Annotated in this window: 58 protein-coding genes and 2 tRNA genes (2 of these 60 cut by a window edge); 29 read left to right on the top strand and 31 right to left on the bottom strand. The window is 47.8% G+C overall.

All coding sequences use genetic code 11. The annotated features are described in order from the left end of the window. Together minD and minE are read left to right on the top strand one after the other, a co-directional pair. On the top strand, positions 1-13 hold the 3' end of the coding sequence (gene minD / locus H8792_RS02325) for a septum site-determining protein MinD (RefSeq protein ID WP_194947533.1). Its footprint begins 800 nt before the window's first position; the window shows 13 of its 813 coding nt (coding positions 801-813); its start codon lies beyond the left edge, outside the window; the stop codon is at positions 11-13. 1 nt (position 14) lies between these two features. Further along, positions 15-269, top strand: coding sequence for a cell division topological specificity factor MinE (gene minE, locus H8792_RS02320; RefSeq protein WP_194947532.1), 255 nt, complete (start codon positions 15-17; stop codon positions 267-269). A 77-nt stretch (positions 270-346) separates the two neighbouring features. Here the strand turns inward: minE and H8792_RS02315 are convergent, their stop codons facing one another. Then, positions 347-1,201, bottom strand: coding sequence for a bile acid:sodium symporter family protein (locus H8792_RS02315; protein ID WP_194947531.1), 855 nt, complete (start codon positions 1,199-1,201; stop codon positions 347-349). A gap of 231 nt (positions 1,202-1,432) precedes the next feature. Between H8792_RS02315 and yaaA the strand changes: the two genes are divergently transcribed. Beyond that, entirely contained in the window at positions 1,433-2,209 is a 777-nt protein-coding gene (yaaA, locus tag H8792_RS02310) for a peroxide stress protein YaaA (protein ID WP_194947530.1), read from the top strand. A gap of 71 nt (positions 2,210-2,280) precedes the next feature. Here the strand turns inward: yaaA and hslO are convergent, their stop codons facing one another. Beyond that, complete coding sequence (hslO, locus tag H8792_RS02305) at positions 2,281-3,138, bottom strand: Hsp33 family molecular chaperone HslO (RefSeq protein ID WP_194947529.1); 858 nt, start codon at positions 3,136-3,138, stop codon at positions 2,281-2,283. A 707-nt stretch (positions 3,139-3,845) separates the two neighbouring features. Here hslO and H8792_RS02300 point away from each other — a divergent pair. Then, positions 3,846-4,517 carry a Spy/CpxP family protein refolding chaperone gene (locus H8792_RS02300; RefSeq protein ID WP_194947528.1) on the top strand — a complete coding sequence of 224 codons (672 nt, stop codon included), beginning with the start codon at positions 3,846-3,848 and terminating at the stop codon, positions 4,515-4,517. 62 nt (positions 4,518-4,579) lie between these two features. Here H8792_RS02300 and lipA read toward each other — a convergent pair whose 3' ends face one another. The 10 genes from lipA to H8792_RS02250 form a co-directional block, all read right to left on the bottom strand. Next, positions 4,580-5,599, bottom strand: coding sequence for a lipoyl synthase (gene lipA / locus H8792_RS02295; RefSeq protein WP_194947527.1), 1,020 nt, complete (start codon positions 5,597-5,599; stop codon positions 4,580-4,582). Between the two features lie 60 nt (positions 5,600-5,659). Beyond that, positions 5,660-6,340 carry a lipoyl(octanoyl) transferase LipB gene (lipB, locus tag H8792_RS02290; RefSeq protein WP_194947526.1) on the bottom strand — a complete coding sequence of 227 codons (681 nt, stop codon included), beginning with the start codon at positions 6,338-6,340 and terminating at the stop codon, positions 5,660-5,662. 26 nt (positions 6,341-6,366) lie between these two features. Next, positions 6,367-6,651: a YbeD family protein gene (locus H8792_RS02285; protein WP_194947525.1), complete on the bottom strand. Its 285-nt coding sequence runs from the start codon at positions 6,649-6,651 to the stop codon at positions 6,367-6,369. 30 nt (positions 6,652-6,681) lie between these two features. Then, positions 6,682-7,569, bottom strand: coding sequence for a D-amino acid aminotransferase (locus H8792_RS02280; protein ID WP_194947524.1), 888 nt, complete (start codon positions 7,567-7,569; stop codon positions 6,682-6,684). A gap of 43 nt (positions 7,570-7,612) precedes the next feature. Then, positions 7,613-8,812, bottom strand: a complete 1,200-nt coding sequence (locus H8792_RS02275; protein ID WP_194947523.1) for a D-alanyl-D-alanine carboxypeptidase family protein — start codon at positions 8,810-8,812, stop codon at positions 7,613-7,615. A 388-nt stretch (positions 8,813-9,200) separates the two neighbouring features. After that, positions 9,201-10,343, bottom strand: a complete 1,143-nt coding sequence (rodA, locus tag H8792_RS02270) for a rod shape-determining protein RodA (protein ID WP_194947522.1) — start codon at positions 10,341-10,343, stop codon at positions 9,201-9,203. Further along, entirely contained in the window at positions 10,340-12,190 is a 1,851-nt protein-coding gene (gene mrdA / locus H8792_RS02265; RefSeq protein ID WP_194947521.1) for a penicillin-binding protein 2, read from the bottom strand. The genes rodA and mrdA overlap by 4 nt, the downstream gene beginning before the upstream one ends. A gap of 1 nt (position 12,191) precedes the next feature. Then, positions 12,192-12,701, bottom strand: coding sequence for a rod shape-determining protein MreD (gene mreD / locus H8792_RS02260; protein ID WP_194947520.1), 510 nt, complete (start codon positions 12,699-12,701; stop codon positions 12,192-12,194). Further along, on the bottom strand, positions 12,694-13,587 hold the full coding sequence (mreC, locus tag H8792_RS02255) for a rod shape-determining protein MreC (protein WP_319557962.1): 894 nt from the start codon (positions 13,585-13,587) through the stop codon (positions 12,694-12,696). The genes mreD and mreC overlap by 8 nt, the downstream gene beginning before the upstream one ends. Before the next feature lie 69 nt (positions 13,588-13,656). Further along, positions 13,657-14,703, bottom strand: a complete 1,047-nt coding sequence (locus tag H8792_RS02250) for a rod shape-determining protein (protein WP_194947519.1) — start codon at positions 14,701-14,703, stop codon at positions 13,657-13,659. 340 nt (positions 14,704-15,043) lie between these two features. Between H8792_RS02250 and gatC the strand changes: the two genes are divergently transcribed. The 5 genes from gatC (at position 15,044) to H8792_RS02225 (ending at position 19,606) form a co-directional block, all read left to right on the top strand. After that, positions 15,044-15,331 (top strand): Asp-tRNA(Asn)/Glu-tRNA(Gln) amidotransferase subunit GatC, encoded by a 288-nt coding sequence (gene gatC, locus H8792_RS02245; protein ID WP_194947518.1) that lies wholly within the window; start codon positions 15,044-15,046, stop codon positions 15,329-15,331. 13 nt (positions 15,332-15,344) lie between these two features. Beyond that, a complete protein-coding gene (gene gatA / locus H8792_RS02240; protein WP_194947517.1) occupies positions 15,345-16,802 on the top strand; it encodes an Asp-tRNA(Asn)/Glu-tRNA(Gln) amidotransferase subunit GatA in 1,458 nt (485 codons plus the stop codon). Positions 16,803-16,820: 18 nt separating this feature from the next. Next, on the top strand, positions 16,821-18,254 hold the full coding sequence (gene gatB, locus H8792_RS02235) for an Asp-tRNA(Asn)/Glu-tRNA(Gln) amidotransferase subunit GatB (protein ID WP_194947516.1): 1,434 nt from the start codon (positions 16,821-16,823) through the stop codon (positions 18,252-18,254). Positions 18,255-18,470: 216 nt separating this feature from the next. After that, positions 18,471-19,370, top strand: coding sequence for a protease HtpX (gene htpX, locus H8792_RS02230; protein ID WP_194947515.1), 900 nt, complete (start codon positions 18,471-18,473; stop codon positions 19,368-19,370). A gap of 86 nt (positions 19,371-19,456) precedes the next feature. Beyond that, positions 19,457-19,606 carry a hypothetical protein gene (locus tag H8792_RS02225; RefSeq protein ID WP_194947514.1) on the top strand — a complete coding sequence of 50 codons (150 nt, stop codon included), beginning with the start codon at positions 19,457-19,459 and terminating at the stop codon, positions 19,604-19,606. Between the two features lie 762 nt (positions 19,607-20,368). On the opposite strand, the gene trpB is transcribed toward H8792_RS02225, so the two are convergent. From trpB to exbB, 5 genes are all read right to left on the bottom strand, one after another. Continuing rightward, complete coding sequence (gene trpB, locus H8792_RS02220) at positions 20,369-21,565, bottom strand: tryptophan synthase subunit beta (RefSeq protein WP_194947513.1); 1,197 nt, start codon at positions 21,563-21,565, stop codon at positions 20,369-20,371. Positions 21,566-21,747: 182 nt separating this feature from the next. Next, complete coding sequence (locus H8792_RS02215) at positions 21,748-22,185, bottom strand: SufE family protein (protein WP_194947512.1); 438 nt, start codon at positions 22,183-22,185, stop codon at positions 21,748-21,750. Between the two features lie 96 nt (positions 22,186-22,281). Continuing rightward, positions 22,282-23,112 carry an energy transducer TonB gene (locus tag H8792_RS02210; protein WP_194947511.1) on the bottom strand — a complete coding sequence of 277 codons (831 nt, stop codon included), beginning with the start codon at positions 23,110-23,112 and terminating at the stop codon, positions 22,282-22,284. A gap of 12 nt (positions 23,113-23,124) precedes the next feature. Next, the gene (locus tag H8792_RS02205; RefSeq protein ID WP_194947510.1) at positions 23,125-23,505 is read right to left on the bottom strand and encodes an ExbD/TolR family protein; all 381 of its coding nucleotides are present in this window, start codon (positions 23,503-23,505) and stop codon (positions 23,125-23,127) included. Positions 23,506-23,514: 9 nt separating this feature from the next. After that, positions 23,515-23,949 (bottom strand): TonB-system energizer ExbB, encoded by a 435-nt coding sequence (gene exbB, locus H8792_RS02200; RefSeq protein ID WP_194947635.1) that lies wholly within the window; start codon positions 23,947-23,949, stop codon positions 23,515-23,517. A gap of 233 nt (positions 23,950-24,182) precedes the next feature. Here exbB and H8792_RS02195 point away from each other — a divergent pair, with 233 nt between their 5' ends. Next, entirely contained in the window at positions 24,183-25,181 is a 999-nt protein-coding gene (locus H8792_RS02195; protein WP_194947509.1) for an MBL fold metallo-hydrolase, read from the top strand. Between the two features lie 88 nt (positions 25,182-25,269). On the opposite strand, the gene serB is transcribed toward H8792_RS02195, so the two are convergent. Together serB and H8792_RS02185 are read right to left on the bottom strand one after the other, a co-directional pair. Beyond that, positions 25,270-26,100, bottom strand: a complete 831-nt coding sequence (gene serB, locus H8792_RS02190; protein ID WP_194947508.1) for a phosphoserine phosphatase SerB — start codon at positions 26,098-26,100, stop codon at positions 25,270-25,272. Further along, positions 26,097-26,507 carry an RDD family protein gene (locus H8792_RS02185; protein ID WP_194947507.1) on the bottom strand — a complete coding sequence of 137 codons (411 nt, stop codon included), beginning with the start codon at positions 26,505-26,507 and terminating at the stop codon, positions 26,097-26,099. Before H8792_RS02185 ends, serB begins: the two co-directional genes overlap by 4 nt. Before the next feature lie 148 nt (positions 26,508-26,655). Between H8792_RS02185 and H8792_RS02180 the strand changes: the two genes are divergently transcribed. Beyond that, positions 26,656-27,303: an energy-coupling factor ABC transporter permease gene (locus tag H8792_RS02180; protein ID WP_194947506.1), complete on the top strand. Its 648-nt coding sequence runs from the start codon at positions 26,656-26,658 to the stop codon at positions 27,301-27,303. 66 nt (positions 27,304-27,369) lie between these two features. On the opposite strand, the gene H8792_RS02175 is transcribed toward H8792_RS02180, so the two are convergent. Further along, complete coding sequence (locus H8792_RS02175; RefSeq protein WP_194947505.1) at positions 27,370-27,693, bottom strand: hypothetical protein; 324 nt, start codon at positions 27,691-27,693, stop codon at positions 27,370-27,372. 309 nt (positions 27,694-28,002) lie between these two features. Here H8792_RS02175 and guaB point away from each other — a divergent pair, with 309 nt between their 5' ends. The 9 genes from guaB (at position 28,003) to H8792_RS02130 (ending at position 40,060) form a co-directional block, all read left to right on the top strand. Continuing rightward, a complete protein-coding gene (gene guaB / locus H8792_RS02170) occupies positions 28,003-29,463 on the top strand; it encodes an IMP dehydrogenase (protein WP_194947504.1) in 1,461 nt (486 codons plus the stop codon). Positions 29,464-29,558: 95 nt separating this feature from the next. Then, a complete protein-coding gene (gene guaA, locus H8792_RS02165; RefSeq protein ID WP_194947503.1) occupies positions 29,559-31,139 on the top strand; it encodes a glutamine-hydrolyzing GMP synthase in 1,581 nt (526 codons plus the stop codon). Between the two features lie 158 nt (positions 31,140-31,297). Then, positions 31,298-31,831, top strand: a complete 534-nt coding sequence (tadA, locus tag H8792_RS02160) for a tRNA adenosine(34) deaminase TadA (RefSeq protein ID WP_324187585.1) — start codon at positions 31,298-31,300, stop codon at positions 31,829-31,831. A gap of 5 nt (positions 31,832-31,836) precedes the next feature. Next, a complete protein-coding gene (cheD, locus tag H8792_RS02155; RefSeq protein WP_194947502.1) occupies positions 31,837-32,415 on the top strand; it encodes a chemoreceptor glutamine deamidase CheD in 579 nt (192 codons plus the stop codon). Positions 32,416-32,427: 12 nt separating this feature from the next. Beyond that, positions 32,428-34,491, top strand: coding sequence for a chemotaxis protein CheA (locus H8792_RS02150; protein WP_194947501.1), 2,064 nt, complete (start codon positions 32,428-32,430; stop codon positions 34,489-34,491). Between the two features lie 39 nt (positions 34,492-34,530). Continuing rightward, complete coding sequence (locus H8792_RS02145; protein WP_194947500.1) at positions 34,531-35,109, top strand: hypothetical protein; 579 nt, start codon at positions 34,531-34,533, stop codon at positions 35,107-35,109. Positions 35,110-35,263: 154 nt separating this feature from the next. Beyond that, complete coding sequence (locus tag H8792_RS02140; protein WP_194947499.1) at positions 35,264-36,190, top strand: hypothetical protein; 927 nt, start codon at positions 35,264-35,266, stop codon at positions 36,188-36,190. A gap of 201 nt (positions 36,191-36,391) precedes the next feature. Further along, entirely contained in the window at positions 36,392-38,284 is a 1,893-nt protein-coding gene (gene htpG, locus H8792_RS02135) for a molecular chaperone HtpG (protein WP_194947498.1), read from the top strand. A 171-nt stretch (positions 38,285-38,455) separates the two neighbouring features. Further along, entirely contained in the window at positions 38,456-40,060 is a 1,605-nt protein-coding gene (locus H8792_RS02130) for an ABC-F family ATPase (RefSeq protein ID WP_194947497.1), read from the top strand. A gap of 98 nt (positions 40,061-40,158) precedes the next feature. On the opposite strand, the gene H8792_RS12675 is transcribed toward H8792_RS02130, so the two are convergent. From H8792_RS12675 to mutS, 9 genes are all read right to left on the bottom strand, one after another. After that, entirely contained in the window at positions 40,159-40,293 is a 135-nt protein-coding gene (locus H8792_RS12675; protein ID WP_267463294.1) for a hypothetical protein, read from the bottom strand. A gap of 52 nt (positions 40,294-40,345) precedes the next feature. Further along, entirely contained in the window at positions 40,346-40,480 is a 135-nt protein-coding gene (locus H8792_RS12670) for a hypothetical protein (protein ID WP_267463293.1), read from the bottom strand. A 46-nt stretch (positions 40,481-40,526) separates the two neighbouring features. After that, positions 40,527-40,661: a hypothetical protein gene (locus tag H8792_RS12665; RefSeq protein ID WP_267463292.1), complete on the bottom strand. Its 135-nt coding sequence runs from the start codon at positions 40,659-40,661 to the stop codon at positions 40,527-40,529. A gap of 287 nt (positions 40,662-40,948) precedes the next feature. Then, positions 40,949-41,428, bottom strand: a complete 480-nt coding sequence (locus H8792_RS02125; protein WP_194947496.1) for a hypothetical protein — start codon at positions 41,426-41,428, stop codon at positions 40,949-40,951. A gap of 46 nt (positions 41,429-41,474) precedes the next feature. Then, positions 41,475-42,068: a DUF1415 domain-containing protein gene (locus H8792_RS02120; protein ID WP_194947495.1), complete on the bottom strand. Its 594-nt coding sequence runs from the start codon at positions 42,066-42,068 to the stop codon at positions 41,475-41,477. A gap of 13 nt (positions 42,069-42,081) precedes the next feature. Beyond that, positions 42,082-42,921 carry a DUF5718 family protein gene (locus H8792_RS02115; RefSeq protein ID WP_194947494.1) on the bottom strand — a complete coding sequence of 280 codons (840 nt, stop codon included), beginning with the start codon at positions 42,919-42,921 and terminating at the stop codon, positions 42,082-42,084. 79 nt (positions 42,922-43,000) lie between these two features. After that, a complete protein-coding gene (locus H8792_RS02110; protein WP_194947493.1) occupies positions 43,001-43,540 on the bottom strand; it encodes a cytochrome b in 540 nt (179 codons plus the stop codon). Positions 43,541-43,651: 111 nt separating this feature from the next. Beyond that, positions 43,652-44,518, bottom strand: coding sequence for a tetratricopeptide repeat protein (locus H8792_RS02105; RefSeq protein ID WP_194947492.1), 867 nt, complete (start codon positions 44,516-44,518; stop codon positions 43,652-43,654). A 30-nt stretch (positions 44,519-44,548) separates the two neighbouring features. Continuing rightward, complete coding sequence (gene mutS, locus H8792_RS02100) at positions 44,549-47,143, bottom strand: DNA mismatch repair protein MutS (RefSeq protein ID WP_194947491.1); 2,595 nt, start codon at positions 47,141-47,143, stop codon at positions 44,549-44,551. Between the two features lie 147 nt (positions 47,144-47,290). On the opposite strand from mutS, the gene H8792_RS02095 reads away from it, so the two are divergent. The 8 genes from H8792_RS02095 (at position 47,291) to H8792_RS02060 (ending at position 54,343) form a co-directional block, all read left to right on the top strand. Next, positions 47,291-47,776: a CinA family protein gene (locus H8792_RS02095; protein ID WP_194947490.1), complete on the top strand. Its 486-nt coding sequence runs from the start codon at positions 47,291-47,293 to the stop codon at positions 47,774-47,776. Positions 47,777-48,070: 294 nt separating this feature from the next. Continuing rightward, a complete protein-coding gene (gene recA, locus H8792_RS02090; protein WP_194947489.1) occupies positions 48,071-49,126 on the top strand; it encodes a recombinase RecA in 1,056 nt (351 codons plus the stop codon). Between the two features lie 5 nt (positions 49,127-49,131). Beyond that, positions 49,132-49,695, top strand: coding sequence for a regulatory protein RecX (locus tag H8792_RS02085; protein WP_228766891.1), 564 nt, complete (start codon positions 49,132-49,134; stop codon positions 49,693-49,695). Between the two features lie 46 nt (positions 49,696-49,741). Further along, positions 49,742-52,330 carry an alanine--tRNA ligase gene (gene alaS / locus H8792_RS02080; RefSeq protein ID WP_194947488.1) on the top strand — a complete coding sequence of 863 codons (2,589 nt, stop codon included), beginning with the start codon at positions 49,742-49,744 and terminating at the stop codon, positions 52,328-52,330. Between the two features lie 24 nt (positions 52,331-52,354). After that, positions 52,355-53,581 (top strand): aspartate kinase, encoded by a 1,227-nt coding sequence (locus tag H8792_RS02075; protein ID WP_194947487.1) that lies wholly within the window; start codon positions 52,355-52,357, stop codon positions 53,579-53,581. A gap of 206 nt (positions 53,582-53,787) precedes the next feature. Beyond that, positions 53,788-54,000: a carbon storage regulator CsrA gene (csrA, locus tag H8792_RS02070; protein ID WP_194947486.1), complete on the top strand. Its 213-nt coding sequence runs from the start codon at positions 53,788-53,790 to the stop codon at positions 53,998-54,000. 97 nt (positions 54,001-54,097) lie between these two features. Next, positions 54,098-54,190 (top strand) — tRNA-Ser (locus tag H8792_RS02065). Positions 54,191-54,266: 76 nt separating this feature from the next. Further along, positions 54,267-54,343: transfer RNA gene (locus tag H8792_RS02060), tRNA-Arg, on the top strand. Between the two features lie 126 nt (positions 54,344-54,469). Here H8792_RS02060 and H8792_RS02055 read toward each other — a convergent pair. Beyond that, the gene (locus H8792_RS02055; RefSeq protein ID WP_194947485.1) at positions 54,470-56,056 is read right to left on the bottom strand and encodes a hypothetical protein; all 1,587 of its coding nucleotides are present in this window, start codon (positions 56,054-56,056) and stop codon (positions 54,470-54,472) included. Positions 56,057-56,068: 12 nt separating this feature from the next. After that, positions 56,069-57,031, bottom strand: coding sequence for a hypothetical protein (locus tag H8792_RS02050; protein WP_194947484.1), 963 nt, complete (start codon positions 57,029-57,031; stop codon positions 56,069-56,071). Between the two features lie 486 nt (positions 57,032-57,517). On the opposite strand from H8792_RS02050, the gene H8792_RS02045 reads away from it, so the two are divergent. After that, a protein-coding gene (locus H8792_RS02045; protein ID WP_194947483.1) for a tautomerase family protein crosses the window boundary here: on the top strand, positions 57,518-57,671 show its beginning. 278 nt of this gene lie beyond the right edge of the window; only the first 154 of its 432 coding nucleotides appear in the window; the start codon lies at positions 57,518-57,520; the stop codon falls past the right edge of the window.

Genomic DNA, 57,671 nt, shown 5'->3' with positions numbered 1-57,671 from the left:
ATTTGGAAAGTAATATGGCATTATTAGATTACTTACTAGGACAGCGCAAAAAGAAATCTGCAAACCAGGCAAAAGACCGTTTGCAGATCTTGTTGGCGCACGAGCGCTCCGAACGTAAGGCTCCGGATTATCTACCGAAGATGCGTGAAGAGATTCTTCAAGTGATTGCCAAATACGTCGAAATCGATCAGAATCAACTGCAGATTTCCATCGATGAAGAGAACGGTTTCGAAGTATTGGAACTGAATCTGGTGCTTCCGGAAAAATAGGTTTTTTCCGAGTGCATAAAAAACGCCCGCATTTGCGGGCGTTTTGCTTTCCGGTTTTGTGTTTTATTTAATCGTTACTAGCGACGACTGATCCAGCGTGCGAACAGCGCCCCGGTAATAAACATCAGAATCGAATAGGTCACGGCAGGAATCATCATCTGTGTGTTGCCGATCAAAGTGCCTGCAACCACCAGAGCCAGGGTTCCGTTCTGTAATCCGACTTCAAAACCGATGGTTGTGGACTGCGCTTTATCCAGTTTGCTCCAGCGGGCGATTTGATAGCCCAGCAGTAAAGCGATGACATTCAGTAATAAAGTGGCTAGGCCGGCCTGAGCAAAGAAGCTGCCCATATTGGCGGCATTTTTCAGAATGATTAACAGAATAATCAGTGCCAAGAAGGCAACCGAGAACCATTTGAAGAATCCTTGCATGGCTTGCGCCCATTTCGGTTTATAGGCGTGAATCAACATCCCCAAAGCGACTGGAATAACGGTAATCACCAGCAGTTGCAGAATGGTTTTACCGATCGGCAGAGTGAATTCGCTTTGCGTGCCCATAAAGTACTGCATCGCCAAAGCGACCACGAACGGAATGGTAAAAGGGGTGATAATGCTGATGACGGCTGTCAGGCTGATGGAAAGAGAAACATCTCCTTTGCTAAGAAAAGTGAACAGGTTTGAAGTTGCTCCGCTCGGTGCTAAAGCAATAATCATCAGACCTACGGCGATTTCCGGTGACAGTTGCAAAAGGTTGGCGAGAATAAAGGCCAGTATCGGGAGCAGTAATAGCTGCGCAGCAAGTCCGATGCCGACTGCTTTAGGTGCGGCAGCGACTTGATAAAAGTTTTGCGGGCGCAGGCTGAGCCCCATTCCGAACATGATTAAAAATAGTGCGCCCGGTAAAATCACTTGTGTCAGTAAATCAGCAGACATGGGATCCTCTTAAATTTATCTTGTTTATATTGGTTTCGAATCAAAGCGATTGTAGAGGTTTCTGCATGCTAAGCAAGCTTATCAGTGAACGGTAATATGTTATAGGTTCACGTGGTTTGATAGGGAAAAGCTAAGTAGGCGATTAAGATGCTTTGACCTGAAACAGGGGCAAATCCTTTATAATGAAACACTGGTTACAAGATTGTGCAGACTATTGCAAAGGATAAAAATATGTTGATGTTGGTTTCCCCGGCGAAATCTTTGGACGAAACAAGTCAGGTGCAAACTTCCTGTGCTACCGAGGCGCAGTTTTTATCGCAAGCCCGGCAGTTGATCGATGAACTGCAGGCATTGGGCCCGGTAGAAATCGGTCAACTGATGAGCATCAGCGACAAGCTTTCGGAATTGAACTACCAGCGTTTTCAGGATTGGTCTCTGCCGTTTGATCCGCAAATTGCCAAACAGGCGGCATGGCTGTTCAAAGGTGATGTTTATCAAGGGTTGGATGCTTATACTTTATCGGATGAAGGTGTCGATTACGTTCAAACCCATTTGCGCATTCTTTCCGGTTTGTATGGTCTGTTAAAGCCTTGTGATCTGATGCTGCCTTATCGATTGGAAATGGGAACCAAATTTGCCAACTCCAAAGGTAAGGATCTATATGCCTTCTGGGGTGATTTGATTGTCGAGGCATTGAATGCCGAACTGCAAGCACAGGGTGGCTCGACCATTGTCAATTTGGCGTCTAATGAATATTTTAAAGCGGTCAATAAAAAGAAATTAAGCGGCCGTTTGGTGACGCCGATCTTCAAGGATTGGAAAAACGGTCAGTACAAAATTATCAGCTTCTATGCCAAAAAAGCCCGTGGCCTGATGGCTCGTTATGCTGCCGATCACAAGGTGGAGAATGCCGAAGAGTTGAAGTATTTCGATTATGAAGGCTATCGTTTTGCACCGGAGCTGTCCAAGGAAAACGACTGGGTCTTTACTCGTAAAGTGGAAGACTGATTTTTAATCAAAGATTGCGGAAAGGCGGGCTTTCATGCTTATTTGAAAGCCCGTTTTTTATTGCCGGACGATTACTGAACAGAGTGAGATTCTGTAAATAACTCGTCGACCGCCTTAGCGTCGTAACGGAAATGCACATTGCAGATTTCGTTATGGATGACGATTTCACCCTGCTCTTCAAGGAGTTTACGAATCTCTTCTTCTCCCAGGCTGCGCAGCATATCATCAACGCGCTGACGATCCTGAGGGCATTCGTAGACAACCGTTTGTTCTTCAAATAATTCCACCAATTCCTCGTGAAACAGACGATGCAATAAGGTTTCGCTATCCAGCGTCGTCAACTCTTCATCGCTTAAAGTATCGGTGAGGTGAACGATCCGATCCCAGGCGTCGGCATCGTTTTCATCGCTGTCCGGCATTTTCTGAATCAAAATTCCGCCTAGTTGCTGTTCATCTGCAGCCAGCCATATTTTACTTGGCAGTTGTTCGGATTGACTGAAAAACAGCTCGAAACACTCGGCAATGGTTTCGCCGTCGCGGGAAACATACGACTGGAAGTGATGCTTGGTTTGCATGTTTTCCATCGTGACCAGGATTTGTCCGTCGCCCAGCAGTTCATCCAGTGTCTTTTGACCGTCGATTGTCTCGCTGGTCTTTGCCACGCCGCGAATTTTCAAATCATGCGTTACTTCGACCACCAACAGGTTGACCGGTCCGGAACCCTGAACCTGAAGAGTGATTTTTCCCAGATGCTTCATGCCGTTGGCCATCACAACCGAGACCGCTGTCAACTCGCCTAATAATTGGCTGATGATTGGCGGATAGTGGCGATCTTTGGTCATCTGTTGCCAGGCATCGTGCAGCTGAATCACCTGCCCGCGAATATTATGTTCTTTAAATAAAAAACGCTGAATTGAATTGGTTGCCATATTTAAGTCTCAAATTATATTGGCCGCTAAAGAGAGGTCTAGCGTTATTAAATCCCGCCGGCTCATTGTCTAACCCAATATCGGCATTAAACGGATCGAGGTTTTGCTCTTAATGGGGCTTGCACGGTCTTTGTTCAAGGCGGGTTTAGATTTTCATGTTTTTAAAGCAAAATTTTGTCAGCGATTTTACCATAGTTCGAGAAGGCGGCAGTTGTTGCATGTAACCGATTCGAACTGTCTTTTGGTATTACCATTCGATTAAAAAGCGTTCTGCGGATGAGGGCGATTGGTATTTTGGAATAGTCGTAGCACCTTGCATTTAACCAGTGAAATGAGCTTCGGAGCTTGTAGTGATTAAAGAATTTTATAAATTGAAATAATTGTTCTTGAGTTGATTAAGGTTAATTATTTCTCAAAGCAGTCCCTTTGACTTATGCCGCAAAAAGTTTCAGAATTAAGCAACGTCGAGTTGACTGAATTTCAGCAAAAAGTATTTATAGTCAATATGATGCAGAAGTTTTTGTTTTAACACCGCGGCAAATGGAGGTTGCCGGCGTGGTAGGTCATTTTTATCTATTTATATAGAAAAGAGGGATTTCAAAATGAAAACGGTTATGAAAGCATTATTTCTATCAGCGTTATTACTCCCCATGTCACAAGTACAAGCCGATGATGACGATTTCGCCTTTACAGGCCCTGGATATGGAATGATGAATGGTTACGGTCCTGGAATGGGCGGTGGCTATGGTCCAGGCTATGGCATGATGAATGGTTACGGTCCCGGTATGGGAGGTGGCTATGGTCCAGGCTATGGCATGATGAATGGTTACGGTCCTGGAATGGGCGGTGGCTATGGTCCAGGCTATGGCATGATGAATGGTTACGGCCCTGGGATGGGCAGTGGCTATGGTCCAGGTCCGGGAATGATGGGTGGTTACGGCCCTGGGATGGGTGGTGGCTATGGCTCTGGTCAAGGAATGCGACAAGGTTATGGCTATGGTCCTGGCCCAGGAATGATGCGTGGCACCGGTCCGGGAGCTCAGGCAGGTTTCGGTCGGGGAATGATGGGAGCTTATGGTTCTCTGAATCTAAATCTAAGTCAGTCTCAAATCGAGAAAATGCAAAAGATTCGTTCTGATGCGTCAGGCAAGATGACTCCAATTATGAAAGATATGTGGAAAGCACGTAACGAGGTCTGGCAGGCGACACAGTCGGGTGATGAAAAAGCGATTGCCAAAGCTTACGACGATATGACTGCTGTGAGAAAACAAGCCTTTATGGAACGAGCTAAAGTTCATCAGGAAATGCAGAATGTTTTAACGAAGGAACAAAAACAGCAACTGCGCAATGCCTACGAGGACATGATGATTGGAGAGTAACCTTTCTCTGATCTTTCGATAATAAAAAAGCCCTGATTTTCAGGGCTTTTTCTTTTCAAACTTTAACTCATATCGCTTTTTATGCCCTGAGCCTGCAGGTCTGCATGGTATGAAGAGCGCACCATCGGGCCGGCGGCGACATTGCTGAAGCCCATTTCATAGCCGGCTTCCTCAACCTGTTTGAACTCGTCCGGTGTCCAATATTTTTTGACTGCCAGATGGAAATCGCTGGGTTGCAGGTATTGGCCGACAGTGAGCATTTCCACATCGTGAGCACGGAGATCGCGCATGACTTGCAGCAGTTCTTGCATGCTTTCCCCCAAACCAACCATCAAGCCGGATTTAGTTTTGACGTCCGGGTTGTTGCGCTTGAAACGTTGAAGCAGATCCAAAGAGGCCTGATAGTCCGCTCCTGGTCGCGCTTCTTCATAGAGACGAGGTACGGTTTCCAAATTGTGGTTAAGCACATCCGGAGGCGACTGGTTAAGGGTTTCCAAAGCAACACTGAGACGGCCACGGAAATCCGGCACCAGTGTTTCAACCGTCGTGTTCGGAGAGGTTTCTCGTAAAGCCTGGATACATTGCCGAAAGTGGTTGGCTCCGCCATCGCGCAGATCATCACGGTCGACCGAAGTAATGACCACGTAATTCAGCCCCATGGCTTTTACGGTATTGGCCAGGTGTTGCGGTTCTTTTTGATCCAGCGCTTTCGGACGCCCGTAGGTAACATCGCAAAACGGGCAGCGGCGTGTGCAGATATCGCCCATAATCATAAAGGTCGCGGTGCCGTGACCGAAGCATTCTCCAAGGTTGGGGCAGGAGGCTTCTTCACAGACACTGTGCAGTCCCTGTTCGCGTAGAATGTTTTTCAGTTCTTTTACGCGGTGAATATCTTGCGCTTTCGGCAGTTTGGCCTTGATCCAGCGCGGTTTTTGCAGTTTTTCAACATTCGGATCCGGGCGGTGTTTCAGAGCTTTGGTTTTGTATTCGCCCTTCGACATGGCGGCATTGCGCGCTTTCAGTGAGTTGGCATTGCCGATCTGATCGAGACCGATTTCTTGAATTTGAGGAGGATTTGCCATCTGCTGTTCAGTGTCCGTTTACGAAGAGCTATTAAATATTAGGCGCTTATTATAAAGGATTCACGCACTTGGAGCATCTTCTTGCTGTTTTGCGGAATTTTCGCCGGAGTTTTGTGTGATGCTTTGCTCGACTAGGTCAGCAAGTATTTGTGCCAATTCGAGGGCCGCTTGCGAAAACAAAGGTGTTGAAGTTGCATCGACCAGCTCTTTGAATTGCACCATCTGCATATCGATCAAACCACAAGGGTTGATCGCTTTAAAGGGAGTTAAATCCATGTCGAAGTTGAAGGCGAGGCCATGGTAGCTTTTTTGTTTACGGATTTTCAAACCGAGAGAGGCAATTTTTCGGCCATCAACATAAACTCCGGGTGCATCCGGATCGGCATAGGCCTGAATGTCATATCTGCTCAGGAAATCGACAATGGCTTGTTCCAGTAAGGATACCAGAGCACGAACCCCCAGTTTACCGCGTTTCAGATCGATCAGGACGTACAGAATAATTTGCCCGGGACCGTGATAGGTGATTTGTCCGCCACGATCGGTTTGTACAATCGGAATCGACGGGTCAGGGTAGAGCAGGTGTTCACTTTTTCCATTCAAGCCCTGGGTGTAAACCGGCGGATGCTCGACGATCCAGATTTGGTCTTCGCTGCAGTCGTCGCGTGTAGAAGTATATTCTTGCATCGCTTGCCAGCTCTGTTCGTAAGCCTGCAAGCCGGAGTGAATGATTCGAATGGGCATGGCAAGTGTGGGGTAGAGGACTCAGATTATAGAGTCATTAAAACCATGGGGTGTTTTTTCAAGTCGCCGTAAATACCGTGAACCTGTTCCAGACAGGTGGCGTAAATGGTGACATTGACGGAAATAAAGCGTTTGCCCTTTGAGTCCACGACCTGAATATTTTCACGCGGGGTATTCGGTGCATATTTATTGGCAATCTCGAAAACCAGTTCGACGAACTCTTCGGTATTGTGTCCCATCGCTTTAAGCTTGAAGTCACAGGGGAACTCGATCAAGCTTTCGTTGTCGGGAGTATGTAAATCTTTAGTCATATAAACTCGCCCTTAATTTCAGGAGGCGCTTCAATCGGCACATTCCGTAAGAAGCGCTATTTTTGTCTGTTGGTAATGGTCGCGCATTGTATGCCAAATCGCCCCCGGTTTTCCAGTGCCGACTTTCTTGCCGTCTAGTTGAGTAACCGGTAAAGCTTCTTTGGTCGAGCTGGATAACCAGATTTCATCTGCCTGATGTAATTCCTGTTCGCTGATCTGGGCTTCTTTAAATGGAATCTGTTTGTTCATCGCAATGCGTTCGATGACCAGACGTGTCACGCCCGGTAATAGTCGTTTACCGTTCGGCGGCGTAATGAGATAGCCGTCTTTAACGATAAAGACATTACTTGCCGTCCCTTCATTAACGTAGCCATCGAGGCTGAGCAGAATTGCATCATCTGCGCCCTGAGCCTTGGCGGCTAATTTCATCATGATGTTAGGTAATAGTGTAATCGCTTTGATGTCGCAACGCATCCAGCGAATGTCTTCGAGAGTAATTGCTTTGATGCCGTTGGTTAAGACGGCATCGCTTACCGGCTGCAACGGATTGGTATAGGCGTAGATCGTTGGTTGCAAACAATCCGCCGGCAGGTGGTCACGCTGCATCTGTACGCCGCGAGTGACTTGCAGATAGATAAACTGGTCTTGCCAGGGATGTCGTTCTATCAGGTCGTTTAGCAGTTGAAGCCAGTCTTGATCGGTAAGCGGGTTGGCGATCGAAGTCGCCTGCAGACTGTTTTTCAGGCGTTGCAGGTGTTCTTTGAAACAGAAGAGCTGGCGTTGATAGACCGGAATCACTTCATAGACGCCGTCACCGAATAAAAAACCGCGGTCCTGCGTGGAAACCTGCGCTTCCATCATCGGCAGGAATTCTCCATTCAAGTAGACGATTTGCTCGGTAACCGGAGATGTGTTCATAGGCTTCCCAACGAAAAAGGCCGCAGTATTTGCGGCCTGTCATTTAATCTAGAAAACTGAACAGCGAGCGGAAGAACAGTTTCAGCTGATCCAGAACTTTCTTGAAGAAAGAGCCTTCTTCCACATCGGCAAGAGCAACCAATGGACGCTCAACCAGCGTTTTGTCTCCCAGAGAAACATGCAGAGTACCAAGCTCTTGCAGGTTTTGAATCGGTGCCTTGATTTGCGGCTGAATAGAGCTTTCAATCTTCAGATTCTTGTACTGACCGCGCGGGATCGTGACATACAGGTCGTCTTTCAAACCAATGCCGATCAAATCGCGGGTACCTTCCCATACTTTAACGTCGTTTAGACGTTGCTGAGCGTTATACAGTTTATGGGTTTCGAAGAAACGGAAGCCGTAGTTCAGCAGCTTTTGCGTTTCCTGAATACGCATCTTGGCACTTGCCGTTCCAAGGATGACGCTGATTAAACGCATGTCTTCGCGCTTGGCGGAAGAGACCAGACAGTAACCTGCCGATTCGGTATGTCCGGTTTTCAAGCCGTCAACCGTCGGGTCTTGCCAGAGGAGTTTGTTGCGGTTGTACTGGGTAATGCCGTTGTAAGTGAATTTCTTCTGAGAGTACCATTCGTATTCTTCAGGGAATTTGGTAATCAACGCTTTTGTCAGGATTGCCAAATCACGTGCAGTGGTGTAATGATCCGGGTTTGGCAAACCGGTTGCATTAACGTAATGAGTGCCTGTCATACCAAGCGATTTGGCATATTTGTTCATTAGCTGGGCAAAGACTTCTTCACTTCCGGCTATATGTTCGGCCAGAGCAACACTGGCATCGTTTCCTGACTGAATGACCATCCCTTTAATCAAATCATGTACTGAAACCTGTTTGCCGACTTCGATAAACATCTTCGAGCCAGGCATTTTCCACGCTTTCTGGCTGATAGAGACCATGTCGTCCAGGTGCAGGTTGCCGTTGCGCAGTTCGTTGATGACAACATAGCCGGTCATGATTTTGGTCAGACTGGCCGGTTCGACAGGTTTGTCCGGTTCTTTGGAAGCCAATACATAACCGCTGTTAATGTCGATCAGTAGATAAGCTTTACCGGCGATAGCAGGCGGAGACGGAACAACATGCGGAATCGGCGGATTCGCTAACGGGGTTGGTGTCGGAATAGGTTCCGCAAAAGAGGGGGTGCTGAATAACAGCACGAAAAGCGTGAAAAGCTTAGCTAAATATTGCATGTCGATCTGATTCTCTACTGCTTTTGTGGGAAGTATGTCTAGGGTCTGTTGTAAATTCGTTTTTGCGTTTTATCAACACTATTTTTGCCCGGTTAAGGCAGTCAGCGTGGAGTAGTCATTCTGTTTGAATGTAAGGTAACGCCGTCAGTGGAAAAATGGCGCAGGTTCTACGAGTTGCGGCCTAAAATCCATCATCTTTTGTTGCTCAACGCTTGTTTTGAATAACCAAACTGTACTTTGAGCGCCTTGATTACCGGGTTTTCAGCTGCAACAAAACGAAAGAATAAATTTTTAACAGACGCTAACAAAAACAGTAAATAAATGTACCACAGTTTAGGCTAAATCTAAACGCGCATAATGACACGAAGTCTTGAAAAATCCGTACTTTTTAACCTTCTGGGTCTTTTGCCGTCAGTAGTTTTTTGTGCGTGTGAATCGACATGAGGATTCCGAAGCTGATCATCAGGGTCACCAGCGAGCTTCCACCGTAGCTAATGAGAGGCAGAGGTAGACCGACCACCGGCAAAAGTCCGCTGACCATACCGATATTGACGAAAGCGTAAACGAACAGTGTCATGGTGAGGCTGGCGGCAATCAGGCGGGTAAAGTTGTCTTGGGCTTGTGACGAGATATACAGTCCGCGGGCGATGACGAAAGTGTATAGCGCCAGTAGCAGAATAACGCCTAAAAGTCCGAACTCTTCGGACAGCACCGAAAAGATGAAGTCAGTGGTACTTTCCGGTAAAAAATCTAGGTGTGCCTGAGTGCTGCCCATAAAGCCTTTGCCTTCCAAGCCGCCGGAACCGATGGCGATTTTGGACTGGATAATATGATAGCCGCTGCCGAGCGGATCGGATTCGGGATTCAGGAAGGTTAGCACCCGCTGTTTTTGATAGGCGTGCATGAATTGCCAGGCGATAGGCGCACTGGCGACAACACCGGCAATGGCCAGTAGAATGACGCGCCAAGGCAGGCCGGCAAAAAAGACGACAAACAGACCGCTCATGGCGATCAGCAGTGAAGTTCCCAGGTCCGGCTGAATAACGATCAATCCGGAAGTGACGCCGATTACGACCAGAGCAACGACAATCCGTTCGAAGCTCGGCGGTAATTTACTATGTGCGAACAGCCAGGCGACCATTAGTGGCAGAACCAGTTTCATCAGTTCCGAGGGCTGGAAGCGGATCGGGCCTATCTCCAGCCAGCGTTGCGCTCCCTTACCGATGTCACCGAAAATCGGTACGGCGATTAACAGGATGAGGCCGAACAGAAACAGCCACGGTGTAAAGATATAAAGCAGGGTTGGCGGGATTTGCGCGAATAGGAACAGCAGACCCAAAGCAAAGCCGATACGCACCAGATGGCGGAAAATGACTGCGTCACTTCCGCCGGAGGCGCTGTAAACCACTGCGGCGCTGGTGGCCAGAAGTAATAAGATTCCAAGCAATAGCCAGCCGTCCAAGTGGAGCAGGTTAAGCACTCCCTTGTTGCGTCGGTATACCTGCTGAGGTCTAGAGGTTGCTATTCTCATGAGGCTTGATCCCCGGAACCGGTTGGTATTTTGGCTTGTTCTTCCAAATAGTGTTTGATTAATTGTACCGCCATCGGCGCGGCGGTTTTACTTCCGCTACCACCGTTTTCGACGATGACGGCGACGGCGATTTTTGGCTTGTCGATTGGCGCAAAACCGATAAACAGCGAGTGGTCATGCAGGGACTTGTCGATTTCGTCGGCATTGTAGTTGGCTTCTTTCAAGCTGAAAACCTGTGCAGTACCGGTTTTCCCCGCCATTTTAAAGCCCAGATCCAACGCATGCTTGTGCGCCGTACCTTTTTTACTGTGCATAACATGGCTCATGGCGGTAATGACTCTTTCCCAGTTATCGATATTTTTAATTTCGATCTGCTCGCTCGGTTCGCTTAACGGCATACGCAACAGGTGGGGTTGCACTACTTTTCCGCGGTTGGCCAATACGGCTGTAGCCTGTGCCAATTGTAGCGGTGTTGCCAGATTATATCCCTGGCCGATAGAGGAAATAATCGTTTCGCCGCGATACCAGGGCTTGCCTTTGGTTTCGCGTTTCCATTCCTGCGACGGTAGAATACCGCGAGATTCACCATATAGGTCGATCCCGGTTCTATGTCCGAATCCAAAAGGATAAAGTGCATCATGGATATTATCGATCCCCATATCCAGACTCAGCATATAAAAATAGGTGTCGCAGGATTGGGTAATCGCCGCATCCATGTCGACAAAACCGTGTCCGGTGCGCTTCCAGTCACGGTAGCGGTGGTTCTTATATTCAAAATACCCCGGATCATAGATTTTTTTGCTTGGCGAAATAACATTGTTTTCGATTGCACCGAGAGCCACAAACGGCTTGATGGTCGATCCCGGCGGATACTGTCCGTTGATGACGCGGTTGATGAACGGTCGGTTCGGATTGTTTAGCAGATCGCGATAGGTGTCGTGGGCAATACCATCGACAAACAGGTTGGGGTCGAAAGTCGGCATGCTGACATAAGCCAGAACTTCACCGTTTTGTGGATCCAGGGCTACCAGACCGCCACGTTTCTGGGTAAAGAGCGATTCGGCGTATTGCTGCAGTTTGATATCCAGAGTCAGATGGATGTCCTGGCCGGGAATCGCTGGAAGGGTTTCCAGCTTGCGTAATACGCGTCCGCGAGCGTTGGTTTCAACTTGCTGTACGCCCGGCTGACCGTGGAGAATCGGTTCGTAGTATTTTTCGATACCGGATTTGCCGATGATATCGGTTCCGCGATAGAGTGCCGGGTCGAGTTTTTGTAATTCTTTCTGATTTATGCGACCGACATAGCCAAGGGCATGGACTGCATGTTCGTGGAATGGATAGACACGTTTCAGTCGGGCGCTCAGGGTTACGCCCGGAAACTGGTAGCCGATAACCGCATATTCTGCGGCTTGTTGTTCATCAAGTGTGAAAGGCAGGGTATAGGGTTTGACTCGATTGCCCTGCTTGAAGCGTTTGAAGAATTTGTCCATGCTTTCCGGATCGACTTCTGGCATCAGCTTCTGTAAAGCCTGTTGTACCGCATCGATGTCGGTCATCTTCTCGCGGATCATTTTGATGGCGTACACTGGCTGATTGTCGGCAAGCAAGACATGGTTCCGGTCATAAATTTTACCGCGCGTCGGTGGCAGAATTTCGATGGAAATACGGTTGCCTTCGGCTAAACCGTGGTAGCGATCGAAGTTATACCATTGCAGATAAGCCATGCGTCCGATCAGAAATAGAAACAGAACCAGGACAAAGCCCAAGGCGAAGTAGAGGCGGAATCTTAATAGACGTTTCTGCTGTAAGCGTTCCTGATCACTGTGGAACTCGAGGTGCTCAGTCATTTTATTCGCTGCTCTCGGTCGCCTGGAAAGTGCCTTGTCGCAGAAGGAAAGCCAGAATCGGCCAGATAATAATGGCACTTAACGGCATCAGCCAATAGGAAATAGCGTCGTTCTGATTCAGAACCGGCGAAAAGAAAATAAAGCTGATAACTTGGTATACAAGCAGATAGAAACTGATGAAAAAGCCTTGTTGCAGAGCGGTATAACCCTTAAAGCGTCCGCGTTGCCGCAACATCATAAAGGTTAGGCTGACATAAATTAATGCATGACTGCCGAGGGTCGTTTGATAGAGTCCGTCGCACATCAGGCCGAGAATAAAGGCGCTGGTGATATAGGTGCGATCCAGAAAGTGTCCGCTCCAGTAGAGAAGAATCAGCAAGGTAAACGGCGGTAAAAACAGCAGGGTTTCGCCGTACAGATTCATGCTGTCGGCGATCAGGGCAAGAAAGAAGGTAAGCAGAATCAATCCGCGGATCTGCGCAGTACGAATGTATATGAATTTACTAGTCATTCGACTCGTCCTGTTCTTTCGGTTGATTTACCTTTGCAGGTTGTTGCACTTCCTGAATCGGTTGCTGATTTTGGCTTTCGTTTGAAGCGGCCGTGTTTTCTTCTTCCTCTTTCTCAGGTTTCCCGAGAATCAGAACCTTATGGGTTTGATGCAGTTGGGCAATCGGCAGAGCTGAGATGGTCAGGTAAGGGTTTTCTCTTCTGGCCTCAACCTTGGATACTCTGGCTACCGGATAGCCTTGTGGAAAAACGCCGCCAAGTCCGGAGCTTTCCAAAATGTCGCCGACTTTGACTTCACTATTATAAGGAATGAAATTTAATTGCATCAGGTCGTGACCTTTTCCGGTCAGAATCCCTCTTTGCGCCGTGCGTTGAATCCGCACCGGAATCTGGTGGTCCGGGTCAGTGATCAATAAAGCTCGCGAGCTGCTCGGGGTCGTTTGTACAATCTGCCCCATAATACCGTTGGCATCAATAACGGTCTGCTGATTTTCAACGCCGTCTTTCTGGCCTTTGTTCAAAGTGACAAATTGCGCCAAAGGGTTATTGCTATAGAAGGAGATGTTGGCGATTTGCACCGATTGGTCATTCATCTTTCCGGTTGTTCCCAGCAGGGCTTCGAGGCGGTGAACTTCCATTTGTAAATTGGCAAGCTGCTGCTGTTTGGCTTTAAGAAGCAGGAGTTCGGTATTGAGTTGTTGATTTTCCAGTAGCAGCTTGTTGCGGGTGCTGTACTCGGAAGCCATCGATTGATACAGATGCTGCGGGTAGGTGGCGATACGTTCGATCGGATTCAAAGCGGTTAGCAGGGCACCACGAACGCTACCCATAATATGGCCGTAGTGATCGGCTGCCATAACGGTAACGGCCAGAATGAAGGCAACCACAAAGTGGATGCCTTCCTGTTCAGGGGTGGTGGCCTTCAGGCTAATGGTCGTCTCCTCGGCGCGTCTTCATCAGTCGAAAGAGAAGACGTCAACTCCTTTTTCGTCCATCAGTTCCAAAGCACGTCCGCCGCCGCGAGCAACGCAGGTTAGAGGATCGTCCGCCAGGATAACCGGAATACCAGTCTCTTCGGATAATAGAGTGTTGATATTGCGCAATAGCGCACCGCCGCCGGTTAGAACGATACCGTGCTCGGCGATGTCGGCACCCAGTTCAGGAGGTGTGTTTTCCAATGCGGTTTTAATCGAGCTGGTGATTGCCGCCAGAGGTTCTTGCAGCGCTTCATAGATTTCGTTGCTGTTCAGAGTAAAGCGGCGAGGAACCGTCTCGGCGATATTGCAGCCGTGTACTTCCATGGTGAGCGGCTCGACTTCGTGAGTCGCGGTTCCGATGGTTTTTTTGATGCGTTCGGCAGTCGATTCACCAATTACCATGCCGTAGTTGCGGCGGATGTAACGCATAATCGATTCGTCGAAACGATCGCCACCAACTTTTACAGAGTCGGACCAGACGATGCCGTTCAATGACAAGGTTGCAACTTCGGTCGTACCACCGCCGATATCAACCACCATCGAGCCTGTTGGATCGCTGACCGGCATACCAGCACCGATTGCTGCGGCCATAGGCTCTTCGATCAGATAAACTTCACGGGCACCTGCGCCGGCGGCTGATTCACGAATCGCGCGGCGTTCAACCTGGGTTGAACCGCAAGGAACACAGACCAGAACGCGCGGACTTGGCTGGAAAAATTTTGCTTCATGTACTTTACGGATAAAGGCTTGCAGCATTTTCTCGGTGACTTCAAAGTCGGCGATGACCCCGTCTCTTAAAGGGCGGATGGTTTCAATGTCCTTGTTCTCTTTACCAAGCATTAATTTAGCGTTCTCACCCACTGCGATAATGGCTCGCGAGCCACTGCCGCGGTGGTTGTTACGGATGGAAACCACGGATGGTTCGTTTAAAACCATACCTTTACCGCGTACATAAATTAGAGTGTTTGCGGTACCCAAATCAATGGATAGGTCGTTGGAGAAAAGTCCCATTAGTTTGCGAAACATTGAATACGGTCCTTAAGGATTTTGGGCTAAAAAAGAATCCGAACATTTTAACTGAATTCCAGGTGGGGGAGAAGCATAAATATTTATGCACGCTAAAAAAATCTATGGTCAGAAATTCAGAAGATTAATGCAGAAAGTGCAAATGGAAATTTACTTGAATTCGCGCTTTTCTCTTTAGTGGAAATCATAAATATGGTAATTTATATGGTTAAATTTTATTTAGTGGAATGGCGTCTAAAACCTTCGGATATTTACCGAGAATTTGCATTTTCGGGCTTTGGAAAAGCCATTGAGAGTGGTTTTTACACTATCCGGGCCAGTCAGACATAAGGAGTCGTGAGTGTCTATAGGAAAAAGCGAAGTCGAATACATTTCGCGTTTGGCGATGATTGATGTCGCAGAGAATGAAGTGGAGCAAGTCTCCGCAAAATTATCAAAAGTGCTTGATCTGTTTGCACAGATGGAAGCGGTCAATACCGAAGGCGTTGAACCTATGGCGCATCCGCACGACGTTCAACAACGCCTGCGAGCCGACGAAATTACCGAAACCGATCAGCATGAAAAATTGCAATCGGTTGCTCCGGCGACAGCCAAAGATATGTATCTTGTTCCGCAAGTAATTGAATGATAAGAGAAAAATAATGTTACACACTCTAAGCGTAAAACAGATGAGCGAAAAGCTCCATGCGGGCGAGATCAGCAGTGTTGAACTGACTCTGCATTACCTGGATCGAATTTCAAAATATGATCCGGAATTGAATGCTTATGTGACGGTTACGCCGGAACTGGCGTTGGAAATGGCGCGTGAAGCGGATGAGCGTTTGAAAAATGGTACCGCCGGCATTCTGACCGGCATTCCTGTCGCGCATAAGGATATTTTCTGTACCGACGGTGTGAAGACCTCTTGTTCGTCAAAAATGTTGGATAACTTTATTGCGCCTTACGACGCACATGTCGTGACTTTGTTGAAAAAAGCCGGTATGCCGATTCTGGGTAAGACCAATATGGACGAATTTGCGATGGGTTCTTCATCGGAAAGTTCTTACTACGGCCCGACTAAAAATCCATGGGACTTGAATGCGGTTCCGGGTGGTTCATCCGGTGGAGCGGCAGCGGTGATCGCGGCCAATCTGGCGCCTATGGCGACCGGAACAGACACTGGGGGGTCGATTCGTCAGCCAGCGTCTTTCTGCGGTATTACCGGCATTAAGCCGACATACGGAACGGTTTCGCGTTTCGGGATTATTGCCTACGCTTCAAGTTTCGATCAGGCCGGGCCTATGACCCGTTCGGCGGAAGAGTCGGCGTGGATGCTGAATGCAATGAGCGAATTCGATCAGCGTGACTCAACCTGTCTGGAAATGGAGCGTCCTGATTTTGCTGCGAGCCTTGGAGATTCTCTAGACGGTCTGAAAGTGGGTGTGCCTGCCGAGTATTTCGGTGAAGGTCTGGACCCGGAAGTGGAAAAAATCGTTAAGGATGCGATTGCTGAAATCGAAAAACTGGGAGCGACCACTGTTTCGGTGAGTCTTCCAAATAAAGACCTGGCGGTACCTTCTTACTATGTTTTGGCTCCGGCTGAAGCGTCGTCTAACCTGTCACGCTATGATGGTGTACGTTTCGGTTACCGTTGCGAAAATCCAGCCGACCTTCAAGACCTTTATAAGCGTTCGCGTGCCGAAGGGTTCGGTGCCGAAGTGAAGCGCCGTATTATGGTTGGTGCCTATGCACTTTCCGCGGGTTACTACGATGCTTACTATCTGAAAGCTCAACGTCTACGCCGTATGGTGCGTGATGATTTTACTAACGCTTTCGAGCAGTGTGATGTGATTATGGGGCCGGTTGCGCCAACTCCAGCGTTCAATATCGGCGAGAAAACCGATGACCCAACCAGTATGTACCTGGCTGACCTTTATACTATTCCGGTGAACCTGGGAGGCTTCCCAGGAATGTCTGTTCCTGCCGGTTTTGCTAAGGGGCGTCCGGTTGGATTGCACATTGTTGGTCCTTATTTCTCAGAAGCGAAGCTACTGAATATCGGGCACCAATTCCAACAAGTGACTGACTGGCATAAGCAAGTGCCGGCACAGTACCAATAAGCGCAGGGAGAGAATTTAATGAGTTGGGAAGTTGTAATCGGTCTTGAGATTCACGCTCAGTTGACCACCAAATCTAAAATCTTTTCCGGCGCCTCAATCGCTTATGGCGCGGCTCCAAATAGCCAAGCGTGTGCGATCGATCTGGGGATGCCAGGCATGCTGCCGGTGGTAAACCACGCGGTTATCGGTAAAGGGATTGCATTGGGTATCGCTTTGAATGCGGAACTTGGCAAGAAACAGGTCTTTGACCGTAAAAACTATTTCTATCCGGATTTGCCGAAAGGTTATCAGACTACGCAGATGGATTATCCGATCGTCGGCAAGGGGTATCTGGATATTGATGTCGACGGTGAAACCAAGCGTATTGGTGTGACCCGTGCGCACTTGGAAGAAGATGCCGGTAAATCTAACCACGGTATCGTTCCGGGCATGACGGGGATTGACTTGAACCGTGCCGGTACGCCGCTATTGGAAATCGTTTCCGAGCCGGATCTGTCTTCGGCGCAGGAAGCGGTGGCTTATGCGCGTAAAATGCACGAACTGGTTACCTTTTTGGGTATTTGTGACGGTAATATGCAGGAAGGTTCTTTCCGTGTCGATTCCAACGTTTCTGTGCGTCGTCCGGGCGAGCCGCTAGGAACGCGTGCCGAGCTGAAAAACATCAACTCGTTCCGCTTTATAGAAAAAGCGATCGAGTTCGAAATCGAGCGCCAGATCGATCTGATCGAAAGCGGCGGCAAAGTGGTTCAGGAAACGCGTCTTTACGATTCGGAAACCAATACGACTCGTTCAATGCGTACCAAAGAAGAAGCCAACGACTATCGTTACTTCCCTTGTCCGGATCTATTGCCGGTACGTATTACCGACGAAGATATCGACGCGGTTAAAGTAACGATGCCGGAACTTCCGGATGCCAAGCGTGCCCGTTATGTTGCCGAGCTGGGTCTTAGTGAATATGATGCAGGTGTATTGACTTCTTCACGCGCTATGGCGGAATACTTTGAGTCACTATATAAGCACACAGGTTCTAAGGATGCGAAAGTCTGCGCCAACTGGATTACTTCTGATTTGGCAGGTGCCTTGAATAAAGCCGGTTTGGATATTTCTGAATCACCAATCACTGAAGAAATGTTGGCGGGTATGATTACGCGTATCCTGGATGACACTATTTCCGGTAAGATTGCCAAGCAGGTGTTCGATGCCATGTGGAATGGTGAAGGTTCTGCCGACGAAATCATCGAAGCGAAAGGCTTGAAGCAGATTACCGACAGCGGTGCTATCGAAGCGCTGGTTGACGAAGTGCTGGCGGCGAATCCTTCTCAGGTCGAAGCCTATAAAGGCGGGCAAGAGAAGATGCTTGGTTACTTTGTCGGTCAGGTCATGAAAGCGTCCGGCGGTCAGGCCAACCCGGGACAGGTGAATAAGATTCTAAAAGAGAAGCTCTCTTCTTGAAATAGAACTTAGTGTCCTTAATTAAAAGCGGAGCAAGTCTCCGCTTTTTTGTGCTTGTCATTTAGGGTTGCTATTTAGATTTATTGAGATAATCTGAATAGATACATTAAATGAAAATTAAAACTTGAAAGGTTATAAAAAAACCTTATATTACTCATATAGAAAACTTTGTAACCCAGTAAATCTCTACGTAATCTCTATTTAGGAGAAGGAAACATGTTAAAACGTGTCGGTCTGTTTTTATTGATGAACGCCGCGGTTCTTGCCGTTGCGATGATCACATTGAATATCCTTGGGGTTGGTAACTATATGCAAGGTACCAGCCTGAATTTGAATAACCTGTTTATGTTTGCTTTGGTCTTCGGTTTTGCCGGATCTTTTATCTCTTTGGCGATGTCCAAATGGATGGCAAAAATGGCGACCGGCGCACAAGTGATCGAAACTCCTCGCAATGCCGACGAGCAGTGGTTACTTGAAACGGTTCGTCGTCAGGCGGAAAAAGCCGGAATCAAAACGCCTGAAGTCGCGATTTACGATGCTCCTGAACCAAACGCCTTTGCAACCGGTATGAGAAAAAACAACTCGATGGTTGCGGTTTCAACCGGCTTGTTGCGCTTTATGCAGCGTAACGAAGTTGAAGCGGTTCTGGGGCACGAAGTTGCTCACGTCGCTAACGGTGACATGGTGACTATGGCGTTGCTGCAAGGTGTGTTGAACACTTTCGTTATCTTCTTCGCGAAAATCGTTGCTTACGTGGTAGACCGCGTAGTATTGAAGAATGAGCAGGAAGGTCACAGTCTGGCGTTTATCGTAACCGATATCGTTGCACAGATTCTGTTTGGTATTCTGGCGAGTATTGTGGCAATGTGGTTCTCGCGTTACCGTGAATTCCACGCCGATAACGGCGGTGCTTACCTTGCCGGCAAAGAGAATATGATTGCAGCACTGAAACGCCTGCAAACCATGCAACCTGGCCACCTTCCTGATCAGATGGCAGCCTTCGGTATCTCTGCCGCACCATCGTCATTCGGTGATCTGTTCAAGTCTCACCCTGACTTGGCTGACCGTATCGCCAAACTTGAGCAAACTTCTCAAGAGCAATTGAAAATCGCGTAATTGATTTAGTTAAAAATCAATTACTCCAAAAACCCCGCAAGGATTTCCTTCGCGGGGTTTTTTGTATGAATTGCTAAGGTGAAATTATGAAGGTGGATACGTCAGAAATAAATGAACGAGTTGAATTTGTAGCAGATGAAAAAGGCGGGATTCAGCCTGTGTTTGAAGCCTTTTATCTGATCTCAGTAATATATTCTGCTTCAAGGTGTTTAGATGCTTTTGAGCGATATTCATAATTGAGTAAAAAGCAAGAAAATGTAGAAGAGCTTGTTAGCTCTGTTCAAGAATCATGTTTGGTTTTGATGGGGGAGAAATATTTCTTTCAGCCTATTTATGAAGAGGTATTCAGGATTTATTCGAAAGCAGTGGAATTTGATAGAAATGGCTGTAGATTGAAATAATTTTCTTCTAGTGGCTTTGCTCTTTTCTTGCATGCTCAAGAAAAGAACCAAAAGAAGGGCACCCTCCGTCCCATTCGCGCGTGATTTCTAAGTTAGAGTTTGGATCGTTGTAACTCCTTCGCGAACACGCTCTATCTAACAAACTCCCCGCGTTTCGAACTTTTGACGCTAGGAAATCACAATCGCTCTTTTCAAGAGGAGGTTTATTTCCCTGTCTTTGGTATTTGCGAGATTAAACGGAATTTTGAAGAGTGAAAGGAAGCCTAAGTAATTTAATGGGTTATTTAAGATGTTTTTTAGGGTATAAATAAATCAAATTAGTGGTTATTGAATATTGCTATATAGTGTCGTTTTTTAATTTTAAGCGGGTATTAAGAAATGTCTAACAAGATTCCAGAACGTTCTTCAAAAGGTAAAATGCTAGTTAAATATACTGCGATTGGCGCATTATTAGCGTTTGCTCCGGTGATGCTGTTTACGCAAATCCTAATGCCTGTAATGTCAGTACAGTAAAATTCCACTTACTTACAATGAAAAAACGCCGTGGTGATTAAATTCAGCACGGCGTTTTTTATTGGGAAAGTAGAGAGTTAAGATTTAATCTCCTACACCAAAATTATCAACCACATAGTCGATATCTTTGTCCCCACGCCCCGACAGGTTAATCAGAATAGTGGCGCCGGGATTTTCTTTGCCATATTTCATTGCCCAGGCGACGGCATGCGAACTTTCCAGTGCAGGAATAATACCTTCCAGACGTGAAAGTTTGTAGAAGGCGTCCAGAGTTTCATCATCGGTTACCGCGTGATAATTGACCTTGCCGATGGTTTTCAGATAGGAGTGTTCAGGTCCGACACCAGGGTAGTCCAGTCCGGAGGCGATAGAGTGTACCGGTGCCGGATTGCCTTCCTCATCTTCCAGTAACAGGCATTTAAAGCCGTGGATCATGCCCGGTTTTCCGAAAGTCATGGTTGCCGAGTGTTCGCCGAGATTTGTACCTTTCCCAAGCGGTTCGACGCCGTTTAGGCCGACTTCTGCATCATCGATAAAGCCTGCAAACAGTCCCATCGCATTTGAGCCACCGCCGACACAGGCACCGACCTGATCCGGCAGCTGACCGGTCATTTCCAGGAACTGTTCGCGTGATTCATGACCGACGACCGATTGGAAGTTACGCACCATCAGCGGGAATGGGTGCGGACCGACGACCGATCCAATGGCAAACAGAGCGGTATCCGCCTGCGGGACATAAGATTGGAAAGCGGAGTCCACCGCTTCTTTCAAGCTGCGTCCGCCGAAGGAAACCGGCACAACCGTTGCGCCCAGTAATTTCATGCGGGTGACATTAGGGGCTTCTTTAGCGATATCGATTTCGCCCATATGAATTTCACATTCCATACCAAAATAAGCGGCGGCAGTCGCCAGGGCCACGCCGTGTTGTCCGGCGCCGGTTTCAGCGATCAGTTTGGTTTTGCCCATGTGTTTGGCAAGCAGCGCTTCTGCCATACAGTGGTTTAGCTTATGTGCACCGGAGTGGTTGAGATCTTCGCGTTTCAGGTAAATGTGCGCGCCGACAAGTTTGCTAAGGTTGTGAGCGTAATAGACTGGAGTAGGTCGGCCTTGGTAGTGTTTACGGATGTATTTCAGTTCGTTCAAAAAGTCGGCAGAACGCCCCAGTTCCATATAGGCTTTGTTGATTTCCTCGAAGTGCGGTACCAGCTCCGGCGGTAAAAATGCTCCGCCGAAATCACCAAAATAACCCTCTGCGTTTGGCGCGTTTTTTAAATAGGACATGCCTGATCCTCCGTTTATTTTTTATTAAGAAAATACGTCATTTTTTAGTCGGAAGCTTAAGGATACCCGAAAACTTCGCATAAGGAGCGGCTTGTTAAACGGATTTTTTGAATAGGGCGAAAATATTTTTCACTGAGCCGCGCAGAGAGAAGAAGGAGCGACTCACAAGGAAGTGTCGAAGTCTAGGCAGACAGTCGTTTTTGGCCTTCGGATTGGATGCGCTTGATCATGTGATACAAACCGGTCGAACGGTTTGGAGACAGTTGTTGCAATAAGCCGATCTTACCTAGGAATTCCAGAGGGGCGGTCGCAACTTCCTGCGGGGTGCGGCCGTTATAAACTCTAAGAAGCAGGGCGATCAAACCGGAAACAATCGCTGCGTCACTGCGTGCCTGCATGAAGAGGCGACCTTCGTGCTCATCGATATGAATCCAAACCTGAGACTGGCAGCCGTGAATACGGTTCTCTTCTGTTAGAAAGCTGTCATCCAGCTGCTGTAGCTGTTTACCCATGTCGATCAGGTAACGGTAACGGTCTTTGGGGTTGCTGAAATGGGTAAAGCGTTTTACTAGGTCGGCTTGAACCTCTTCAATGGTTTGTAACGGAATTTGATAATTCACAATGGTGCCCTGCTAAAAAATTTTGCATAGTGTAACAAAATTTATCTCGTCAGAGGAGTGAGTCAAAAACACAACCCTATGAATTGTAGGGGATTTTTATCGCAGGTGGTAATTGACCGGAACGCTGATAACCCAGGTTTCCCGCTGAATTTCCTGTGGGAAAGCTTTGAAACGCATTGCCATCTTCTCTTTAAAGATTTTTAACGCAGCCTCATCCAGCACCTTTTTACCGGAAGAACCGATGACTTTAAGCTGGGTGATTTTGCCGGATTTGCTGAGAGTGAACTTAATCATAACGTCTCCTTCCCAGTGACGGCGTTTAGCCTGTCGAGGGTAGGTATCCTGCGCATAGCGTATGATCGCTCTTCTTAATTCGTTTAAGTAGGCGTGTTCGGCTTCCTGTTTCTGTTCATCGGAAATGGTCGGTTTAGCCTGAGCGATCGGAGCAGTGGTTACGGGCTTTGCCTGCTGCACGGGCTTTGTTATTACAGGTTCCGCTGCAACCGGTGTCGGTGGTGCTTCTACCACAGGTTCAGCCACCTGAGTCGGTTCAGAAATTGGCTCCGGCTTTGGTTTAGGCTCTGGCTTTGGTTTAGGCTCTGGCTTCGGTTTAGGCTCCGGCTTCGGTTTAGGCTCCGGCTTCGGTTTAGGCTCCGGCTTTGGTTTAGCTTCCGGCTTTGGTTTAGCTTCCGGCTTTGGTTTAGCTTCCGGCTTCGGTTTAGGCTCCGGTTTAGCTTCCGGCTTCGGTTTAGCTTCCGGTTTTGGTTGTGGTGGAGCCGGTTGAAACATTTGCAGTGAAACCGCTACGACTTGCGCCTCAGGAGTTTTGCTTTGCGGTTTGCTCTGCATAAGCCAAAACAGGCCGAGGAAGACCAATGCATAGATCAGCGCAGCGAGGATAAAGGCGAGGACGGAGTGGCTTTTCATAATAGAAAGAGGTTATTTCGACTCGGTCAGAATAGTTAGATTATTTAGCTCTTGGCCTTTTAACAGATCGACGACTTTGACGAATTCACCAAATTTGGCCTCGCGATCGACTTGCAGTGTTAAAGCCTGGCTTTTGTCGAGTTGCGTGAGTTTTTGTTCCAGTTCGGCAAAGCTGATCGCGTTTTCAGCGACAAAAATGCGATTATTTTTATCGATGCTGATGGATAGAGGGTCCTTTTCCGGCGGTGTATAGCTTTGGGTGTGCTCCGTATCGGGCAGGGTGATGTCCAGGTGATCCTTAACGATAAAACTGGCCGTTGTCAGGACGATAGCCAGCAAGACCAGCATGACATCGATCAGCGGGATGACATTGATGCTGTCAAAACGTTTCATCTGATTGGCCTATTTCTCTGCAGACGGGTAGTCGGCACGGTAGAGTGCATTGATCACGTCGATTTTTCTCATCAGACCGTTGTAGGCCATAATGCTTGGGATCGCGATGGCGATGCCGGCAGCGGTCGCTTTTAGTGCCAGTGCCAGACCAAGCATAATGGCCCCGGTATCGATGCTGTGCCCCTGACCCAGATCATAGAAAGTGATCAGGATTCCCAGAACGGTTCCCAATAGTCCGACATAAGGCGCATTGGCTCCGATGGTCGAGAGGGTTGTCAGGTTATGAGTCAAAGCGATATTGAGTTTTTCCGGATGAGTGTACTCCTGCAGGCGGATGCGGCGATAGAAGAACAGGCGTTCCAGAGTGATCCACAGGGCGATGAAGCCCATTAGGCCAAGTAGTCCGAATACGGCGAAATCGAGGTAGGCTTTTAAAAATTCCATAGGGGTATTAACAATTTTTAATTTCAAATTTTTCCTATTGTAATGAGTTTATATGAAGGAAATCATAAAAAAGTATTGAGAGGTTCCATCTTTTTTGCACATTAAGATAGCTGGCCATGCATGGTTTCCGTTACGGAAAGATGATAGAATCTTGAAGCTTTTACGTTGCGCCTCGATCCTTTTAATTTCAAGGGCTTGGCTCGATACTTTGTTAATACAGTTGGGAGAATCGAATGAATCGTCGCGATTTTTTTAAATCCGCTTTTTCGATGGGTGTAGGTTTAGTAGGTGCTTCGGCGCTTAAGCCTTTGTATGCAAACGATGAAATGAAAGAGTTCCGCGGTCCGGATGTTCCTGATGTCGACGCGATCAAAGTCAGTGAGCGTTGCTATTCGATCCCGGCAATGGGTCCGCACCCGACGCCTGAAAACTTCGGTATGTTCTCCAATCCGGGCTTTATTGTCACTTCCGAAGGTGTCGTAGTGGTCGATACCGGTAGTTCGGTACAAATCGGTGAAATGATTCTTCGCCAGATTAAGAAAGTCACCGACAAGCCGGTTGTCAAAGTCATCAATACTCACTTTCACGGCGACCACTGGTTGGGTAACCACGCATTTGTTGAAGCGAATCCGAATGTGGAAATCCTTTCGCATCAGGATTGTATTACCACTCTGAAAAACGGTGCCGATAAGTTCTGGTTCGACTTTATGCAGTCGAATACCAATAATAAGATTACCGGTACCGTTATTACGCTGCCTAACAAGACGTTTGCCGGCGGTGAAGAATTCACTCTAGGCGACACGACCTTCAAAATCCACCACTTCGGTAAGGTACATACTTCTTCGGATATCGCGGTGGAAGTGAAAAACGACAAGACGATCTTCATGGGTGATATGGTGATGCGTCGTGTTGCGAACATGGAAGACGGTTCTTATTTGGGATCGATCAAAGCTTTGGATGCGGTTTCCAAAATGGATTTGAAGAACATTATTCCGATGCACGGTACTCCGGATGACATGAAATTGATTCTAGAAGGTAAGGAGTTCATGGAAACGATCTACAACAATGTCGCAGAGTTGTATGATGAAGGTCTATCAGACTTTGAAATGAAGCCGATCATTTCCGAAAAACCGTTTATGCAGAATGTTGCCAGCAAGTGGCCTGGCTATGATTCCGCGATCGGTAAATTTATCGTAGTGGCGATTAAAGAAGTAGAACAGAACATGTTCTAAGAGACGGATATTCCGCCATTTCGTAAATAAAAAACCGCGTGTATCGCGGTTTTTTTATATGTATTTTGTTGTTTAGCGACCGTTTATTTCAGTCAATAAAATCCAGAATGGCATCCAAACCTCGATAGTTTAGAGCGCAGTCGGCTTCGGCTTGAACCGCCGGTTTAGCATGGTAAGCAACGCTTAAACCGGCCTTCTTCATCATGAGCAGGTCGTTCGCGCCATCGCCGACGGCGACGGTCTGCGCAAGATCGATTTGCAGAGTGTCACATAATTCCTGAAGAAAGTCCGCCTTAGCTTGCGCGCCGACGATGCTGCCGACAACGCTTCCGCTTAGCTTATCATCTTCTTCCGCCAGAACATTAGCGCGAGCGAAGTCGATGTTCAATCGCTCTTTCAATCGGTCGGTAAAGAAGGTGAAGCCACCGGAAACCAGAGCGAACTTAATCTGTTGTTTTTTTAAGCCTTTAATCCATTGCTCGGCACCCGGGTTTAGGGTCAGGCGTTCGTCGTATACTCGTTGCAAGGCGTCATATTCCAAGCCCTTTAGTAAGGCAACGCGCTGAGTCAGCGATTCTTCAAAATTCAATTCACCTCGCATAGCCGCTTCGGTGATAGCCGAAACCTGCGGTTTTACCTGAATGAAATCGGCAATTTCGTCAATGCATTCGATGGCAATCAGAGTCGAGTCCATATCGCTGATCATCAGGCCGATTCGGTCGCTCTGGAAGTTCTCCGGCAAAATGTTGATATCCAGCTCGGTCTGTTCGCGCAACTCGCGCAATTTTTCCGTCGACGGAGTCTGTTCCGGAAAAGCGCGGTAATGGTTGTTGTGCTTTTGCAGTTTTCCCAGACTACGTTCCAGAACTTTGCTTTGCTCGAAATTCAGCGTATTGCTGTGGATGATAGTGGTTGTCATAAGCTTCCTTCAGGTTGAACGGCGACTATTTTAGTCTTTGCAAGCCTGTCCTGCAAAAGTTGTTGACCGGGGAGGAATAACCCCACCCAGCCGATAGGGAATAACAGTACGCTGAGCAGAAAGCGCAAGTTGGCATTATGGCGCGTCATTAAGAAATCGTCCTGTCTTCTTAATTGCAATTTCCAGGTTCGCAAGCCTGGAGTTTGTCCGGATTGGGTCCAGAAGTAAGTCAGATACAGGTAAGTGATCGCCAGCAGATAGAGTTGGAAGCCGAGTAGCAGAATCGGGTTTTTCTCAAACTCGCCACCGCCTTGCCAGAGTACGAAAGGGATAGCCGCTCCGAACCAGATGGCGCAGAGAAGAATAAAGTCATAGATTTGCGCAAACAGTATTTTCAGTCCATTCATATGGGGGACGCTTTATAATGTTGGAAAAAAACGGCTTCAGTTTTCCGAGACTTTTGAAGCCCCGTTTATTGTACCTGCTTAGCACGAGCAAACAGTTTTTTTGTCGTTTGCAGTGTTAATTTGAGTGAATAGTTTTGCCGAGATACCTGTGAATTTAGTTGCGGATACCCTGAGTTTTAATTTTCTATTGAGTGGATGGTTGATCTATCTGCTATTTGCCGGCTGGGCTTTGTGGACGGCACCCTGGTTTAAGGTGGAAAACGATCGGCATGCGCAGAATGTGTTGCTGGGAGCGAGCGTGATCGTGTTGCTGGTGTGGCTGTTTTCGGCCAGTTTGGACAACGGTCTGACTTTCCACTTTCTGTTGATGGCCGTGATGACGTTGATGTTCGGCCCTCAATTCGCTCTGATGGGAATGAGTTTGGCTTTGTTTGGAGTGACTTTTCAATCCGGCATTGGTTGGGAAGGATTTGGATTGAATGCGGCGGTAATGGGCATTATTCCAATTATGATTACTTGGGGAATGTTCCGGCTGGGATTACGTTTTCTGGAAATGAATTTCTTTGTCTACACCTTGTACAACGGCTTTTTGTCTGCCGCAATCGGAGCGACGCTGTCGTTGGCGGTATCGGCGTGGATTCTTTGGGTTGGGGACGTGCATACCCTGGCAATCCTGAAGCAAACCTTTATTCCGTATATTCCGATGCTTTCCGCTCCGGAAGGGTTTTTGAACGGCTTGCTAATTGCGGCTCTGGTTTTGTTCAGGCCTGATTGGATTGCGACTTTCCGTCATTAGGATGGTAGATATCCAGACACAAAAAAACCGGCGTTAAGCCGGTTTTTTATTTCGCCAAGTGGAGAATTATTTTTCCCAACCGGCTTTCAAATTAGCGTTGTGATCGCGCTGATACACTTCTGCTTTAGCGGTTTTCAACGCTTCTTGAGCAAATTTCATTGCCGCTGCGCTGTCGCCTTTCTTGTGGGCTTCGTCCGCTTTCGCCAAATAGTCGTTTACATATGGCATTTTCATTTTCTTTTGTTGCCAAATGAAGCCGTCTTTAGAAGCGTCAGCGTGAACCGCTTTTGCTTGAGCAACGGTTTCATCGTAAGACATTGCGCTTGCGCTTGCAGTCCCTGCAAAAACAGCGGAAGCGATCAGAGTTGCGCCGATAAGTAATTTCTTCATGTTTCATCCTCCAATGGGTTAGAGCTTTTTATTTTTTATATCTTCGAACATTTTAATGATTCGAATCGAAAAATACAGCGAATTTTGCTGTTTTCTTTAAGATGCATACGTTATTCAGTTTACCCCGGTCGTGTCAATCTTTATAATAGCGGCTAATAGAAAAAAAAGGGGGCGATTATTTATGAAAAAAACAGATGAATCGCTCTTAAGTAATTGAATTTTAAAGCTGTTTTGTATTTTTGGTTATGTTTTTGTATTTTTTAGAAAAATAACTGATTAGCCTATAAGTTTTGTATAAGGTAGATAAAAATGAGAATTTTGCAAGAAGCACTCACATTTGACGACGTTTTATTGGTTCCGGCACACTCGACGGTTCTGCCTAAAGACGTTAGTTTAAAAACGAAATTGACCAGAAATATTACGTTGAATATTCCGTTTGTTTCTGCGGCAATGGATACAGTGACTGAAGCGCGTCTTGCAATCTCTATGGCTCAAGAGGGTGGTATCGGTATCATCCACAAGAATATGACGATCGAGCAACAGGCCCATACCGTTCGTAAAGTTAAAAAATTCGAGCATGGTGTCATCGCCGATCCTGTCACCGTCCAGCAGGACATGACAGTCGAAGAAGTGATTATCAAAACCAAGTCAAACCGAGTTTCTTCGGCTCCTGTTATGGATGGTGACGACTTGGTTGGTATCGTCACCAGCCGTGATATTCGTTTCGTAACCGATATGTCGCTTCCTGTATCGAAAATTATGACTCCGAAAGAGAAACTGGTCACCGTTAAAGAAGGGACCAAGCGCGAAGATGTTCTTGATCTGTTGCACGAGCACCGTATCGAGCGTGTTTTGATCGTCAACGATGATTTCAAACTGCGCGGTATGATTACGGTTTCCGATATGATGAAATCTTCCGACCACCCAAATGCCAGCAAGGATTCGGAAGGTCGTCTACGCGTCGGTGCAGCTGTCGGTACAGGAAAAGAGACCGAAGAGCGTGTGAAAGCATTGGTTGAAGCCGGAGTGGATGTCATTATCGTTGATACGGCTCACGGCCATTCACAAGGTGTGTTGGATCGCGTTGCCTGGGTGAAGCAGAACTATCCTGAAATCGAAGTAATCGGTGGAAATATTGCTACCGGTGAAGCGGCTCTTGATCTGGTTAAAGCCGGTGCCGATGGTGTTAAAGTCGGGATCGGCCCTGGATCGATTTGTACGACTCGTATCGTTGCCGGTGTTGGTGTTCCACAGATTACCGCGATTTCAAACGTCGCGAAAGCGTTGGAAGGAACCGGTGTTCCTCTGGTTGCTGATGGCGGCATGCGTTTTTCGGGTGATGTTGCTAAAGCGTTGGTTGCCGGTGCTTCGGCTTGTATGTTCGGTTCGATGTTCGCCGGTACCGAAGAGTCTCCTGGTGAGATCGAGTATTACCAAGGGCGTGCCTATAAATCATACCGTGGTATGGGATCTTTGGGAGCGATGGCACAACCGACCGGTTCTTCCGATCGTTATTTCCAATCTTCAAATGCGGAAGATAAATTGGTTCCGGAAGGGATTGAAGGTCGTGTCGCTTATAAAGGACCTTTGTCTCCGATTATTCACCAGCTATCCGGAGGTTTGCGTTCGGCAATGGGTTATACCGGATGTAAAGACATTCCGACCATGAATACCAAACCGTCATTTGTTCGTGTAACCGCAGCCGGTATGAGCGAATCGCACGTTCACGATGTTACCATCACCAAAGAAGCACCGAATTATCGCGTGTAGTCAACGGATGAGTTAATCCTTTCTCGGCAAGGCTTTTGCGGGTTTACTGCAAGAGCCTTGTCTGTTTTTAAAGAATAAGTTTTGGAATAGATTTTATGTCGCAACACAATATTCATGAACACCGTATCCTGATTCTGGATTTCGGTTCTCAGTACACCCAGTTGATTGCGCGCCGAATTCGTGAGATCGGTGTTTACTGCGAAGTCGAACCTTGGGATATCGACGCGGCGGATGTTGAAGCTTTCGGTGCCAAAGGGGTTATCCTTTCCGGCGGCCCGGAAACCGTAACCGGTGATGATGCACCGGTTGCTCCGGAAATTGTTTTCAATCTGGGTGTGCCGGTTCTGGGGATCTGTTACGGTATGCAGACTATGGCGCAGCAGCTGGGCGGCCAGGTTATCAATGCTCTGGAACATGAATACGGTTATGCGCAGGTTCGTGCTCACGGCCATACCAAGTTTTTGATCGATATCGAGGATGAAGTGACTCCGGAAGGCTTCGGCATGTTGGATGTTTGGATGTCGCACGGTGACCGTGTTGATCAGCTGCCGGATGGTTTCAAGCTTATGGCCTCGACACCGAATTGCCCGATTGCCGGTATGGCGAATGAAGAGAAAAACTTTTACGGAATTCAGTTTCACCCGGAAGTAACTCACACCAAACAAGGTAAGCGCATGATCGAGCGTTTTGTCGTCGAACTGTGTGGTTGTGAAAAGCTTTGGACTACCGAAAACATTATTGAAGACAGCATTAAACGCATTCGCGAACAGGTCGGTTCCGATCAGGTGATGCTGGGTCTTTCCGGTGGTGTCGACTCTTCTGTCGTTGCGGCGCTTCTGCATAAAGCGATCGGCGATCAGCTAACTTGTGTTTTCGTTGACCACGGTCTTTTGCGTTATCAGGAAGGCGATCAGGTTATGGCGATGTTTGCGGAAAACATGGGTATTCGCGTGATTCGTGCCGATTCCGAAGAACGTTTCATGAGCGCTTTGGAGGGTAAAACCGATCCGGAAGAGAAGCGTAAGATTATCGGCCGCGAGTTTATCGAAGTGTTTGATGCGGAATCTGCCAAGTTGCAGGGCGTCAAGTGGCTGGCGCAAGGAACCATCTACCCGGATGTTATTGAGTCGGCCGGTTCGAAAACCGGCAAGGCAAAAGTAATCAAGTCGCATCATAATGTCGGCGGTTTGCCCGAGGATATGGAAATGTCGCTGATCGAACCTTTGCGCGAACTGTTTAAGGATGAGGTTCGTAAGCTGGGTGTCGCCTTGGGCTTGCCGTACAAGATGGTATACCGTCACCCGTTCCCTGGACCGGGTCTTGGCGTGCGCATCCTTGGCGAAGTTAAAAAAGAGTACGCCGATATTTTGCGTCTGGCGGATCACATCTTTATTGAAGAACTGCACAAGTGGGATCTATACGATAAGACCTCGCAGGCTTTTGCCGTCTTCCTGCCCGTGAAATCGGTCGGTGTTGTCGGTGATGCGCGTCGTTACGATTACGTTGTCGCTCTGCGTGCGGTTGAAACCATCGACTTTATGACTGCTCGCTGGGCGCATCTGCCTTATGAGTTCCTGGAGCATGTTTCCGGACGTATTATCAATGAGATTCCGCGTATTTCGCGTGTGACTTACGATATCTCGTCGAAACCCCCGGCAACCATTGAGTGGGAGTAATTTCGTCCTGAAAATACTCTAACTTTGTCGGCCGAAAGGTTTTGATAGATGTTTTCAATACAGTGATTTTTCTGGTTTGAATCCAGCAAAAATTTTGACTTTAAAAGGCTTTCCTAGGAGTATTCCGGGAGAGCCTTTTTTGTTTACAGGAGCGAAAAGTGTTGCAAAAACCGCAGTGTCCACCGGGACTGACGCAAGAGGAAAAAGATGAGTTTTGGATGGCCTATGCAATTAATTTAGCAAAAAAGGCCGAATCGACTGGAGAAGTTCCGGTTGGTGCCGTTATGGTAATTGACGATCAGTGGCTGGCCGAAGGTTGGAATCAACCGATTCAGAATAACGATCCGACTGCTCATGCCGAGATGACGGCGATTCGTGCCGCCGGCAGAGCGCTGGAAAACTATCGCATGCCGGAGACCACTCTGTATGTCACCTTGGAGCCCTGCCCGATGTGTGCAGGTGCTCTGGTTCATGCCAGGGTCAAAAGGGTTGTCTACGGTGCCGCTGATCCGCGAACCGGTGCGATAACGTCAATCTATCAGCTGGTGAGCGATGAGCGATTAAATCATCAATTGGAAGTTGGCAGCGGAGTCTTGGCGCCGCAGTGCAGTGCACAAATCAGCGGGTTTTTTAAATTGCGTAGAGCTCAGCAGAAAGAACAAAAACAGCAAACTCTACTTACAGACGATTAAAGCATATGCAAAGAAGTACGGATCCGATCGAAGGCATCGAAACCGTGAAAATTTTACCGGGCGAATTTTACGTCACAAGGGCGAATGAACGAATTGAAACCGTATTGGGTTCCTGCATCTCGGCTTGTGTACGTGATCCGATAGCCGGGGTAGGAGGTATGAATCATTTTATGCTGCCGGTGGATCGTAAGTTAAGTCAGAATCCGACCGAACTTTCGGACGCCAACCGTTATGGTAACTACGCAATGGAAAACTTGGTAAATGCGCTTTTGGCGATCGGCGCTAAGCGAAACCGTCTGGAGTTCAAGCTTTTTGGCGGCGGACGCATTATGGGTGCGATGAATAACATCGGCTGGTACAACATCGGCTTTGCATTCGACTATGTTTACACCGAAGGATTTAATTTGGTTTCGCAGGATATTGGCGATATCTATCCGCGAAAAGTGCTCTATTACCCGGCCGACGGACGAGTGAGAGTGCGCCGACTTAACGCCATGCACAATCGTACGCTGGCTGAACAGGAAAATAATTATATTCATCGCATTGAATCGAAACCGATTGAAGGCGATGTCGAACTCTTCTGAGGATTAAACTCTATGGATATGATGGAAACCTTTCGCCAAACCTATCTTGAAGAAAGTTTTGAAGGCTTGGATGTCATGGAGGCTGGCCTGTTAGAGCTGCCGACCGGAATTCCTGATAACGAAAAAATCAATGAAATTTTCCGTGCCGCCCACTCAATAAAAGGCGGAAGCGGTACTTTCGGTTTCAGCGAAATTGCCGGCTTTACCCATGTTTTGGAAACCTTGCTGGATGAAATGCGTGATGGTACGCGTGAAGTCACCGTTGAGTCTCAACAGGCCTTGTTGCAGGCGGTGGATGTTTTGCGCGATATGTTAACGCGCCTGAAAAATCATGAAGAGGTTGATCTGGATAGAGCTCAGGAAGTTCAAAATCAACTGGAAGCGATTCTCGGCGGAGGATCGAGCTTAGAAGCCGTTCAGGAAAGTATGGAAGCTGCAAGTGCAAGTGCAAGTGGTGTCAAAACCTGGCAAATTGATTTGATTCCCGAAGCTGAACTGCTTAAAACCGGCAATGAACCCCTGCGAATTTTTCGAGAGCTGGAAACGCTCGGTGACCTGACGGTTGAGCTTAAAAACGATGAACTGCCGGAGTTTGACGCTTTTGACCCTGAATCACTGTATTTAAGCTGGCAGTTGACTCTGCAAAGTGATCACGCCACCTTGGAAGATGTTCAGGAGGTCTTTGAGTGGATCGATGGCGATGGTGCGACCATTCATATCAAAGAAATGGACGTTTCTGATACGCAAGCCGAAACAGAGCCGGCAGTCGAGGTTGCGGAAAAGATTCCTCAGGAGGAAGTTGTCGGCAAGCCGGTCATTCAGGCAGTTCCCGCTACTCCTAAGAAAGCGGAGAAAAAAGCCGCCCCGCAGTCTTCAAGCAAGCCGGAAGGGTCGATCCGTGTCGACTTGAGCAAAATCGATCAACTGGTGAATCTGGTTGGCGAACTGGTTATTACTCAGTCGATGTTAAGCCAATTCGGCGATCAGGCTGAACAGGGCGCTCAAGAAGGTAATCATGATTGGGTCGATAAGCTGAAAGAGGGCTTGAACCATCTTGAACGCCATACCAGAGAGCTTCAGGAAAGCGTAATGAATATCCGCATGTTGCCGGTGAGTTTCGCTTTTAACCGTATGCCGCGAATTGTGCATGATGTCAGTCAAAAGCTCGGCAAGAAAATCAATCTGGTGATGGAAGGGGAAGGCACCGAGCTGGATAAAACCATGCTGGAGCAGTTGACCGATCCTCTGGTGCACATTGTACGAAACTCGATTGACCACGGAATCGAAGGCCCAGACGCGCGTTTGCAGGCCGGTAAAGACGAGACCGGAACCGTCAAGTTATCTGCTTATCATCAAGGCGGCAGCATCCTGATTCAGATCAGCGATGACGGCGCAGGAATCAATGCGGCGAAAATCGAACAGAAGGCGATTGAAAAAGGCGTGATTGAAGCCGATCACGGTTTGAATGAACAAGAAATCATCGATCTGATTTTCCATCCCGGTTTTTCGACAGCGGAGGTGGTTAGCGATATATCCGGACGTGGTGTCGGGATGGATGTCGTGCGACGTAACATCCGCAGTTTAGGCGGTTCGGTCGAGGTCGAAACCCGCCTGGGAGAGGGGAGCGTCTTTACCATTCGTCTGCCGTTGACGTTGGCGATCCTAGATGGTCAGCTGTGTACTGTCGGCAGTCAGACTTTTGTTTTTCCTCTGGTATCGATTATCGAGTCGATTCAGGTCGATCCGGTCAGTGTCAAAGGCATTGCCGGTGGCGCGGAATTGTATAAATTGCGTGATACCTATATCCCGGTGATTCGCCTGCATCGCAAAATGGCGGTAGCGGATGCCCGCGAAAATTTGCAGGATGGTCTTCTGGTTGTTGTGGAAGCAAGTGGTCAAAGAGCAGGGGTATTTGTCGACGATCTACTCGGTCAACAGCAAGTGGTGATTAAGAGTTTGGAAAGCAACTTTATGAAAGTTGATGGTATTGCCGGTGCGACAATCTTAGGTGATGGAACCGTGTCGCTGATTCTGGATATCAATGAAATTTTAAGCGGTCACAAAACGCCTGCATAAAATCAATAGCAACACGATAAATAAATAAGGAAAACCAATATGCATGCGATTGCCGAAAACTTCACGCTTGGTTCCAAAGAAGTTCAACAGACGATTCTGGTTTTGAATCTCTCGGTAGCACAAATTGATCTGTCGATTACCGAGGGAGACAATTCGGTTAATGCCTTGATTGATTCATTTTCCTATATGTCGCAGCACATAGAACATATTCAAGAACTCGGTAAGGGGTTGCGTCAGGATATTTCGGATGAGGAAACCTCGCTTAAGAATGCTTTGCTCACTCAGGCCGAGGTTCTGGCGGCCAAGATGCAGCAGGCGATCATTGCCTTTCAGTTTTACGATAAGCTGAGTCAGCGCTTGGAGCATGTCTCTTACGGTCTTTCCGGGCTTGCGGAAATTGTTTCGCACGAGATGCGCGTAAAGAGTGCAGAAGAGTGGGAAGCTTTCAAAGCCAGTGTGCGCAAAGGCACGACCATGCGTGAAGAAGAGGAGTTATTTGAACTGATTTTTGATCAGCATATACCGTCCGACGAAGCGATTGAAATTATGAAAGATCGCATGCGCGCCAGAATGCATCAGCCTGTGGAATCCGAGGCCGATGAATTCGAACTATTTTAAATTTCACTGTTTACTTATATTAGTCCGGTCTTATTCCGACATAAAAAACTTTAGGTTTTTAAATTAAGAAAATTTTATAACAATAGCCCCCAACTTCGACAACGAAGAAATAAAAACAAAGACAGATAAAAACCTATCAGGGGAGGTTATAGTTATGAAAAACATCCAATCAATTCTACGTAAGGGCGTCTTGTGTGCGAGCTTGGGTCTGATGCCGTTTGCGGCATTTGCCGACTATAAGCCGTTCGTCATGGGTAATACCGATGGCTCAAGTGTTGCGGATGCTTCTGCAAAAGCGACCGCGGCTTTGAAACAAAACGGTTTCGAAGTGGTCGGCAGCTATGCTCCGGATGCCAACTCCAATGTCATCGTGGTAACGAACGGCGCTTTGAAAAGCATGGCCGGCAAGTCTGAGAACGGTGGTTTCGGCGCTATGGAACGTGTTGCTGTCGTCAATAAAGGCGGCAAAGTCGAAGTAAGTTACACCAATCCGACTTATCAGTTTAACGCTTACCGTATGGAAGGCGACATCAAGCCAGTACAAGCGGCAATGGAGAAAGCTCTAGGCAAGCAGAATGAGTTTGGTGCCAAAGAAGCGATTTCGGCGGATGATCTGCGTGACTACCACTACATGTTTGCAATGCCATACTTTGACGATACCGACGATTTGGCGAAATACGGTTCTTACGGCGAAGCGGTTAAAGCAGTGGAGGCCGGTCTAAGCGCCAAGCGTGGCGGTGCGGAGAAAGTTTACCGTATCGATATCCCAGGCAAGAACATGAGCGTCTTCGGCGTTGCACTGAACTACAAAGAAGGTTCGGATGCGAATATCAGAAAACAGATCGATTCGGCCACTAAATATTCGCACGCAGCGCATTTCCCATATGAAATTCTAGTTGTCGACGGCAAGGTTGTAGCCTTGAACGGTAAATTCCGTATTGCGATCAACTGGCCAAGTTTGTCTATGGCAGGTTCGGGCAGCTTCATGAGTATCATGAGCGCTCCTGACGATATTACCGCAGCTTTGACAGCGGTTGCCAACAATAAAAAAGTTGAAACTGCGGTCGCAGGCGACATGTAATCGTCACGCTTTCTTGGCAAAGCCTGAATAGGCTGATGATGTAAAAAGCACGGATTTTTCCGTGCTTTTTTCGTTTTCGGACTTGAAAACATTTTTGCTCGTCACTATTCAAACCGAAGCCTGAAATTTTACGAAGTTGCTTCGGCAGCTTCTGTAACCAATCGATTTAATCTAATAGTTAGCAATAGTGGAGAATAAACCATGAGTGCAGCCGAAACCCATGCGTTTCAAACCGAAGTCAATCAACTGCTTAAATTAATGATTCACGCTCTGTATTCGAATAAAGAAATTTTCTTGCGTGAATTGGTGTCCAACGCCTCCGACGCCTTGGATAAACTGCGATTCCAGGCGGTGTCCGACGATAGTTTAAACGAGGGCGAGGACGAACTGGCGATTTCCATCGATTTCGATAAAAGCGCGCGTACCGTGACTATCAGCGATAACGGTATCGGTATGACCCGCGATGAAGTCATCGCCAATATCGGAACCATTGCCAACTCCGGTACCAAAAAATTCCTTGAGAGCCTGACAGGCGATCAAGCCAAGGATTCCAATCTGATCGGCCAATTCGGGGTCGGTTTCTATTCCTCGTTTATCGTTGCCGACGAAGTTGCACTGGAAACCCGTAAAGCGGGAACCGACGCCGCCGAAGGGACGCGCTGGGTGTCGAAGGGCGAAGGCGAATATACGCTGGAAACCGTCGAGAAAGCCGCTAAGGGAACCTCGATTACTTTGCATCTGAAAGAGGACATGGACGAGTTTCTGGATAATTTCCGTCTGAAAAACATCATTACCACCTATTCGGATCATATTAACTTCCCGATTCAGATGAAAAAGACCGAGTGGGATGAAGAAGCCAAAGAAGAAAAAGTGACCGATGACTGGGAGAAGGTGAATAAGGCAACCGCTTTATGGACCCAGCCGAAGTCGGAATTGAGCGATGAAGATTACACCAATTTCTATCAGACCATCTCGCACGATTTTAACGAGCCTTTAACACACATCCACAATAAAGTAGAAGGGACACTGGAATACACCTCTTTGCTGTATATTCCCAAGCAGGCGCCGTTCGATCTGTATGATCGCGAGCGCCGCTACGGTTTGAAATTGTATGTGAAGCGCGTATTCATCATGGATGACGCCGAACACCTGATGCCGACTTATCTGCGGTTTGTGCGCGGGGTTATCGATTCGGCCGACTTGCCTCTGAACGTATCGCGTGAGATTCTGCAAAGCAACAAGGTGGTCGATAAGATTCGTGCCGCTTCCGTTAAGCGTGTTCTGGATCAATTGGGCAAAATGGCCAAAGCGGAAGAACAGGATGACTACAACACCTTCTGGGATCAGTTCGGTCAGGTGATGAAAGAAGGGGTTGTCGAAGACTTTGCCAATAAAGATAAGATCGCGGCACTGCTGCGTTTTGCGTCGACACAAGACGATAAAGCCGAGCAGCGTATTTCCCTGCAGGAGTACATTGATCGCATGCAGGAAGGTCAGGAAGCGATTTATTTCATCGTAGCCGATACGCATGCTGCCGCGAAAGGCAGCCCTCATCTGGAAATGTTCCGCAAGAAAGGCATCGAAGTCCTGTTGTTGTCTGACCGTATCGACGAATGGCTGGTTTCGCATCTGCATGAATTTGAAGGCAAGCAGCTCAAATCGATTACTTCTGCCGATCTGAAAGAGTTCGAGGACGAGGCGGAAGCGGAGCTGTCTGAAGAGGACAAAAAAGCGCGTGAAGCCCTGACCGAAAAGGTCAAAAAAGCGATCGAGGAGAATGTTTCCGATGTTAAGATCACGCATCGCTTAACCGATTCTCCAGCCTGTGTGGTGAATGCCGAAGGTGATATGTCGGCACATATGGCGCGCATGATGGAACAGCTAGGACAAAGCGTTCCGAAGCAGAAGCCGGTACTTGAGTTGAATCCGGATCATATTCTGGTCAAAAAACTGGATGCGATGGACGATGAAGGCAAAGTCAAAGAGTGGTCGCTGTTCCTGTTGGAGCAGGCACAATTAGCCGAAGGCGACCAGCTCGAAGAACCGGCAGCGTTTATTAAACGGATGAATACCCTGCTGGCGGAAGTCGTATAAGGTTTCGTTAAGGAATCAATTCGTTCCAGAAGGCCCTGTCGGAGTGATCCGGTGGGGCTTTTTGCTTTTTGTTTTACCCTATTTGGGCGGTTTGCTCGTTTTTTGCCGCCATTTATGCCAGAATACGCCCAATTTATTGGCAAGACTTATTTAAATAGAAAGGATTTCAAAGTGTTATCAACCGCAAATATCACCATGCAGTTTGGTGAAAAGCCGCTTTTCGAAGACATTTCAGTCAAATTCGGCGAGGGTAACCGTTACGGTTTAATCGGTGCGAACGGCTGCGGAAAGTCGACGCTGATGAAAATTCTCGGTGGTGATCTGGAACAAACCGGTGGAACCGTGTCCCTCGATCCGGATGAGCGCCTGGGAAAACTGAAACAGGATCAGTTTGCATATGAAGCCTTCTCGGTCGTCGACACGGTTATCATGGGTCAGCCGGAACTGTGGGAAGTCAAAAAAGAACGTGACCGCATCTACGGTTTGGCGGAAATGTCCGAAGAAGAAGGCATGCTGGTTGCCGATCTGGAAGTCAAATTCGGTGAGATGGACGGCTACACCGCCGAGTCGCGTGCCGGTGAACTGCTGATCGGTGTCGGCATTCCCGTTGAACAGCACTATGGTCCTATGAGCGAAGTGGCGCCGGGCTGGAAGCTGCGTGTACTTCTGGCGCAGGCACTGTTTGCCGATCCGGATATTCTGCTGCTGGACGAGCCGACCAACAACTTGGATATCGATACCATTCGTTGGCTGGAAAACGTTCTGAACGAACGCAAAAGTACAATGATTATCATCTCCCACGACCGCCACTTCCTGAACAGTGTCTGTACGCACATGGCGGATTTGGATTATGGTTCTCTACGCATCTACCCAGGAAATTACGACGAGTATATGGTCGCTTCGACTCAGGCTCGCGAACGTCTATTGGCGGATAACGCCAAGAAGCAGGCGCAGATCAACGAATTGAAAACCTTCGTCAGCCGTTTCTCGGCGAACGCTTCCAAGGCCAAGCAGGCGACTTCACGCGCCAAGTTGATCGATAAAATTCAGTTGGAGGAAGTTAAACCATCCAGCCGTGTTAACCCGTTTATCCGTTTCGAGCAGGAGAAAAAACTGTTCCGTCTGGCATTGGAGATCGAGCATCTGTCGAAAACCTATCGCGATGAAACCGACGGTGATAATGAAGTGATCAAAGATTTCAGTATGATGCTGGAAGTCGAAGAGCGCCTGGCGGTAATCGGGGGTAACGGGATCGGGAAAACTACTTTCCTGAAATGTCTGGTCGGTGATACCGAATTGACTTCCGGTGTGGTCAAGTGGTCGGAAAACGTCAAAATCGGTTATTACGCTCAGGATCACGCGGCGGACTTTGCCGAAGACTTGAGCCTTTTGGATTGGATGAGTCAGTGGAAGCAGGAAGGCGACGATGAACAGGCGGTTCGTGCCATTTTAGGACGCTTGCTGTTCTCGCAAAAGGAGATCGGCAAATCGGTCAAAGTTCTGTCCGGGGGCGAACAGGGACGTATGCTGTTCGGCAAGCTGATGATGCAGAAACCGAATGTGTTGATTATGGATGAACCGACCAACCATTTGGATATGGAGTCGATCGAGTCGTTGAATATGGCGTTGGAAAACTATCCTGGGACGGTGATTTTCGTTTCGCATGACCGAGAGTTCGTTTCTTCGATTGCAACCCGTGTTCTGGTGATGAAAGAAGATGGGATCGAAGATTATCGCGGCGACTATGAGTCCTATCTGGAAAAGCAGGAAGCCTGATTTTCTGTTTTCTTTTTGTTTTCCGCAAAGTAAAAAAGCCCGCTTAGGAATTCCTCAGCGGGCTTTTTTTATAGACGTACTTTTGAGAAAGAGCGGAATTAGAACTCCATCAACAGGTGCGGTGACCATTCAGGAATATAGATACCGGCATCGTCGTATTCAGCCATATGGTGGGCAGACGCAGCGGTAGAAACACCTAGAGTTAGTAGAGCAGCTAGAAGCATTTTTTTCATGGTTTAATCCTTTTTACAATACTTGAAAGTCTTTATAAATCAATATTCGTTCTTAGAATTCCATCAACAAGTGTGGAGACCATTCAGGAATGTAAATTCCCGCATCATCGTTCGCTGACATGTGGTGAGCGGAAGCAGCAGTTGCAACACCGAAAGTGAGTAGTGCGGCTAGAAGCATTTTTTTCATGGTTTAATCCTTTTTACTGTTCTGAGAGTTTGATTAAGCGTTGTTCTTAAAATTCCATCAATAGGTGTGGAGACCACTCAGGAATGTAAATTCCCGCATCATCGTTCGCTGACATGTGGTGAGCGGATGCAGCAGTTGTAACACCGAAAGTCAGTAGTGCGGCTAGAAGCATTTTTTTCATGAACTTATTCCTTTTTTGTATCAAGCCAATTCAAATTGATCGGCAAAGTAATTTTTATTAAAAATGGAAGTTTTTTCCATTTGTTGGATCTCATAATAAACAAGGATTTATGACGTGTCAATAATAAATGTAAAAAAATTACATTTTATTTATAAAGGTTATTGATAAAGACCAGTCTTCTGTAATGTAAATTGCGGTGCGTCTTGGTGAGCTTATTTTGTGAGAAGGTAAAAAAGCCCGGTGAATAGATCAAATCGGGCTTTTTGCAATGACGTTGGGCTGATGGTTTACTGACTGTCGAGCTGCTTTTGCGCTTGCTCGAGATGTTGTTTGAAGTAGTGGTAGTAGAAATCGTAAGCACCGGATAGCAGAGGAGGTGCTATTTGATCACCCTCACCGTTAACGAAAATTACTACCGGGAGGCTGGTTAGATTGTAGATCTGCTTGAATTCGCTGTTGGCGGTTTTCTCACCGTAGAAGTCGATCGTACTGTTGCCGTCATTCGGGTGCAGTTCGGTAAAAATAACTTTGTCGTCCAGTTCGCCGGACATCACGATCGGATCTAATGCCAGATCTTTAAGGTTTTGCGTGGATTTCAGCCCTTGCGAGGCGAAGAGAATTGCGATCGGAATATTCTTTTGTAAGGCTTTCTGACCCAGGGTTTGCAAGTTTTTCGCTTGCGGAATGGCGCCGTCGGCCTGTACGGCAAAGGAGGTGAATAGGGCAAAAATGGAAGCTAAGAGGATTCGAGTGGTTTTTGACAGCATAGCCGGCTCCTTGTGGGTTTATCCGTTCTATTTGGTTTAGTGGACCTTAATCGTCCTGATTTATTTCGCTGGCGTTGAACGCCAAATAAGGAAAGAGCTCGCGTTTCTGTTTGAAAGTAAGGTTGCGAACGGTTTCGATGTTCCGTCGGAAAATCGTTTCCGGATCGTCAGGATAGAGTTCAAGCGCTCTTTCCACACTGTCTTCGCGCAGAATATGCAGGATTGGCAAAGGGGCACGATTGGTGAGGTTGTCGGCATCGTGGCCTTCGGTATGGGCGAAATGATAGTCGGGATGGAAGGTTGCGATTTGAAAAACGCCGCGCCATCCCTGCTGATAGAGTAAAGCGTCGCTCCAGTCGAGGAAGTTGTTGAAGTCGTCGAACTCCTGCAGTATTTCCGGGATGATGATCAGAGTAGTGTCACGATCCTTTGGACTCATGTGTTTCAGATCACGGCACTCATATAGCAGGTCTTGCAAAAGGGTTTCTTCATCCTCTGCGAGACTGACAACAAAATGCACCTGGCCTCTTTGATAAGGATGCTTGGCGAAGGGACACAAATTCAAGCCGATAACGACCTGCTCCAGCCAGGTTTTGACCCGGTCGATTTCTTCTTGTCGGTAGTTGTCTCCAGTTGCCATTTTATGTTCCTCCTTAAACAATCTCCTGCTTCAGAAGCGAGCAACCGGCAAGTTCAATCTCTTCGCCGTGTGCATGTGCACTGATTTGTTCAGGAGTATGGACTTCGGCGTCATAGACATAAATAGAGATGGTGTCGCCGGGTTGTAAAAATACACTTTCACCGAATTCGGTATAGGTGGTCGCGCCGAAACTGATCATGATCTGCTTCGGAAAGGCGCATTGGTGAATGATCTGGTTCAGGTTTTCCAAAGGTCCGAAGTCGGCCTGATGGTTTAATTTATCGACCATCCATTCCAGAAGTTGATCATGAAAGTAAGAGTAACTGCATACCGCGCTATCGTTACCGTAAGCATTTACTTTGCCATCACGCTGCAAAAATGAGGCAATCCGGAACTGATCGAGTTCGCAGCCGGGATTGAGATTGGTAATCGGCAGAAACGTTGATGAAATTCCTTTTGTATCCGGTCCCCAATTTTTCTTCTCGCTGATCTTTTTTGCCCCCGGTTTGCGGATCGAGCAGTCGTTGAAAGCCGCAAACAATTTTGGCTTTAAGTCACTGATCTTTCCGAATTCGTAGTGAACGTCGAATAAAACGCACACTTCCGGTTCGGCCTGCAGGTGAGCATTTTCCGCCAGATCCTGCGGGTATCGGATGCAATCACTTGCCAAAGGAAAAACGCCGATCTGCTGATCGCTGCCCGGCACATAATATGGAAATATGCCTTTTGGCGCAGTGGTACTCAGCGTTTTTACATTAACAAAGTCCGGTGTTTCTCCGGCCTGTTCCAAATGGCCGGCAAAATTACCTGCAATGCCCAGACATAGAGTATTTTTCAATTGATCAATTAACATAATTTTCAGAGTATTCGTTTTCGTGAATTAGTTTGTTCCTCTCTCCTGAAGGGAAAAGAGAGAGGTTGGACGGAGATAGTTATTTGCGTCCCAGCATTCTTAGCAGAGTCGAGTCTTTATAAACAATATGGTGTTTTAAAGCGCCGGCAACATGCAGCAGGATGATCAGCAGCATCCATTTACCGATTTCGTGAACTTCTTCGGCGATTTCGTGAATATCGTGATTTTCGCCAACGATGGTCGGTAAGGTGAAAAGGTCAAAGAAAGCAACCGGATGGCCGCCGGAGTTGGACATGACCCAACCGGAAATCGGCAGAATCAGCATGGCTAAGTAGAGAATGCCTTTTACTGCATGTCCCAGAATGTGTTCAAACTTGGTTTTGGAAAGCTGTTCCGGGTTTGGGCTGACTTTGAGCCACACCAGACGCAGAATCATCAGCATAAACAGTCCGATTCCCAAAGACTTATGCAGCGCATAAAGTTCGGTCTTTTCAGGGCCTTTATCCAGTTCATGCATGTAAATGCCTAAAATAACCAAACCGATAAATAGGAATGCCGATATCCAATGGTTGGCGCGGCTGATTACGCCGTAACTGTTCTCACCGTTTTTAAGTTCCACAAATGCTCCTTGATCCTCTAATGAGTGGATATTTTTATTTTTTTAGATTTGAATTCACTTTCCACCTCAGTCTCTTCGAGGCGGAAAGCGCCTCACTAAATTGTATCTAGTTTAATAGAGCAGGTTTTGATATTTTCTTCGATAATTCGCAACCAGTTGCGGTGCCGAAGCATCGAGCATTTCAAAAGCTTTCAATAGGGACTGTTGAGCTCGATTATTATCACCGTCTTTCTCCAGCTCATACAGCTTCAGCAGGGTTTGCAATGCCTTTTCCGCATGGTTGTTGATCAGCAGATAGCCGCTGAGGGCAAAAAGCGCGTCTCCGTCATCTTGGGAAATTTGAATGCGCTGTTGAATTTCGCTTGTATCGGGAAGGGTTCCGGCGACTTCCTGAAAGTGTATCAAGCCCGAGATAAACTTGCCTTGCGGTGTTTGGCGGCTGCTCTCGGGAAGCGCTTCGAACAGTTGCCGAGCTTCTTCGATGCGTCCGAGGCGGAAGTAAAGCTGAGTCAGATCGAGATGGGATTTATCGTTATCCGGATTAGCCTGAATAGCTTGTTTCAGCTTGTTTTCCGTTAATTCGGCATTGCCCTGCGCATAGGCTTGCGCTGCCTGCTTGCGCAGAACCTCCGATGGATCAGGATTAATATACTCTTCGATCAGAGTCTGATATTCCACTTTACTTTGCAAACCATCGATCTGCTGAACGGCTGTCGCGTCTTCAATGATCCTGATTTGCGGTGTTTGCAGAGTACCGAAACGCTGGCTTAATTCGCTTTGAGCGGCGGTGTTTAATTTAGCCAGAATCCATTTGCCGGCATAGCGTTGCGCCAGCTCTTCAAGGATTCGGTTTGCTTCCAGGCTCGCTGGGTTGTGAGGTGACCAGAAGTGCAAAAAAACCGGGAAGCGCGACGAGGCGGCAAGTACCAGTTCCTGAAAGTTTGAATTGTCGATATCGGCAATCATCGCTTGTTGCATGGGAATTCCTTGTGCCTGATTGGCTCGTTACTAATCGCTTTGCGATTCGAACTGTTTGAGTTCGAACAGTATCTCCAGCGCTTGACGTGGAGAAAGATCATTCGGGTCGATCTCCTGCAAACGCTGTTGGAGTGCCTCCAAATGCGGATCTGGAGCAGTGAACAGATCGAATTGTTGTATCGGATTGCCGGATGGTTGAGTGTTTTGCTGCTGGGCAACACTCTGGTTTTCCAACTGATGCAGATGGGCTTTGGCTGCTTTAATCACGCTTTTGGGTACTCCGGCCAGGGAGGCGACTTGCAGGCCGTAGCTCTGTGACGCCGGACCTTCGTGAACCTGATGCAGAAACACGATCTTATCCTGATGCTCGATAGCGTCCAGATGGATATTGACTGTGTTGTCGAAACGATCGGCCAGTGCGGTCAACTCAAAATAGTGGGTCGCAAACAGACAGTAACCTTTTACGCGAGTGGCGATATGTTCGGCAATGGCCAGTGCCAATGCCAGACCGTCGAAAGTCGAGGTGCCGCGGCCGACCTCGTCCATCAGAATCAAAGAGCGTTCGCTGGCATGCAACAGGATATTGGCGGTTTCGGTCATCTCTACCATAAAGGTTGAGCGTCCGGAAGTCAGATCGTCCGAGGCTCCGATACGGGTGAAAATACGATCGACCGGGCCGATTTCGGCTGTTTCCGCGGGGACGAAACTGCCGATAAAAGCCATCAGAGTGATTAGAGCAGTTTGGCGCATAAAAGTCGATTTACCGCCCATATTCGGCCCGGTTACAATCTGCAGGCGGCGCTGATCACCGAAGTCGATATCATTGGGGATAAAGGGTTCCGAAGAGAGTGCTTCGACCGTCAGATGGCGTCCCTGTTTTATCTGTATGCCCGGCGTTTGTGTCAGTTGCGGACGGCACAGGTTCAGCAACCGTGCTTGTTGGGCAAGGTTGTTGAGTACATCCAGTTCCGACAAGGCTTGCGCACTAGCTTGCAGGGCGCGCAGTTCGTCGTTGAGTTTATCCAGTAACTGCTGATAAAGCCATTTTTCTCTGGCCAGTGCTTTTTCACCGGCGCTGAGGATTTTGTCCTCAAATTCTTTCAGTTCGGGGAGAATATAGCGTTCCTGATTTTTCAGTGTCTGGCGACGAATATATTCCGCAGGTACTGAATCGGAGTGTGCCTTAGTGATTTCGATATAGTAACCGTGTACCCGGTTGTAACCGACTTTCAAGGTGCTGATGCCGGTGCGTTCACGCTCTCGGGCTTCCAGTTGCAGCAGGTAGTCGCCGGCCTGATGTTTCAGATTGCGCAGTTCATCCAGTTCGGCGTCGTAACCTTCGGCAATCACTCCGCCGTCACGCAACAACACCGGTGGGTTATCGATAATCGCTTTTTCCAGCAATTCGGCTAAATGCGGGTATTTACCGGCGTTGCCTGCCAACTCGTTCAAACGCTGCGCTTCCATCGGTTTCAGCAGTGATTGCAGTTGGGGCAGGCTGTTGAAAGCGCGGCCTAGCTGTTGCAAATCACGCGGACGAGCGGAGTTCAGAGCCACACGACTCAGAATACGTTCCATATCGCCGATCTGTTTTAGCAGACTGCGAAGTTCCTCTTCGATTAAGGAATTGAAAAGCGTTTCGACGGCATCTTGGCGATGAATTAATTCATCGCTGTATTGCAGCGGCTGATTAAGCCAGCGGCGCAACAGGCGGCTGCCCATCGGCGTAGCGGTTTTGTCGAGAATCGACAACAGGGTATTGTGTTGGCCGCCACTCAAATTCTGATCGATTTCCAAGTTACGGCGACTGGTTGGATCCATGACCAGAACGCGGTCGGTTCGGTAGTAGTGCAGTCCGGTAATATACGGCAGGCTGTTCTGCAGCATACTTTGAGCGTAATGCAGAATCGCTCCGGCGGCACTGATGACGCATGCTTTGTCTTCGCAACCGAAAGCGCGTAAATCCTGGGTTCCGAACTGTTCGATCAGGCGCTTGCGGCCGCTTTCACTGTCAAAGTGCCAGTGCGGGTAGTTGCGCAAAGTAGTGGTGCTGCGCACAGAAGGCGGCAGCTGCTCGGCGAGTTCGGAAGCATCTGCCACCAGCAATTCGCTCGGCTTTAAGCGTTCAAGTTCTCCGATCAGCGCATCCAGAGTGTTTAGCTGGGTGGTTTCAAAACGACCGCTGGCGGCATCCAGATAAGCGATGGCAAAGTCGTTTCGATCTTGGTGGATTGCAGCCAATAAATTTTCGCTACGCTCTTCCAGCAGCGCTTCTTCAACCAGAGTTCCCGGAGTGATAATGCGCACGACTTTACGTTCGACCGGTCCTTTACTGGTAGCCGGGTCGCCGATCTGTTCGCAAATCGCCACTGATTCGCCGAGTTTGACTAGTTTGGCAAGATAGGATTCCGATGCGTGATGCGGAATCCCGGCCATTGGAATCGGTGCACCGCCTGATTTCCCGCGTGCCGTCAGGGTAATATCCAGCAATTTGGCGGCTTTTTGCGCGTCGTCGTAGAAAAGTTCGTAAAAATCGCCCATGCGATAAAACAGCAAATAGTCCGGATTTTGCGCTTTGATGGCAAGATATTGCTGCATCATCGGGGTGTGCGTGTTTTGTGTCATTGCAGTCCGTAGCTTCGATTGGTTTTAAAGAGACCGAAAAAAGAGTATGCTAGGCGATATTTAAAGGGATAGCAAACGCTTGTCGTATGCAATCGGCGTTCCGTTTCCTGCGGAGCCGGGTCAAGCGATGAAATGGTGAGGAAAAAGATGCAATTTGAGACTCTTATGACCGAAGTCGGCGGTCGGCTGAAAGCGCATAATGCAGTGGTTGTCACCGCAGAATCCTGTACAGGAGGCATGATTGCCGAGGCCTTGACGTCTATCGGTGGCAGTACCGCCTGGTTTGATCGCGCTTATATTACTTATAGTTATGAGTCCAAGCGGGAAATGCTCGGGGTTAAGGAAACGACCCTGCAGACCAAAGGTGCAGTCAGCAAAGCGTGTGTCGAGGAGATGGCTTTGAGTGCTTTGCAGCAGTCGCACGCCAGTGTCAGCGTTGCCTGTAGCGGGATTGCCGGGCCGGGCGGCGGTACACCGGACAAACCGGTCGGCACCGTTTGGCTGGCATGGGCTATTCGCGGTCAGGAAGAAGTTGTTTCGCAAAAGTTCCTGTTTGACGGCGATCGTCAATCGGTTCGCGTACAGACTACCGAAGCAGCTTTAATGGGAATTGTGAAGCTCTTGGAAAGTTAGTCTTTTGGCTGCGATATGCTTCAAACGGGTAATTTGTTTTTCAGCCGCCTGCAGAAGAAATGCTCAGTAGCATAATTATTTACTTTCCTAGGATTTAGAGAAATTTTATGGGATAATTCCGCTTTTGATTTAGGCCCGTAAAAAATCAAGTAACCCTTTGTTTTTTGTCGTCGAAATCAATTTTGATTTCCTGACGAAACAAAGGGTTTTTCGTGGTTGGAATTCGCAGTTAGGTTCCGCCCGATTTGGCAAACGATTAAACCGAAGACGATACGAAAGAAGGGGACGGCACCCATGGATGAGAATAAAAAGAAAGCCTTGGCGGCAGCTTTAGGACAAATTGAAAAGCAGTTCGGTAAGGGCTCGATCATGCGAATGGGCGACAATACTGCGCCGCGAGACATTGAGGCGGTTTCTACCGGTTCTTTGGGTCTGGATATCGCATTGGGAATCGGTGGTCTGCCGAAAGGTCGTATCATCGAAATTTACGGGCCGGAATCGTCCGGTAAAACCACTTTGACTTTGCATGCGATTGCCGAGATGCAAAAGGCCGGCGGAACCGCCGCCTTTATCGATGCCGAGCACGCACTGGATCCGATCTATGCGGAAAAATTGGGCGTCGATATCGATAACCTGCTGGTATCTCAGCCGGATACAGGTGAACAGGCTTTGGAAATCACCGACTCTCTGGTTCGTTCCGGGGCGGTGGATATCGTGGTAATCGACTCGGTTGCCGCCTTGACTCCGAAAGCGGAAATTGAAGGGGATATGGGGGATTCGCACGTTGGTCTTCAGGCACGTTTGATGTCGCAGGCGCTGCGTAAACTGACTGCCAATATCAAGCGTACCAATACGTTGGTGATTTTCATCAACCAGATCCGTATGAAAATCGGTGTCATGTTCGGTAATCCTGAAACCACGACCGGTGGTAACGCGCTTAAATTCTATTCATCGGTGCGTTTGGATATTCGCCGTATTGGTGCGATTAAAAAAGGCGACGAGATTCTGGGCAACGAGACCCGTGTTAAAGTGGTTAAAAACAAAGTTGCGCCGCCGTTTAAACAAGTTGAATTCGACATTCTGTACGGTCAGGGTATTTCCCGAGAAGGTGAAATTATCGATCTTGGCGTACAGGAGAAATTGATTGAGAAATCCGGCTCCTGGTACAGTTATAACGGCCAGAAAATCGGGCAGGGTAAAGACAATGCGCGTCAGTTCTTTATCGACAATCCGGATGCTGCCGAAGAAGTGATGACGCAGATCAAGGCCAAGTTGATGCCGCAAAACAAGAAGAGTGTAGCGGAAGATTCGGACGCTGCGCCTGAAGCCGGAATGCTGGAAGGCTTCTAAGCGTTTTGAAATCCGCCGAAGAGTTTCTTGCCGAGCGTGGACTGCTGTCCACGAAAACGGTAGACAACCGGAAGCCGAGCGAAGATGAATTTCGCCATCGGATCGAAGCGCGAGCCGTAGCATTGTTGGCTCAGCGTGAACACGGTTTAAAAGAACTCAGACAGAAGCTTCGCACCAAATTCCCCTGGTCGGTGGAATTACAGGAAGAAAACGGGCTGGATCAAAGTGCTTTGTACGGAGTGATTGACGAGGTTTTGCAGCTTTGTGTCGAACGCCGCTGGCAGAGTGATGAACGCTATATCGAGCAGGCGGTCAACAGTTTGAGTGGCAAAGGACAGGGGCCTTTGAAAATTCGCCAGAAGTTGCAGCAGACTTGTTCTGATGAGTCCTTGATCGATGCTTATCTCGACTGGGATGAAGCCGATTGGGTCGAGCTGGCAAGGCAGAGTCTGGACAAAAAGTACGGCAGTGTGCAACGCCCGAAAGAGATTAGAGAGCAGGCAAAGCGCATGCGTTTTTTGCAAGGCCGCGGATTTTACTCATCGACGATTCGCAAAGCGTTTCGTTGAAAAGATACGGATTTAAATTTTAGTTACGTTTTAAGGTTCTATTCACATGACGAGTGCAGAAATCAGAAAAGCTTTTATAGACTTTTTTGTTAAGCAGCAGCATACGGCGGTTCATTCGAGTCCGGTCGTACCTGCCAACGACCCGACTTTGTTGTTTACCAATGCGGGGATGGTGCAATTTAAAGAGACCTTCCTCGGTTTGGAACAGCGCGATTACACCCGTGCGACCAGCGTCCAGCGCTGTATTCGTGCCGGTGGTAAGCATAACGATTTGGAAAACGTCGGTTATACCGCACGTCATCACACCTTTTTCGAAATGCTCGGAAACTTCAGCTTCGGTGATTATTTCAAGCGCGAAGCCATCGAGTTTGCCTGGAAGTTCCTGACGGAAGAGTTGAAACTGCCTAAAGAGAAGCTGTGGGTAACGGTATTTGAAGAGGACGACGAAGCGGCCGACATCTGGCTGAAAGAGGTTGGTGTCAGCGATCAGCGTTTCTCGCGTTGTGGTGCCAAGGACAACTTCTGGTCAATGGGCGATACAGGTCCTTGCGGGCCTTGTACCGAAATCTTCTACGATCACGGTGCAGAAGTTGCCGGTGGTCCTCCGGGCTCGCCGGATGAAGACGGTGACCGTTATATCGAGATCTGGAACCTGGTGTTCATGCAATTTGACCGTGCCGCCGATGGAACCTTGACGCCATTGCCGAAGCCGTCGGTTGATACCGGGATGGGCTTGGAGCGTCTGGCTGCAGTCATGCAGGGCGTTCACAACAACTACGATATCGATCTTTTCCAGGCCCTAGTCAAAAAAGCTTCCGAATTGACCGGTGAAAAAGAACTGAGTAACAGCTCTTTGCGCGTCATTTCCGATCACATTCGTTCGTGTGCCTTTACTATCGTCGACGGTGTTCTGCCTTCTAATGAAGGGCGCGGTTATGTATTGCGTCGCATTATTCGTCGTGCGATTCGTCACGGATACAAACTGGGGCAAACCCAGCCTTTCTTTCATCAGCTGGTTCCGACTCTGGTCGAGCAGATGGGGACCGCTTATCCTGAATTGGCGAAAGAACAGGATAACGTCATCCGTGTTTTGAAATTGGAAGAAGAGCGTTTTGCGGAAACGTTGGAAAACGGTATGAAGCTGTTGGAAGACTATATTGCCGATATGGACGGCAAGATTATCGATGGTGAAATGGCGTTTAAACTATACGATACCTACGGTTTCCCAATCGATTTGACTGCTGACGTAGCGCGTGAGAAAGGTTTGCAAGTCGACCACGACGGTTTCGGCAAAGCGATGGAAGCGCAAAGAGAGCGAGCACGTTCGGCGAGTAATTTCGCCAGTGCTTCGCAACGTATCGAGTTTGACGGTGAGACGCGTTTTATCGGCTATATGAGTGATGAAGCGGATGTTACCGTTCAGGCGATTTTTGTCGACGGCAAAGCGGTTGAACGTCTGAATGAAGGCGAAAGCGGGATTGTCCTGCTGGATCAGACGCCTTTCTATGCCGAGTCCGGTGGACAGACTGCCGACTGTGGAAGTTTGACCGAAGGGATGCATAGCTTCCATGTTGACGATACCCAGAAGCAGGGAGCTTTGTTCCTGCACACTGGTAAGGTGACCGCCGGTTCGATTACCGTCGGCCATAACATGCACGCCAAAATCGATATTCAACGTCGTCGCGACTGCGAGCGTAACCACTCGGCTACGCACTTGTTGCATGCGGCTTTGCGTCAGGTTTTGGGTAGCCATGTCGGTCAGAAAGGTTCCCTGGTTTCGGCAGAACGCCTGCGTTTCGACTTCTCGCATTTCGAGCCGATCAGTGCAGAACAGTTGCATGAAATCGAAGTTCTGGTTAACCAGAATATCATGCAGAATACGCCGGTCACTATCAGTGAAATGGCGATCGAGGATGCCAAAGCCAAGGGTGCGATGGCGCTGTTCGGCGAAAAATACGGTGATGTGGTTCGCGTCGTCGATATGGGCGATTTCTCGATCGAGCTGTGCGGTGGAACTCACGTCAATTCGGTCGGTGATATCGGGCCTTTCCGCATCGTTTCCGAAAGCGGGATTGCTTCCGGTGTGCGCCGTATTGAAGCGATTACCGGTAGTGCGGCATGGAAATCGATTTACAGTGCGGAAGAGTCGCTGGCGCAGATTGCCGAAACGGTGAAATCCGATAAGCAGATGGCGGCGACCAAGGTGGCTCAGGTGATGAGCGATTACCGTGCATTGGAAAAAGAGATGAAACAGCTGCAAGCCAAAATGGCGGCATCGCAAGGTGACGATCTGGCAAGTGCTGCGGTTAAGGTCGGTGACGCAAATGTTTTGGCTGCGAAGATGGAAGGTGCGGATCGCAATATGCTACGTGAGACGGTTGATAAGCTGAAAGATAAGCTTGAACCGGCCGTCATCGTTCTGGCGGCAGTCGACGGCGACAATATCGCCTTGGTTGCCGGTGTCAGTAAATCGATTACTGCAACGTTCAAAGCGGGCGAGGTGGTTAACCACGTTGCTCAGCAGGTTGGCGGAAAAGGCGGCGGTCGTCCGGATATGGCGCAGGCTGGCGGAAATGACCCAAGTAAATTGGATGAGGCTTTGGCTTCGGTTCAGGCATGGGCTGAAGCGAAATAATTGTAAATAGGTAAAAATCAATCAATGGCATTAATTGTTCAAAAATATGGGGGTACCTCAGTCGGCAACATTGAGCGTATTCAGAATGTAGCTAATAAGGTTGCCAAATATGCCGACGACGGTCATCAAGTGGTGGTTGCGGTATCGGCGATGAGCGGTGAAACTAATCGTTTGACTGCGATGGCTAAAGAGATTCAGGATCGTCCGAACAAACGTGAAATGGATGTTTTGCTGACGACCGGTGAGCAGGTGACGATCGCTCTTTTGAGCATGGCGTTGGAAGCCAAAGGTTATCCGGCAGTTTCCTACACCGGTTGGCAGGTACCGATTAAAACCAATGAAGTTCACACCAAAGCGCGTATCGAGCGTATTGACGGAACGAAAATTCTGCAACAGGTCGGTCAGGGAAAAGTTGTGGTCGTTGCCGGTTTCCAAGGGATTTCTCCGGACGGCGATATTACTACGCTGGGTCGCGGCGGTTCGGATACCACTGCAGTTGCCTTGGCGGCGGCTTTGAATGCCGACGAATGCCAGATCTACACCGATGTCGACGGGGTCTATACCACCGATCCGCGTGTGGTACCTCAGGCGAAACGTCTTGATACGATCACCTACGACGAAATGTTGGAACTGGCCAGCTTGGGTGCCAAGGTTCTGCAAATTCGTTCGGTTGAGTTTGCCAGCAAATACAATGTGCCTCTGCGTGTTCTTTCCTCGATGCAAGAGGGCGGCGGGACTTTAATTACTTCAGAAGACAAATTTAAGGACAATGAGATGGAAAAACCTTTGATCTCGGGAATCGCATTCAGCCGCGACGAGGCCAAATTAATGATTTTGGGTGTACCGGATAAGCCGGGCGTCGCTTTCCAGATTTTGGGACCGATTTCCGATGCGAATATCGAAGTTGATATGATTATCCAGAATCAGGGTGTTGACGGTACAACCGATTTCACTTTCACCGTTAGCCGCAATGATGTGGATACTGCGTTTGAAATTTTGCAGGCAACTGCGGACAAGCTGGGTGCGCGTGAAGTGCTTTCCGACGATACCATCGTAAAAATTTCCATGGTTGGCGTCGGCATGAAATCACACTCCGGTATTGCCAGCACGATGTTCAAGACCCTGGCTGATCAAAATATCAATATCCAGATGATCGGTACCACCGAAATTAAGATCTCGGTAGTGATCGAAGAGTCGTTCCTAGAATTGGCCGTTCAATCATTGCATGACGCTTTTGAATTGGATAAGTAACACCATTCGACGAGTGTTGATAAAACCCGCCTTTGTGCGGGTTTTTTTATGTTCGTTAAAATTATGTCCCTCCTCTGGAGTTTGCCGCTTAAAATTAAGGCGAATCAACTTTTATGCCGAATTTTTATAAATCCATATAGAAAATATGGATTCTGTCGCCATTTACATTGAATATACTAAATTGGATGTTTATGGAGGGAATCCTTATGTTGGTATTGACGCGCAGGGAAGGCGAATCCTTAATTATCGATGGAGATATCACTCTCACGGTTTTATCGGTAAAAGGCGGGCAGGTTCGTTTGGGAATTAAAGCGCCGAAAGAAGTACCGATTCATCGCGAAGAGTTACTCAAAAACGATAAAACTCAATCAGATAGTTCGCCTGCCGAACCCGAACAAACCGCCGATCAGGCCTCATAAAAAAATTTATTTTAAGGCTTTCGGGAAAATTGCTAAAAAACTCATCTTAAATGGTTTACAAAGCCCACGTTAATCGGTATTATACGCGCCTAACTTCGGAGACGTGGCCGAGAGGCTGAAGGCGCTCCCCTGCTAAGGGAGTATAGGGTTTGTAGCTCTATCGAGGGTTCGAATCCCTCCGTCTCCGCCATTTATTTCGACTGAAATAAAACTGTAAAAATAGGGTTGACACTTCATTAATTAACTCTATAATACGCCACAACAAAGCGCCCGTAGCTCAATTGGATAGAGTACTCGGCTACGAACCGAGCGGTTAGGGGTTCGACTCCCTTCGGGCGCGCCATTATTCCAAAGCCTCGTTAGTGAAAACTAACGAGGCTTTTTTATTGTCTGCGCATGTGCAGGTTTTTAACCTGTAAATCACAAGTCCAAATCACGCAATAACGTGATTAAGCTTTTTTTGAGTCGTTTAGTTGTAAGAACCGCCGCTTGAAAGGCAGGACTGTTTGACGTCCTCCGGCGAAGACATATATGAGTAAGTCACAGACCGAGCGGTAGAGCTGCTGTGAGTACAGCGCTTAGAAGCTTCAACTTCACAAGATGACACAATTCGGTTATTACCTACCTGGCATTGCCGCTTGATTTGATTAAATTGATTTTGGTCGTAAACAGTGTAATCGATGCAGATGGATTGACCTGCGTTGTAACAGGAGATGCTATTGCCGCCTGTATTTGAACCCTGCGATCCGGAATTTTGAGGGCTGCCCTTGTAGCTGGGAACCGTAGAGGATAGGGTGTTGGTCATGGCCGATGCCCAGTTTTCGCCGCCCTGAACACTCTTGGCGACCGTGACGGCATTTTGAGCTGCTTGTTCGGCAGAGATTATTCCGTTGGTTGCAGCTCCAGCTTGCAGCGCGATCATTGCCATACCTGCCAGCCAACCGGAATCATTACGCTCCTTTTGCTGTTGTTTTTGTTGAGCGATTAAGCGTTGCCGCTCTTTTTTCCAGTTGCTAACCATGCCATTCATTTTTTGATCCAGTCGACTGACACCGTCTTTTAGTTTTGCCAATTGGCCGGAAAGCGTTTCGGCTTGTTCAGCGTTGCCGGGTTGCTGTGCAGTCAGCTGTTGCCACTGTGCACAAAGTCCATACCGTTGCTGTTCGATTTCGCTTGCACTGTTCAATAAGGCTTTTGAAGGTAAAGAGTAGCAGCCGGAGTTTTTTAGTGAGCAGTTACACTTACTGGATAAACCTCTGTTATAGGAATTGACTTTAGAGAGGGCGTCGTTCATGGCCAGTTTTTCACGACCGGAATAGACATTATCTAAAGTGATATCCGAAGAGATAGTTTGGTTTGTTGAGTCGCTACTGGTGGCTGAGGAAGGAGATTGGTCCAGCATATCATCCAGCGTCAAGCCGGATTGATGAGTTGATGGGGGAATTGTTGTTCCATCCGTAGCAGTAGCCGGCCCATTACCGAGAAGATCGTCCAGTGATACTACGGTTTTGGATGGAGTCGAGTTATTTTGAGGCAGGGCTCTCGGCCAGCTCTTAAACCAGCTTTCGATACATTCATAACGCTCTTCGCAATGCTGTTCAACTTTTTTGTAGTCGATCAGGCTGATGGGGTGTCCTTGTTTGAAAACCTGATTGCGAATGTGTTCGCACATCCAGTCGTCGCAGTCGCTGTTGCGGTAAAGATCTTCATTATAGCCAAATAAGTATTTGACCTTGTAATTTGGATCTTTTGTATAGTCGACTTCCGGTTTTTCCTTTTTTAACAGCTCGTAGGCAGACTGATCGTCGGGCAGTGTTCGAACGGTTTGGCAAAAGGGCGTGTTTTCGTTTAACCAATTTTGAACTCCGGACATAAACTCAGGCAGGGAGTCGATTACATACCCATGGCAAACACTTTTAACCGCCCTGTCGAGTTGGGTCTCAAATTGTTCAATACTTTGTTCTTCTCTACTGGATTGCTGAGCGTTTGCATTCATACTGAATGCAAGAACCGCCATTAAGCCAAGAAGAGAAGTTAGTCCGGACAATCTATTCATGCAATTTACACGTTAAATCTGCGATTCGGCTTCATTGATCAGCTTCAGCGCTTTTCCATAATGTGTCGCATTTCTACCTTGTTCGTTAACATATTCGTATAACTTGGTTAAGGCTTCCTGCGGTGAGCCTGTTCTTAGCAGGGCTTCTCCGTAAAAGAATTTCAATGACGGGTCCTGAGCTACCGGTAGAGCTTCCAGTCTGGGGAAAATTCTTAAAGCAGATTTGTAATCCTGTTTTTTCAGGTAGGTAGACAATTGAACCATGTATTTGTCTCTTCTCAATTCCGGTGGAAGATCCGCAGCCAGAGCATCTAACTTTTTCTGTTTCTCTTCTTCTTTGGCATCCAGTTCGGCTTGAATTTGCTGTTCTCTCGCTTCGATATTGCCACTCCAGTTCGGTTTATGTGTTGGAGTTTCAACAAAATCAAAGAGCCAGTTTTTATTACCTTCTGCATAGGTATCCGCGGAGCGCGCCTGCACCATGCTTGTAAACTTGGCAGGATTTTCTTTAAAGCACGAATCGCAGATAAACCATTCAGAAATTATTTGCCCTGAATCGGCTTTTGCCCAGAAATTTTCAGGGAGTTTCACAGGAAAGAAGAGAGAGTCGGGTTTTGGTGTTTTGACAATAATCCAAGGCTTCCATTGATTGGTTATGCTTTTAGAAAGTTTTTGGGGAATAATGTGGAGCCGGTAGTAGTCACCATGCGAGGTTTGTTTTAGCTCTAACCAGAAATCCACTACATTGACATAGTCTTTACTCGATTCCAGCCCCATATAAATTTCGTTGGGCTCCGAAGGGCGCACGATTCGACGCATAATATAAGAACCATTCGCAGGGATGTTGAATTGTGGAATGAGTTTGGTTGTTTTACCGTATTCGCGATCATAGGAGTGAATGTTCGTCCATGGCGATGAACAGCCTGCTAAAAAAGAAACCATAAGCAGTAGAATGATGGATTTCAAGTTAAACATGGAAATTGCCCTTTTGTAGAACTCTTAGTTGTTTGAAGCATTTTTCAAAATAGGTACATATACGCATAAGCGTGAAAAAACATATACATATAAATTAATGTAGCATTAAAAAGTGTATAACAACTAACAAGTGTTCGGTATGAATTTTGGCAAATAAAGTTTATCGGAGCCGCTTGAAAACAAAATTGAGGAGGAGCCTGATTATTCTGATTGAGTGCGCAGGTTCATATCTTCCTGCAAATGTTATTGATGTTAAGGCATTAACGAAATTCACAACTTTTTATGGTTCGGTATTTTCGTGTTTGTGATGGAAATAGTGTTGCGCTTTTATAGGATGATAGGGCATAGTAGATAATAAAAAACTTCTGAATTCCGGTGATGTTTTGTGTCAATCCTGAACCGGTATCATTCGCTTGACTTGCGATGTCACTTCGATGCAATCTGGATTTGTTATATTTGAGTTCCCCTTTGGTTTCGGGAGGTTGTATGCCGTTAATTTCTATTCATCTGCCGTCGGGTGTTTTAAGTAAGCGTGACGAGGCTGTTTTAGCTTCGGAGGCGACGGATATTTTATTAGGTCTGGAAGGGATGGCCGAAAATCCCAAAGCACGCCGTTTGGCTTGGGCTCAATTGCATCACT

The sequence above is a fragment of the Thiomicrorhabdus heinhorstiae genome, from assembly GCF_013391765.2.
GTDB lineage: Bacteria > Pseudomonadota > Gammaproteobacteria > Thiomicrospirales > Thiomicrospiraceae > Thiomicrorhabdus > Thiomicrorhabdus heinhorstiae.
The sequence above is the reverse complement of the archived record's forward strand: the minus strand, read 5'-3'. Positions and strand labels throughout refer to the sequence as shown.

Coding starts and splice junctions, on each gene's coding strand:
- H8792_RS02300 (WP_194947528.1), top strand. CDS start 3,846: ATGATGAATGGTTACGGTCCTGGAATGGGCGGTGGCTATGGTCCAGGC.
- serB (WP_194947508.1), bottom strand. CDS start 26,100: ATGACAACCACTATCATCCACAGCAATACGCTGAATTTCGAGCAAAGC.
- H8792_RS02280 (WP_194947524.1), bottom strand. CDS start 7,569: ATGAACACATCTCCGGTTACCGAGCAAATCGTCTACTTGAATGGAGAA.
- minE (WP_194947532.1), top strand. CDS start 15: ATGGCATTATTAGATTACTTACTAGGACAGCGCAAAAAGAAATCTGCA.
- lipA (WP_194947527.1), bottom strand. CDS start 5,599: ATGGCAAATCCTCCTCAAATTCAAGAAATCGGTCTCGATCAGATCGGC.
- H8792_RS02225 (WP_194947514.1), top strand. CDS start 19,457: ATGAAGGTGGATACGTCAGAAATAAATGAACGAGTTGAATTTGTAGCA.
- cheD (WP_194947502.1), top strand. CDS start 31,837: ATGCAAAGAAGTACGGATCCGATCGAAGGCATCGAAACCGTGAAAATT.
- alaS (WP_194947488.1), top strand. CDS start 49,742: ATGACGAGTGCAGAAATCAGAAAAGCTTTTATAGACTTTTTTGTTAAG.
- H8792_RS02315 (WP_194947531.1), bottom strand. CDS start 1,201: ATGTCTGCTGATTTACTGACACAAGTGATTTTACCGGGCGCACTATTT.
- guaB (WP_194947504.1), top strand. CDS start 28,003: ATGAGAATTTTGCAAGAAGCACTCACATTTGACGACGTTTTATTGGTT.
- H8792_RS02175 (WP_194947505.1), bottom strand. CDS start 27,693: ATGAAGAAATTACTTATCGGCGCAACTCTGATCGCTTCCGCTGTTTTT.
- H8792_RS02140 (WP_194947499.1), top strand. CDS start 35,264: ATGAAAAACATCCAATCAATTCTACGTAAGGGCGTCTTGTGTGCGAGC.
- H8792_RS12665 (WP_267463292.1), bottom strand. CDS start 40,661: ATGAAAAAAATGCTTCTAGCCGCACTACTGACTTTCGGTGTTACAACT.
- H8792_RS02195 (WP_194947509.1), top strand. CDS start 24,183: ATGAATCGTCGCGATTTTTTTAAATCCGCTTTTTCGATGGGTGTAGGT.
- H8792_RS12670 (WP_267463293.1), bottom strand. CDS start 40,480: ATGAAAAAAATGCTTCTAGCCGCACTACTCACTTTCGGTGTTGCAACT.
- trpB (WP_194947513.1), bottom strand. CDS start 21,565: ATGTCCTATTTAAAAAACGCGCCAAACGCAGAGGGTTATTTTGGTGAT.
- htpG (WP_194947498.1), top strand. CDS start 36,392: ATGAGTGCAGCCGAAACCCATGCGTTTCAAACCGAAGTCAATCAACTG.
- H8792_RS02275 (WP_194947523.1), bottom strand. CDS start 8,812: ATGCAATATTTAGCTAAGCTTTTCACGCTTTTCGTGCTGTTATTCAGC.
- H8792_RS02285 (WP_194947525.1), bottom strand. CDS start 6,651: ATGACTAAAGATTTACATACTCCCGACAACGAAAGCTTGATCGAGTTC.
- csrA (WP_194947486.1), top strand. CDS start 53,788: ATGTTGGTATTGACGCGCAGGGAAGGCGAATCCTTAATTATCGATGGA.
- H8792_RS02150 (WP_194947501.1), top strand. CDS start 32,428: ATGGATATGATGGAAACCTTTCGCCAAACCTATCTTGAAGAAAGTTTT.
- exbB (WP_194947635.1), bottom strand. CDS start 23,949: ATGGAATTTTTAAAAGCCTACCTCGATTTCGCCGTATTCGGACTACTT.
- recA (WP_194947489.1), top strand. CDS start 48,071: ATGGATGAGAATAAAAAGAAAGCCTTGGCGGCAGCTTTAGGACAAATT.
- rodA (WP_194947522.1), bottom strand. CDS start 10,343: ATGAGAATAGCAACCTCTAGACCTCAGCAGGTATACCGACGCAACAAG.
- H8792_RS02125 (WP_194947496.1), bottom strand. CDS start 41,428: ATGCTGTCAAAAACCACTCGAATCCTCTTAGCTTCCATTTTTGCCCTA.
- H8792_RS02185 (WP_194947507.1), bottom strand. CDS start 26,507: ATGAATGGACTGAAAATACTGTTTGCGCAAATCTATGACTTTATTCTT.
- gatA (WP_194947517.1), top strand. CDS start 15,345: ATGTTACACACTCTAAGCGTAAAACAGATGAGCGAAAAGCTCCATGCG.
- mutS (WP_194947491.1), bottom strand. CDS start 47,143: ATGACACAAAACACGCACACCCCGATGATGCAGCAATATCTTGCCATC.
- H8792_RS02115 (WP_194947494.1), bottom strand. CDS start 42,921: ATGTTAATTGATCAATTGAAAAATACTCTATGTCTGGGCATTGCAGGT.
- htpX (WP_194947515.1), top strand. CDS start 18,471: ATGTTAAAACGTGTCGGTCTGTTTTTATTGATGAACGCCGCGGTTCTT.
- H8792_RS02050 (WP_194947484.1), bottom strand. CDS start 57,031: ATGTTTAACTTGAAATCCATCATTCTACTGCTTATGGTTTCTTTTTTA.
- hslO (WP_194947529.1), bottom strand. CDS start 3,138: ATGGCAACCAATTCAATTCAGCGTTTTTTATTTAAAGAACATAATATT.
- H8792_RS02075 (WP_194947487.1), top strand. CDS start 52,355: ATGGCATTAATTGTTCAAAAATATGGGGGTACCTCAGTCGGCAACATT.
- H8792_RS02210 (WP_194947511.1), bottom strand. CDS start 23,112: ATGAAAAGCCACTCCGTCCTCGCCTTTATCCTCGCTGCGCTGATCTAT.
- H8792_RS02055 (WP_194947485.1), bottom strand. CDS start 56,056: ATGAATAGATTGTCCGGACTAACTTCTCTTCTTGGCTTAATGGCGGTT.
- yaaA (WP_194947530.1), top strand. CDS start 1,433: ATGTTGATGTTGGTTTCCCCGGCGAAATCTTTGGACGAAACAAGTCAG.
- H8792_RS02205 (WP_194947510.1), bottom strand. CDS start 23,505: ATGAAACGTTTTGACAGCATCAATGTCATCCCGCTGATCGATGTCATG.
- lipB (WP_194947526.1), bottom strand. CDS start 6,340: ATGCCCATTCGAATCATTCACTCCGGCTTGCAGGCTTACGAACAGAGC.
- H8792_RS02095 (WP_194947490.1), top strand. CDS start 47,291: ATGCAATTTGAGACTCTTATGACCGAAGTCGGCGGTCGGCTGAAAGCG.
- mrdA (WP_194947521.1), bottom strand. CDS start 12,190: ATGACTGAGCACCTCGAGTTCCACAGTGATCAGGAACGCTTACAGCAG.
- H8792_RS02120 (WP_194947495.1), bottom strand. CDS start 42,068: ATGGCAACTGGAGACAACTACCGACAAGAAGAAATCGACCGGGTCAAA.
- gatB (WP_194947516.1), top strand. CDS start 16,821: ATGAGTTGGGAAGTTGTAATCGGTCTTGAGATTCACGCTCAGTTGACC.
- guaA (WP_194947503.1), top strand. CDS start 29,559: ATGTCGCAACACAATATTCATGAACACCGTATCCTGATTCTGGATTTC.
- H8792_RS12675 (WP_267463294.1), bottom strand. CDS start 40,293: ATGAAAAAAATGCTTCTAGCTGCTCTACTAACTCTAGGTGTTTCTACC.
- H8792_RS02105 (WP_194947492.1), bottom strand. CDS start 44,518: ATGCAACAAGCGATGATTGCCGATATCGACAATTCAAACTTTCAGGAA.
- mreD (WP_194947520.1), bottom strand. CDS start 12,701: ATGACTAGTAAATTCATATACATTCGTACTGCGCAGATCCGCGGATTG.
- H8792_RS02250 (WP_194947519.1), bottom strand. CDS start 14,703: ATGTTTCGCAAACTAATGGGACTTTTCTCCAACGACCTATCCATTGAT.
- H8792_RS02145 (WP_194947500.1), top strand. CDS start 34,531: ATGCATGCGATTGCCGAAAACTTCACGCTTGGTTCCAAAGAAGTTCAA.